Raw genomic sequence first — 57671 nt, 5'->3', positions numbered from 1 at the left:
TCGACTCGGGCCGGCTCGGCATCGCGGCCTGCGCCATAGGCGTGGCCCAGGCCGCGCTGGACGAGGCGGTCGGCTACGCCACCGAGCGCCGGCAGTTCGGCCGCCCCATCGCCGACTTCCAGGGGCTGCGCTTCATGATCGCCGACATGGCGACCCAGATCGAGGCCGGCCGCGCGCTGTACCTCGCGGCCGCCCGGCTGCGCGACGCGGGCAGGCCGTTCGCCAAGCAGGCGGCCATGGCCAAGCTGCACTGCACCGACACGGCGATGAAGGTCGCCACGGACGCCGTGCAGATACTCGGCGGCTACGGCTACACCGCCGACTTCCCGGCCGAGCGCTACATGCGCGAGGCCAAGGTCCTGCAGATCGTCGAGGGCACCAACCAGATCCAGCGGATGGTCATCGCCCGTCACGTGGCAGGGCCTGAGGGTCGCTGAACTGCCCCCTGCGGACCGTCGGTGCCGCCAGCCTGACCCACTCCGGGTCGTGGCGGCCCGGCAGGGTGCGGCCCCGGTCCTCCCAGGTGCGCATCAGGTCGCGGTAGATGGGCGGGTCCTGCGGCGCGGGCGGCGGCGGAACCGATTTTGCGGGGCGGGGCACGAAAATGCGGCGCTGACGCCCGGTCGCCCAGTACGTGGCGGTCATGCCTGGGGAACGCGGCGGACACCGGGCAGGTCACGGCCCGACGGAATCGAGCGCGAGTTCACGGACGTCCGGTTCCGGCTCTGGTCTCCTCCCGGCATCTGACGTACCGTCAGCGGACTGTCTTCCAGGGGGTGTCCGTGGCCGACGACCGTCCCGTACCGCTCGACGAGTACCCCGTCCACCAGGTGCCGCTGTCCATGAAGCACATGGCGACCGGGGACCGGAACGCCTACGACCGCTGCATCTTCCACGTCTTCGACCACACCGGCCGTGCCCTGCTCATCCTCGGCCTCGGTGTCTACCCCAACCTGGGCGTGATCGACGCCTACGCGACCCTCCGCACCGGGGACACCCTGCACGCCGTCCGCGCCTCGGACGCGCTCGGCGAGGACCGGATGCGGCTCGCCGTCGGCCCGCTGCGCATCGAGGTCCAGGAGCCGCTGAGGCGGCTGCGCCTGGTCTGCGAGGACGACCTGTCGTACGACCTCACCTGGACCGCGGCCTTCCCGGCCCTGTGGGAACCCCACCACCTGCAGCGCCGGGGCGACCGGCTCACCCTGGAGGGACGCAGGTTCGTCCAGGCGGGCACGGTGACGGGTGTGATCCGGGCGGGCGGCACGGAGTTCGAGGTCTCCTCGGAGGGCTGGACCGGCACCCGGGACCGCAGCTGGGGCGTACGGCCGGTGCCGGGGGAGGAGGGCGGCAGGCTCGCCGAGGACCACCCGACCGAGGGCTTCCACTGGATCTGGTGCCCGGTCCGCTTCGAGGACCGCTTCCTGATGGTCATCACCCAGGAGGACGCCGACGGCCACCGCTCCCTGAACGACGCCACCCTGCTCCGCCCCGGCCACCGCGACCGCCAACTGGGCTGGCCCCAGGCCGAGATCACCTACCGCTCCGGCACCCGCCACCCCGAGCGCGCGGTCGTCCACCTCGGCGACCCGCGCAAACCGCTGGAGCTGGAGGCGGAGATCCTGGCCTCATCGCCGCTCGCGGTCGGCGCGGGCTATCCGCCGGCGGACGACTGGCAGCACGGGACCTGGCAGGGCCGGGGATGGACCGACCGGCGCACCTACGACATGGCGTCGCCGCACCCCCTCGCCGCCTACGGCGTCACCGACCACTCCGCCCGCTTCCGGATGGACGGACGGACGGGCTACGGCATCTTCGAGCACGGTTCGTTCGGCCGGCACGACCCGAGCGGCTTCACCGGCTTCGGCTCGGTCGCACCCTGAGGGAGGACGAGATGGCCACGGCACCGCGTCCGCGTACCAGCACCCGAGACCCCGAGGAGCTCACCCGGCGCCTCACGGCCTGGCTCGGCACCCGGCTGCCCGGGGCCAAGGCCGTCCAAGTCACCGTCCCGGCCTCCAACGGGATGTCCAGCGAGACCCTGCTCTTCGACATCGAGCACCCCCGGCCACCCCTGCGTTCCTGCGCGTTGCGGCTCGCGGCGGACCCGGCGGCGTACACCGTCTTCCCTCAGTACGACATGGCCCGCCAGTACCGCACCCTGGAGCTCGTCGCCGACCGCACCGACGTCGCGGTGCCCCGAGTGCTCTGGCTGGAGGAGGACCCGGAGCCGCTCGGGGCGCCGTTCTTCGTCATGGAAAGGGTGGCCGGACGGGTGCCGCCGGACGTCATGCCCTACACGTACGAGGGCAGTTGGCTGCACGCGGCGAGCGACGCGGAGCGCGAGCATCTGGAGGCCGCCACCGTCGCTCTGCTCGCCCGGCTGCACGACCAGGTCCCCTTGCGCGAGGCCGGGTTCCTCGCCGTGCCGGGCGAAGGCGACGCCCTGCGCCGGCATGTGACGGGCCAACGGGCCTACTACTCCTGGGTGATCGACGGGCTCGCCCGCTCACCGCTGATCGAGGCCGCGTTCGACCGGCTGGAGCAGCTGTGGCCGTGCGAGCCCGGCACGCCGGTCCTCAACTGGGGCGACGCCCGGATCGGGAACGTCGTCTACGACGGCTTCGACCCCGTCGCCGTCCTCGACTGGGAGATGGCCGCCCTCGCCCCGCGTGAGGTGGACCTCGGCTGGACCGTCTACCTGCACCGCTTCTTCCACGACCTGACGGTCTCCTCCGGACAGCGCGGACTGCCCGACTTCCTGCGCCGCGACCGCGTCGAGGCCCGCTACACCCAACTGACCGGTCACACCCCGCGGGACATGGAGTTCTACACCCTCTACGCGGCCCTGCGGCACGCGATCGTGATGCTGCGCGTCGCCTACCGTCAGGTGTACTTCAAAGAGGTCGCCGTGCCGGCGGATCCGGACACGCTGATCCTGCACCACGGCAGTCTGCGCGCCATGGTGCAGGGCAGCTACTGGGACTGAGCCGGGCCGGTCCGCGGGGGACTCAGGCGGCCTGGCGGCGCATCTCCGGCACGCGCATCGGGCGCGAGCCCGGGCCGCCGACGTGCGAGAAGGGCTGCGTCCGCCAGTCCAGACCCTGGGGGAGCGTGAGCAGCAGGGCCATGTCCTGCTCCTGCGGCTCGAAGGACTCGTCCGCGGGGCGGGCGTCGGCCGCCGCGCGGCCCGTGCCCGCACAGACCGTGAGCCCGAACGGGTTCCACGGCGAGGCGCACAGCGCGTGCTCCGGCAGGATCTCCTCGTCCGCCAGCAGCGCGATCGGCTGTGCGCAGTCCGGGCAGATCACCCGGTACATCTCGAAGGTGTCGTAGGCGTCGAGCTCATCGGCCTCGAGGGTGTCGGGTTCGACACCCTCCGGCTCGGGCTCGACCACCGGCTGCTGCCGCTTGGACGCAGAACGACCAGGGCGCTTGAGACTCTGCATGGGTTTCTCCCCCTAAAGGTGGGCCGTGAAGGCACTGCGGCCTCGACCACACCAAGCACTTCCCGTCCGCTCTCGGCGGTAATCACGAGAACATCACGGAGCTGGTTCGAGCGCTGTGGCGTTCGTCACATGCCGCGCGCAGGTGCCCGCTGCGGTCCTTTTTGTGCCGGAGCGGGTGTGACCTGCGTTGCTGAGCTATCCGAGGAGATCAACGGCACTGTAGGTTTTGGCGCCATGGAGGAGCTGGACCGTCAGATCGTGCAGCTGCTCGTCAAGGACGGGCGGATGAGCTACACCGACCTGGGCAAGGCCACGGGCCTGTCCACGTCGGCGGTGCACCAGCGGGTGCGCCGGCTCGAACAGCGTGGTGTCATCCGCGGCTATGCCGCGGTGGTCGACCCCGAGGCCGTCGGGCTGCCCATGACGGCGTTCATCTCGGTGAAACCCTTCGACCCCAGCGCCCCCGACGACATCTCGGACCGCCTGGCCGGCGTCCCCGAGATCGAGGCCTGCCACAGCGTCGCCGGCGACGAGAACTACATCCTCAAGGTGCGCGTGGCCACCCCGCACGAACTGGAGGAGCTGCTCGCCCGGGTCCGCACCCTGGCCGGCGTCTCCACCCGCACCACCGTCGTGCTGTCCACCCCCTACGAGGCGCGTCCCCCGAAGATCTGAACCGCCCGCCCCGGTGCCCCCGGTCTCCCGCGTACGCGAGAGACTGTGGGGCATGAGTGAGCAGTCCGCCGACCCCAAGACCGTCCTCCTGCGCCGCGGAGAGGTCCACAGCCCCGCAGACCCCTTCGCCACCGCGATGGTGGTGGAGCGAGGCCAGGTCGCCTGGGTCGGCTCCGAGGGCGCCGCCGACGCCTTCGCCGACGGCGTGGACGAGGTGGTCGACCTCGACGGCGCCCTGGTCACCCCGGCGTTCACCGACGCCCATGTGCACACCACCGCCACAGGTCTCGCCCTGACCGGCCTGGACCTGTCCGACGCCCCGTCCCTGGAGGCGGCCCTCGCGCTCGTCCGCGACTTCGCCGCGGCCCGCCCCGACGACCGGGTCCTGCTCGGCCACGGCTGGGACGCCGCCCGCTGGCCCGGCGGCCGCCCGCCGACGCGCGCGGAGCTCGACACGGCCACCGGGGGCCGCCCCCTCTACCTCTCCCGCATCGACGTCCACTCGGCGGTCGTCACCTCGGCACTGCTCGACCTCGTGCCCGCTCTCGGCCGGGCCGACGGCCCGCTGACCGCCGACGACCACCACGCCGTGCGCGAGGCAGCCCTCGCCGCCATCACCCCCGCCCAGCGCGCCGAGGCCCAGCGCACCGCGCTCGCCCACGCCGCCTCCCTCGGCATCGGCTCCGTGCACGAGTGCGGCGGCCCGAAGATCTCCTCCGAGGACGACTTCACGGACCTGCTCGCGCTCGCCGCCGAGGTGCCGGGACCGCGCGTCATCGGCTACTGGGCGGAACAGGACGTCGACCGGGCCCGCGCGCTGGGCGCCCACGGCGCCGCGGGCGACCTCTTCGTGGACGGCGCCCTCGGCTCGCACACCGCCTGCGTGCACCAGCCCTACGCCGACGCGACCCACACCGGCACCGCCTACCTGGACGCCGACGCCGTCGCCGCCCATGTCGTCGCCTGCACCGAGACCGGGCTCCAGGCCGGCTTCCACGCCATCGGAGACGCCGCCGTCGACGCGGTCGTGGAGGGCGTGCGCGCAGCCGCCGAGAAGGTCGGCCTCGCCCGCGTCCGCGCCGCCCGGCACCGCGTCGAGCACGCCGAGATGCTCACCCCCGAGACCGTCGCCTCCTTCGCCGAGCTCGGTCTGATCGCCTCGGTCCAGCCCGCCTTCGACGCGCTCTGGGGCGGGGAGGACGGCATGTACGCCCACCGCCTCGGCGCCGAGCGGGCCCGCACCCTCAACCCGTTCGCCGCCCTGCTGCGCGCCGGTGTGCCGCTCGCGTTCGGCTCCGACAGCCCGGTCACCCCGCTCGACCCCTGGGGCACGGTGCGTGCCGCCGCGTTCCACCGGACCCCGGAGCACCGGGTCTCCGTACGCGCCGCGTTCACCGCGCACACGCGCGGCGGCTGGCGGGCCATCGGCCGCGACGACGCGGGCGTCCTGGTGCCCGGCGCGCCCGCCGACTACGCCGTCTGGCGGACCGACGAACTGGTCGTCCAGGCCCCCGACGACCGCGTGGCCCGCTGGTCCACCGACCCGCGCTCCGGCACCCCCGGCCTGCCCGACCTCACACCGGGCCGTGACCTGCCGGTCTGCCTGCGCACCGTCGTTGACGGACGGACGGTGTTCGTACGGCCGGGCGAGTGATCTCCCGGGGTGGCGCGGTGGTGATCGTTCCCGGTCGCGGCGTCGCCCGACCTGCGAATCCTCTGGGTTCACCGCGGTCGGGTGGGCATCGGTGCAGGTCAGACGGTTGTTGACAGTCGGCGGCCGAGGGCCGGTAGGTTCGGCCGAGTCCACCACCGGACGCCCGACCGGGGAGTGTTCGCGCACTCGTCGCAGCGCCGCTGGGTCAGGGACGGTGTGCCGCACCGGGGCACCGTCACTGGGAGCCAGGCTCAGCGCCCGCGCCGACGAGGGAACGTTCCGGCCGGTCGGCAAGGTGTGACCCGGGTGGGGCCCGGGCGCTCAGTAGACAACGGCTTTCGGTCGTCCCGCAGCCAGCGGGGCCCAGGTCGGCCCGAAGGGCGCCGGGCCCCCATCCGTCGCGGCACGCAGGTGCCGAAAAGTATGCTCTTACCCCACTCTTGTGGAATCGACACCAGCGTACGAACGAGAGGGAACGTCATCCCAGGCCGCGGCCACTATGGTGGACGCCTGCGTACGACATGAAGGGGCAGCAGTGAACGACGGCGACGGGACCCTCGCGGCCAAGGCCCAGGGGAGGCAGTTCGGTCCGCTCGGCACGGCCTTGGTGATCATTCCGACCTACAACGAGGCGGAGAACATCAAGACCATCGTCGGCCGGGTACGCAAGGCCGTCCCTGAGGCGCACGTCCTGGTGGCGGACGACAACAGCCCCGACGGCACGGGCAAGCTGGCCGACGAGCTGGCCGCCGAGGACGACCACGTCCAGGTGCTGCACCGCAAGGGCAAGGAGGGCCTGGGCGCCGCCTACCTCGCGGGCTTCCGCTGGGGCCTGGAGCACGGCTACGGCGTGCTGGTCGAGATGGACGCCGACGGCTCCCACCAGCCCGAGGAGCTGCCCCGGCTGCTCACCGCCCTCAAGGGCGCCGACCTGGTGCTCGGCTCGCGCTGGGTACCGGGTGGCCGGGTGGTGAACTGGCCCAAGTCCAGGGAGTTCCTCTCGCGCGGTGGCAGCACCTACTCGCGTCTCCTGCTCGATGTGCCGATCCGCGACGTGACCGGCGGTTACCGCGCGTTCCGCCGCGAGACCCTCGAAGGGCTCGGGCTCGACAAGGTCGCCTCGCAGGGGTACTGCTTCCAGGTCGACCTGGCCCGGCGCGCGGTCAGGGCCGGCTACCACGTCGTCGAGGTGCCCATCACGTTCGTGGAGCGGGAACTCGGCGACTCCAAGATGAGCCGGAACATCGTCGTGGAGGCGCTGTGGCGGGTCACCGCCTGGGGCGTCGGCGAGCGTGTCGGCAAGCTCACGGGCAAGGACAAGCAGGCCTAGGGCCGGTCCGCGGCTCCACCGTTGTGGCCGGTCGTCCCCTTATCCCGCACTGAGCCGCGCCCAGGCACACTGGGAGCATGACGACTGGCGTTTCCACCTCTCCGTCCACCGCCCGGCCCCGGCGTTCCCGGCTGCGCAGGTATCTGCCGCTGGGCATCGCCGTGTGGCTGGTGCTGGAGATCTGGCTGCTGACGCAGGTCGCCGGTGCGGCGGGCGGTCCCACCGTGTTCCTGCTGCTGGTGGCGGGCTTCGTCGCCGGCTCCGTGGTCATCAAGCGGGCAGGGCGGCGGGCCTTCCAGAACCTCAACGAGGCGCTGCAGCGTGGCGGGTCGCCGACGCGCGGTGGTGGCAACGGCCTGATGATGCTCGGCGGACTGCTGCTGATGATCCCTGGGCTGATCTCCGACGCGGCCGGCCTGCTCCTGCTGCTCCCGCCGGTCCAGAAGGCCGTGAGCCGCTTCGCGGAGCGTGCCCTCGACCGGAGCCTGAGCAAGGCCGCCCCGGGCACCCTGGGCGACGCCTTCCAGCAGGTCCGCATCCACCGCCCCGACGGCAAGGTGGTGCAGGGCGAGGTGATCAGGGAGGACGCCGGCCGGGAGCCGGGGGAGCAGTGGCCGCCCCTGACCCGCTGAGCCGGGCTCGGCCGAGCGGCTGAGCCGAGAGTTCGGCCGTGCGGCTGAGCCGAGAGTTCGGCCGTGCGGCGGTCTCCTTCGCCGTCCGGTGCTCTTCGGGCAGCACGAAACCGCGGGCGCCGTACGTCTTCACGTACGGCGCCCGCGGTTATTCGTGTGTCTCGCGTTACGCGCTCTTGCGGCTGTCTCGCGGGTGAACGGCGATGTTCATCGCCCCCGAACGCAGAACCGCCAGGCGCTCCTCGAGGACCTCTTCGAGCTCCTCACGGGTGCGCCGCTCCATCAACATGTCCCAATGGGTACGCGCGGGCTTGGCCTTCTTCTCCTCAGGGCCGTCGCCGTCCACCAGGAGTGCCTGGGCCCCACAGACCTTGCACTCCCACTCCGGCGGGATCTCCGCCTCGACCGAGAAGGGCATCTCGAAGCGGTGCCCCTTCTCACATGCGTACTCCACGGCCTGGCGCGGAGCCAGGTCGATACCGCGGTCCGTCTCGTAGCTGGTCACTACGAGGCGCGTACCGCGAAGAGCTCGCTCACTCATGAATCGTGCCTCCCGGGCTTGTCGCCCACAGGACAGGTGTCGCTGTCGTCGTCATCCGGTCAACGTCCGGTCGGCGGTAAAGATTCCCGTTCCGAGTCCCGTTCCGGGTCATGCGTCGCCGTCGTAGCCGCCCCTTGTTCTACCCACAGGCGCCCGGTTTGTCACATCTGCTAGCAGATGTCACCCAGCGTTTCGGCATCTTTGACGCGCAGTAACGGTACGCCTGGCAGGCCAAACGCGTACACTACCGCCCTTTCGCGTCGAGCGCTAAATCGTTCCTAGATCCTTTCCGGAACCGGGTTGCCCGCCTCGCCGATCGCACGCCGGACCGGAACCCTCGCGAGCAGGACGAAACCGATGACGAAGAAGGCCACCAGCGAGATGATCGCGGAGCGATAGCTCCCGGTCAGCTGGTAGGTCACCCCGAACAGCAGCGGCCCGAGCCAGCTCATCCCGCGGTCGCTCATCTCGTACGCGGAGAAGTACTCGGCCTCCTTGCCCGGCGGCACCAGATGCGAGAACAGCGACCGGGACAGCGCCTGGCTGCCGCCGAGGACCAGCCCGATTCCCGACGCCAGCACGAAGAACCAGACCGGCGCCCCGGCGGGCAGGAAGTAGCCGGCCCCCAGCGTGACCGTCCAGGCCACCAGCGAGCCGAGGATCGTCCGCTTCGCCCCGTAGATCCGGGCCAGCCGCCCCATCGTCAGCGCCCCCGCCACGGCCAGCACCTGCACCAGCAGCACCGCACCGATGAGCGTCGACTGCCCGAGTCCCAGCTCCTCGGAGCCGTAGACCGAGGCCTGGGAGATCACCGTCTGGATGCCGTCGTTGTAGATGAGGTACGCCAGCAGGAAGCCGAGCGTCAGCGGATGCCGGCGCATGTCCCGGACGGTCGCCGTGAGCTGCCGCAGCCCGGGGGCCGTCGCACGTTCCACGCGCGCGTGCCGGTCGCGCAGCCGGCTCAGCGGTACGAGCGTGAAGACGCCCCACCACAGTCCGGCCGAGGCCAGACAGATGCGGACCGCGGCCGTCTCGGAGAGGCCGAAGGAGTCGTGCGCCGAGTACAGGACGAGATTGGCCACGAGGACCAGGGAGCCCGCCGCGTAGCCGAAGGCCCAGCCCCGGGAGGAGATCGCGTCGCGTTCCTCGGGCGGGGCGATCTGCGGCAGGTAGGAGTTGTAGAGCATCATCCCGACGGACTGCGCCGCGTTCGCCACGATGAGGAGCACCCCGCCGAGCAGATAGCGGTCGCCGTCGAGGAAGAACATTCCCGTCGTCGCCGCCGCCCCCGTGTACGCGGCTGCCCCGAGCAGCGGCTTCTTCCGGCCGGTGCGGTCCGCCGCCGCGCCCACCAGGGGCATCAGGACGACGGCCACGATCACCGACAGGGACACCGAGTAGGCGAAGAAGGAGCCCGCCCGGACGGGTATGCCCAGCGGATGCACATAGCCGTCGGCGTCGGCCGCCTTCTCGGCCACCGCGGTGAGGTACGGGCCGAGGAAGACGGTCAGAACGGTCGTCGAATAGACCGAGCACGCCCAGTCGTAGAAGTACCAGCCGCGCTGTTCGCGCCGCAGCCCCGCGGCCTCGTCGGCCGCCTGTGTCCGCACGGTCTCGGTGCCCACCCGTGCCCTCGCTTCCCCACTGAAGTGCCGTGCGAAGGCGCGGCCCGGTCGTCCCGGGTGCTCAGACCCAGACGCCGCGGTCCTCCATGACCTTGCGCAACGTGTCGATGTGATCGGTCATGATGCCATCGACACCGAGGTCCAGGAGCCGGTGCATCCGCTCCGGTTCGTTGATCGTCCACACGTGGACCTGCAGCCCGAGCGCGTGGGCGGCGCGGACGAAGCGCTCGTCGACCACCGGGACGCCCGACTGGGCCTCCGGAACCTGTGCGGCGACCGCGGAACGGCGCACCGAGGCCGGCAGCCCCCAGGAGCGCAGCCGCAGACTGAGCACCCCGCGGGTGCCGAACGAAGTGGCCAGCCGCGGCCCGGCCAGCCGCTGCGCCCGCAGTACCCGCGCCTCGGAGAAGGAGCCCACGCAGACCCGGTCCCAGGCGTTCGTGCGCTCGATCAGCTCCAGGAAGGGGCGCAGCGCAGGCTCCGCCTTGAGGTCCACGTTCCAGCGGACCTCGGGGAAGGTCTCCAGCAGCTCCTCGAAGAGCGGCACGGGTTCCCGTCCCCCCACGCGCGCGTTGGCCACGTCCCGCCACGGCAGGTCGGCGATGCGGCCCGCGCCGTCGGTGACCCGGTCGAGCGTGCTGTCGTGGAAGGCGACGAGCTTGCCGTCCGCCGTCGTGTGGACATCGGTCTCGATGTACCGGTAGCCGAGGTCGACCGCGCGCCGGAACTGCGCCACGGTGTTCTCCAGGCCGTCGGCGGCCCCGCCGCGGTGGGCGAAGGCGATGGGGCCCGGGTGGTCGAGGTAGGGGTGGCGTATCGCGGTGGTCACGGACGCAGTATCGCCCCTTCCGGTTGCCCGGTGGCAACGACTGTGCTTCGCCCCGGTGCCGAGGGGGCGGCGAAGACGCGCAGGAAGAACTGGGCGAGCGGGCCGATGGACAGTGCGTACAGGACGGTGCCGATGCCGACGGTGCCGCCGAGGGCGAAGCCGGTCGCGACGACGGTGACCTCCACGACGGTGCGGATCAGCCGGATCGAGCGGCCGGTGCGCCGGTTCAGCCCGGTCATCAGGCCGTCGCGCGGGCCCGGTCCGAAGTCGGCGGAGATGTAGAGGCCGGTCGCCATGCCGTTGAGCACGACGCCCGCGAGGAGAAGGGGCACCCGGACCGCCAGGGAGTGCACGTCCGGGAGCGCGGCCAGGGTGGTGTCCATGGCGAAACCGATCACCAGGACGTTGGAGACGGTGCCGAGCCCGGGGCGCTGCCGCAGCGGGATCCACAGCAGCAGGACGGCCGCCCCCACGATCGTCAGGACCAGACCCATGCTGAGCCCGGTGAGTTCGGCGAGCCCCTGGTGCAGGACGTTCCAGGGCTCCAGCCCGAGACCCGCCTTCACCAGGAGCGCGGAACTCGCGCCGTACAGCGCGAGCCCCGCGTACAGCATGAACAGACGTCGGCCGGGACGACTGGATCCGGGACGGCCGAGTCCGGGACGACCGGGGTGGCCGGGGCGGCCGGGAGTGGACATGAAATACCCCCCTGGGTGGTGACAGTGGCCTGATGCATGTCACTCTGTGGCTTGGAGTGGAAACCCATCCATGGCCAATTCGGGGAAGGTGGACTGATCGTCATGGCGCAGTGGACCTCAGCGGTGGGGGCCGCGCAGCTCGCCCGGCTGCTCACCTCCCAGCAGGACCGCCCGGCAGGCCCCGGCACGCGCCGTCCGCCCGCCTACCGCGCCCTCGCCGACGGCATCCGGCTCCTCGTGCTCGAAGGCCGCGTGCCGGTGGCCGCCCGGCTCCCCGCCGAGCGCGAACTGGCCCTGTCCCTCTCCGTCAGCCGTACGACGGTCGCGGCCGCCTACGAGGCCCTGCGCGCCGAGGGTTTCCTGGAGTCCCGGCGCGGCGCCGGCAGCTGGACCGCCGTACCGGCGGGCAATCCGCTTCCCGCGCGCGGACTGGAACCGCTGCCCCCGGAGGCCCTCGGCTCGGTGATCGACCTGGGCTGCGCCTCGCTGCCGGCGCCGGAGCCGTGGCTCACCCGTGCCGTGCAGGGGGCGCTGGAGGAACTGCCACCCTACGCCCACACTCACGGCGACTACCCGGCCGGACTGCCGGCCCTGCGCGCGATGATCGCCGAGCGCTACACCGCACGCGGTATCCCCACCATGCCCGAGCAGATCATGGTGACGACCGGCGCGATGGGTGCCATCGACGCGATCTGTCATCTCTTCGCGGGCCGCGGCGAGCGCATCGCCGTCGAATCGCCGTCCTATGCCAACATCCTCCAGCTGATGCGGGAGGCGGGCGCGCGACTCGTGCCCGTCGCCATGGCCGAGGGGCTGACCGGCTGGGACGTGGACCGCTGGCGTCAGGTCCTGCGCGAGGCGGCGCCCCGGCTCGCCTACGTCGTCGCCGACTTCCACAACCCGACGGGCGCGCTCGCCGACGAGGACCAGCGGCGTCGGCTGGTGGACGCGGCCCGCTCGGCCGGGACCGTGCTCGTGGCCGACGAGACGATGACCGAGCTGTGGCTCGACGAGTCGTTCGGCGAGGGTGCGATGCCGCGCCCGGTCTGCAGCTTCGACCCGGCGGGCTCGACCGTCGTCACGGTCGGCTCGGCCAGCAAGGCGTTCTGGGCCGGCATGCGGATCGGCTGGGTGCGTGCCGCCCCGGACGTGATCCGCAGCCTGGTCGCGGCGCGTGCGTATGCCGACCTCGGCACGCCCGTGCTGGAGCAGCTGGCCGTGAACTGGCTGTTCAGCACAGGTGGCTGGGAACAGGCCGTCGCTCTGCGGCGCAGCCAGGCGCGCGAGAACCGGGACTCCCTGGTGGCCGCGGTGCGCCGCGAACTGCCCGACTGGGAGTTCGAGATCCCCCAGGGCGGCCTGACCCTGTGGGTCCGCGCCGGCGGCCTCTCGGGCTCGCGGCTCGCCGAAGCGGGGGAGCGGGTCGGCGTCCGGGTCCCCTCCGGCCCCCGCTTCGGTGTCGACGGCGCCTTCGAGGGCTACCTCCGCCTCCCGTTCACGGTCGGCGGAGCGGTGGCGGAGGAGGCGGCTGCGCGCCTTGCGGCGGCGGCACGGCTGGTGGAGGCCGGGGCGACCGGTGGCGCCGAGGCGCCGCGCACGTTCGTGGCGTAGGCGAGCCGGCCGCTCCTGGTCCGGCTGCGGGTGTGCGGTGACTGGCCGTGCAGTTCCCCGCGGCCCTGGCGAGTTGCGGCACTGCCGGCCGCACAGGCGCCGCCACCGGCTGCGCGCGGTCGTGCCGGTGGGGCGCCGGGGACCGGTGCGGCGGCGCCCGGACGGCGCCCGGCCGCAGCCGACGGTCGCCTACGAACTCTCGGCAGCCACTGCCTCCGCAGCCAGCGGTTCCGTCTCGGGTACGGCCTCGACAGGAGTCGTCCGCGGCGGCAGCAGATCCAGCACCGCCTGCCGGTCGGCATCGGTGGTCGCGTCGTCGTAGGGATCGGGAGTCGACGGCACCTGGAGCCGATGCACCGGCCCCGACCCCAGCCGCGCATACCCCCGCCCGGGCGGCACCTGCGCCGGCGTCGTGGTGCGCGCCCGCATCCCCAGCACCGCCTCCACCTGCTCGGGCGCCGCGGGTCCCAGCACGACACGCGCGCGTGTGTGCTGGCGCACTCCCTCGCTCAACGCGTCCGCGCTGTCGAACTGTTCGGCCACGACCACGGTCACGTTCGCCGCGCGGCCGTGCCGCAGCGGCATCTGGAGGAGGGCCTGCGGATCCCTGCGGCCGTCCGCGGCCATGAGATGGGTGAAGACGCTCGGCCGGTCCAGCAGGATCCACAGCGGGCGCCGGGTGTCCTCGGGCGGGGCGTCGCCCGCCTGCCGGGCCCGGTTGACGGCGATGAGCCGCCGCTCGGTCTCCTGCGCGGCCCACTCCAGGCTGGCCAGCGCCCCGGCCGGCGCGCATTCCACGGCCAGCACCCCGTCCCGTCCGATCAGACAGGCGTACTCGCCGGTGCCGCCGCCGTCGACGATCAGTACGTCGCCGTGCCGGAGCGCCTGCAGGGCGATCGAGCGCAGCAGGGTCGAGGTGCCGCTGCCGGGGTGGCCCATGGCCAGCAGGTGCGGCTCGGTCGAGCGGATGCCGGTGCGCCAGACGACCGGCGGGACGTCGTGCTGTTCCTCTTCGTAGGAGAGGGGGAGCGTCCGCTGGACCTCGCTCGGATCGGTGAACCCGAGCACGGTCTCGCCCGGCGCGGTGACGAAGCGCTGGGCGGCGATGCCGGTGGGGAGCGGAGCGAGGACGGCCACCGTCAGCCGGTTGCCCTCCTCGTCCCACTCGAAGTGGTACTCACGGCCCCGCCCGGCCTTCGCGGTGAGCAGTTGCTCGATCCGCGCGCGGGCCGCGGCTTCGCCGTCCGGGAAGTACGCGGGGTAGCGGATCACGAGATGACCGAAGCGCCCGCCGTCGTCGAACTCGTGTGTGTCGAAGGCCTTTTCCCACTCCCCGCCGTGTGCGTACAGCGGAGTCGGGTCCTCGGCGGTGGAGAAGTACGGCACGAGCGCCTCGTACAGGGACTGGAGCCGCTCGGTCTGGGACTCGTCCGGCCCTTCGGGGGCCGCCGGGGTGCGGTCGCGGCCCTGCCAGGCCGCCGCCGCCATCAGGGTGATGGCGGCGAGCAGCGGTCCGTACGGAACCATCGCCACGAACAGGACCATCGAGGCCGCCAGGAACAGCAGCGGGCCACGCTTGTCCTTGGGCGTCTCGGCCCACCTGCGCCGCCCGGCCGAGGCCAGCCGGCGCAGCCCGCGCGAGACGGTGATCAGCGGGTGGAGGACATCGGTGGCACTGTCGGCCGCCGTCCGGGCCAGCTCCCGGCTCCGGGCGATCTGCGTCCGGGCGATCTGTGCGCTGTCTTTGCTCAGAATGCGGGGGAGAGGGCGCCGGGCCACTGCTGTCTCCTGTTGGTGCGTACGGGCGGGAGGTGGGGCGTCAGAACTTGATGCCGCCGAGGAGGCTCGCCAGGCTCTCGCCGCCGGCCTTGATGCTGGGGGCGATGGCCGTGCTCGACAGGTAGAAGCCGAACAGGGCCGAGACGGCGGCGTGCGAACCCTTGAGCCCGTCCTTCCTGAAGAAGAGGAAGACGATGATGCCGAGCAGGAGCACGCCTGACAGGGAGAGGATCATTTGAGGTCTCCTGGTGTCGAGAGGGGACAGTCACCATGAGTACTTCCAGGATCACAGGATGTATCTATACGATAAAAGGTGCAACCGGGTGAAATTCGGTTGATTTCCCCCGGTCGGCGGAGCCGTCATGGGCCGGTTGAGCAGGGCGCTTGCGTCCGGCGGGGTCTGCAGTGATCTTTACCTCGGGCACTTCGGGTCATGTGAGGCGCGAGCCAGTACCCTTGCGATTCACCTGAACGGTTGTAAGAGAGGCGGTCCGGCCGATGAGTGAAGCCCCCGACCCCGAGGTCGTGGAGCTGGCGACCAAGATCTTCGATCTGGCCCGGCAGGGGCAGGCCGAGGAGCTGGTGGCGTACGTCGACAAGGGTGTTCCGGCCAACCTCACCAACGACCGCGGCGACTCCCTCGTGATGCTCGCCGCCTATCACGGTCACGCCGGCGCGGTGCGCGCCCTGCTCGCCCGGGGCGCGGACGTGAACCGGATCAACGACCGAGGCCAGACCCCGCTCGCGGGGGCCGTCTTCAAGGGTGAGACGGAAGTGATCAAGGCCCTCCTGGAGGGTGGCGCCGATCCCGCCGCGGGTACTCCCTCGGCCGTGGAAACGGCACGCATGTTCGGTAAGGCGGAACTCCTGGAACTGTTCGGCGCACACTGATGCGGATGTCCTGACCAGGTACGACACACAAAACGGGGGAGGCGGTACGGGGCCGCCGGAAATACGGTCGCGGCAGCACACACCGCGGGTCATCATGACGACGTGATTCACGGACGCGATGGCTGGGCAGGTGTTGCCGCACCGCGCGGGCCGTGATGCGGTCCGCATGGGCCACCTACGAGAGGCAGAGAGAAATGGTCTACAGCAAGCAAGAGACGGCGGGCGCTCCGACGTTGTGTCACGCGGCCAGGTAGTGCGTGTTTCCCGGTTGCGTCGACGCTTGATGTGAGGCTGTTTCCCATGTTCGATCCGGTCATAGCGCCCAGCGGTACGCTGCTCGGCCTGCTCCAGCGCGGCCGTGGCGACGGCACGCTGCACGCGCTCACCGCCCCGCGAGCCGAGGCGCTCGCGGCCCTGAACCACTGTGTGCTGCGAGACCCCCGCCACGACTGGCAGGTGGAGAACCGCTCGCTCTACTACGCCCGGCTCTACCTCGACCTGAACGGCGAGCTGGACGCCATCGAGGCGCACCTCTTCGACCCCGAGGACGTCCTGGACACCGACGAGTCCCGCACCGGCCTGGCCCTGGCGGTCCTCGGGCACCTCGCCTCCTACGGCAGGCGGGACGCGCTCGAACTGCTGCGCAGGTACGCCGCCCACGGGTCCAGCTGGGCCTGGGCCCTGGACGAGCTGGCCCTCAGGGACGACGACGCGGGCCTGCGCGCCCTCGCCGCCCCGGTGCTGGCCCGTTTCCCCACCGACTCCGAGGGTGAGGCCGAGCTGGCCGCCGCCGTGCGCGACGCCTTCGAGCCGAGGCCCTGGCGGCTGTGGGCCGAGGATCCGCGCGAATCGATCGCCACGCGCGTGCGTGCCGCCCAGGAGACCGGCTGCTTCGACCGCTGGCAGCGCCAGATGCGGCCCACCGGGCCACGCCCCGGGTGGAGCGTGCGAGCCGTCTTCGAGTGGGCCCAGCAGGGCATCGAGCGCGGCGCCGCACTGCATGTCCCGGCCGCCCGCTGCCTGGTCGCCGTGGCCGGCCCCGAGGACCGGCCGGAGATCCTCCAGGCCGCGAGGAACGGCATCGACGGCGCCCGCTGCACGGCGCTGCGCTACCTGGCCGACAGCAACGACCCCGACGCCCTCGACCTGATCGAGGCCGCCGTCGTCGACGGGACGACGGTCGTCGTGGAGGCCGCCGTCGACGCCTTCGAACGGATGCGCAGCATCGCCGCCGTGGACCGTGCGCGCCGCTGGGCCCAGCGCCCCGACGTCCTCGGCGCCGCCGCCGGACGCATGCTCGCCTGCCGCGGCGGAGCCCAGGACAGCGACCTCGTCCTCGGCGCCCTGCGCGAGGCCGTACGGGGCGAAGGCCCCGACGCGCCCACCCTGTGGACCCTGGTGGACGGTGCCGGACGCCTCGGCATCGCCTGCGCGGCCCCCGTCCTGCGCCATGTCTACCGCGAGACGGCCTCCTCCCATCTCCGCGGCCGCGCCGCCCGTGCCCTGGCCGCCACCGATCCCTCCTTCGCCACCGGATTCGCCGTCGAGTGCCTGTGGGACTGCGAGGAGACCACGCGGGAGATCGCCGCCCGGCACGCCGAGACCGGCGACGCCCGGGTCGTCGAACGACTCCGCCGCCTCGCCGCCGACCCGGCCGAGGAGGACGAGGTACAGACAGCGGTCCGCAGCCGCTTCGGACCGGACGCAACGGCCATGTGACCTCGCCGGGCACCGTCACACGCATATGGGACGGGCGGGAGACCGCCCGTCGGGTGAACACCGGGTGACCCGCGGGTCAGGCGGACATGGCGGCCGGCTGACCCGCTCGGGTGTGCAGTCCAACGCTCATGGGACGTTCCCCGTCCGGAAAGATCGACGTTGACGCCGCCACGTCCGGCGCGGCGACAACACCCGTATGCGTGTCGTCATAGTGACCGAATCCTTTCCCCCCGATGTGAACGGCGTCGCCCACTGCGCGCTCCAGACAGCTCGGCACCTCGTGGATCGCGGCCACCACCCGCTCGTCGTCGCGCCGGCCACCGCACCTGGCACCAAGGCCGACGCCCTCGAGGCTCCGTGCCCCGTCGTCCGTGTCCCCTCCCTCCCTCTTCCCGGCTACCCCCAGGTCCGCGTCGCCCTCCCCAGCCGGCGCCTCGCCGCGGCGTTCACCGAGCACCGCCCCGATGTGGTCCACCTGGCCAGTCCCTTCGTCCTCGGCGTCCGTGGCATGGCCGCCGCCGCCCGCTTCGGCATCCCCGCCGTGGCCGTCTACCAGACCGACCTGGCCGGATACGCCCGCACCTACATGGGCGCGGGCGAGGCGGCCGCCTGGCGCCGGATCCGCTCCGTGCACTCCGCCGCCGACCGCACCCTCGCCCCGTCCAGCGCAGCCCTGCACGACCTGGAGACACACGGCGTACCGCGGGTACGGCTGTGGCCGCGCGGTGTCGACACCGTCCGTTTCCGGCCAGAGCACCGCGACGAGGCACTGCGCCGCGAACTGGCCCCGAACGGCGAGCTGATCATCGGCTACGTCGGCCGGCTCGCCCCCGAGAAGCAGGTCGAACTCCTGGCCGGTGTCTGCGGCCTCGAGGGCGTCCGGGTCGTGATCGTCGGCGACGGCCCCAGCCGGGCCCACCTGGACGAGGCCCTGCCCGGCGCGGTCTTCCTGGGCCGCCGCACCGGCGACGAACTCGCCCGGATCTTCGCCTCGCTGGACCTGTTCGTGCACACCGGCCCCTTCGAGACCTTCTGCCAGACCGTCCAGGAGGCCATGGCCAGCGGCGTTCCGGTGGTCGCACCCGCCGCGGGCGGCCCGCTGGACCTGGTCGCCCACGGCCGCACCGGACTGCTCGTCCCGCCGCGCGACGCGAACGCCGTCACGGAGGCCGTACGCACCCTGACCGGGGAGCCGAACCTGCTGGCCTCGTACGGCGCCGCCGGGCGGGCCATGGTCGAGGGCCGCACCTGGGCCGCCGTCGGCGACCGCCTGATCGCGCACTACGAGGACGTGCTCGCCGCGCGCCAGAAGACGGTGGTGACGGTATGACCGGCTCACCCCTGCGCATCGTCCGGCTGGCCAACTTCGTCACCCCGGCCTCCGGCGGCCTGCGCACGGCCCTGCACGAACTGGGCAAGGGCTTCCGGGCCGCGGGCCACGAGCCGGTGCTCATCGTGCCGGGCGAGCGGCACACCGACCGCGAAACGGAGCAGGGCCGGGTCATCACCCTGCCCGGACCGGTGCTGCCCGGCACCGGCGGTTACCGCGTCCTGACCGACAAGCGGCGCGTGGCCGGCCTCCTGGAGGACCTGGCCCCGGACCGTCTGGAGGTCTCCGACCGCACCACCCTGCGGTGGACCGGCCGCTGGGCGCGCCGCGCGCGCGTGCCCGCCGTGATGGTCTCCCACGAGACCGCCGACGGCGTGCTGCGCACCTGGGGCCTGTCCGAGAAGCTCGCCGCGCGGACGGCGGACTCCCTCAACACCCGCACCGCGCACGTCTACTCACGGATCGTGTGCACCACGGAGTTCGCCGAGCGCGAGTTCGTACGGATCGGCGCGCGCAACGTGGTACGCGCCCCCCTCGGCGTCGACCTGATGGAACGCCACCCCGCGCTGCGTGACCCGGCCCTGCGCGCGCTGCACGCGCGCGGGAACGAGGCGCTGCTCGTGATGTGCTCCCGGCTGTCCGTGGAGAAGCGGCCCGGCACCGCCCTGGACGCCCTGGAGGCACTGCTGCGCCGCGGCAGGCGGGCGGTGCTCGTGGTGGCCGGGGACGGCCCGCTGCGGGCCCGGCTGGAGCAGCGTGCGCGGGAGCGCGGGCTGCCGGTGAAGTTCCTGGGGTACGTCGCCGACCGGGCCGCGCTCGGCGCGCTCCAGGCGTCCGCCGACGTGTGCCTGGCACCCGGACCCGCCGAGACCTTCGGGCTGGCCGCCCTGGAGGCGCTGGCGTGCGGGACACCCGTGGTCGCCAGCGCCTCGTCGGCGCTGCCCGAGGTGATCGGGGCCGCGGGGGCCGCTGCCGCCGACCGCGCGGACGCGTTCGCGGACGCCGTGGAACTGCTCCTGTCGCGCACCGAGCCCGAGCGGCGGGAGGCGGCACGCGCGCGTGCGGAGTGCTTCGGCTGGGGAACGGCGGTGGAGGCGTTCCTCGCGGCGCACGACGCGGAGGTGCTGAAGCGCGCCGACGCCCCGGCCCGGCCCGGTGCCCGGGAGGGCGTGGCATGAGATCCGTCCGCTTCGTGGCCCTCGGGGACTCGCTCACCGAGGGCGTCGGCGACCCGGCCGGGGACGGCTGGCGGGGCTGGGCGGCGCTGCTGGCCGGCGGTCTCGCCGAGGACGCCGGACAGGTGGAGTTCACGAACCTCGCCGTCAGCGGGGCGCAGACACGGGACGTGCTCGAACGGCAGACCCCGGCCGGTCTCGAACTGCGTCCCGACGTGGTGTCCGTGGTCATCGGCGTCAACGACACGCTGCGCCACACCTTCGACATCCACGCCGTGGCCGACCGGCTCGACCGGGTGTACGCGGCCTTCACCGCCCAGGGCGCCACGCTCCTCACCGCCTGTCTGCCCGACCCCGGCGCGATGCTCGGCCTCCCGGGCGCCCTCGCCCGCCCGCTGGCCCGCCGGCAGCGGGCGGTCAACGCGGTCGTCCACGAGCTGTCCGACCGGTACGGGGCCGTCCACCTGCACGCCGCGGAGGGCACCTGGCTCACCGACCGCGCCCTGTGGAGCGCGGACCGGCTGCACCCGGGCGAGCGCGGGCACCGGCAGCTCGCCGTGCACTTCCACCGCCTGCTCACCGTGGCGGGCCGGGCCGGCGGCACGCCGCCGTCGCCCGAACCGGAGTTCGCCGCCCCGACCCGCTCGGCGAGCCTGCTGTGGCTCGCCACCGCCGGCACCGCCTGGGTGATCCGGCGCTGCAACGATCTGCTGCCGCAGCTGCTGCGGCTGGCCGCCGACGAAGTGCGCCACCGCGCGCGGGGCACCAGCGCCCGCCTGGACCTGCACGCCTCCGCCGCCGTGTCCGAGGCGCTGGCTGCGCTGACGAGGACGGAGCAGCCGGACACCGGCGGTGCCGACGCCGAGGCTCAGCGGCGCCGCACCGCCACGAACCGCACCGTGGTGCCCGGGACCGCCTGCGCGGCCGCCGGGAGATCGGCGCCGCGGACCACCGCGATCACCGGATAGCCCCCGGTGGTCGGATGGTCGGCCAGGAACACCACCGGACGGCCGTCCGGTGGTACCTGAACCGCGCCGAGCACCATCCCCTCGCTGGGGAGTTCGCCGGTCCGGGCCCGCTCCAGGGCGGGCCCCTCGGTACGCAGACCGATCCGGTTGCTCGCCGAGGAAACCCGGTACGCGCGCGTGGTCAGATCCCGGACCGCGCGCGCGGTGAACCAGTCGTCGCGCGGGCCCGGAGTCACCCGGAGCACGAGTTCGGCCGGCGGACGCGGCTGCGGGACGGCGTCCACGCGCGGGGGAGGGCCGGCCGGGGTGCCCAGCGGCAGCACCCTGCCGTCCGTGAGCGGTGCGGGGCCGAGGCCGGACAGCAGGTCGGTGGCACGGCTGCCGAGGACCGGCTCCACCGCGATGCCGCCGGACACGGCCACATAGGCGCGGACACCGGCCACCGCCGCCCCCACCTCCAGCAGCGCACCGGCGGGCACGGTGACCGGGGCGCCCCAGGCCGCCGGACGGCCGCCCACGGCGACCGGGCAGGGCGCGCCGCCGACCGCCACGGTCACCGTCGAACGGGGGCGCAGGGCACAGCCGTCGAGGGTGGTCTCCAGGACGGCCGCGTCCGGCGGATTGCCGGCCAGCCGGTTGACGAGGGCCGCCGCCTGCGGGTCGAGCGCTCCGGAGCGGGGCACGCCGAGGTGCGCGTACCCCGGCCGCCCGCGGTCCTGCACGGTGGTGAGCGCCCCGGCCCGCACGACGACGAGAGCACGGTCGGTCATACGGCCCCCATGGGCGCGAGGCTGTCGCGGGGATGGCCGGTCATGCCTCACCCACCGGCACGAAGCGCACGCGCGCGCCCGGTGAGAGCAGCGCGGCCGGTACGCGCGTGTGGTCCCACAGCACCGCCTCCGCCGTGCCGATCAGCTGCCAGCCGCCCGGCGAGGAACGCGGGTACACACCCGTGTACGGCCCCGCAAGCGCCACGGCACCGGCCGGTACCGCCGTGCGCGGGGTGGCCCGGCGTGGGACGTCGTAGCGGGCGGGCAGCCCGGTGAGGTAGCCGAAGCCGGGTGCGAACCCGCAGAAGGCCACGGTGAACTCGGTGCCGGCGTGGATCCGGGCCACCTCGGGCTCGGACACCTTCCAGTGCGCGGCGACCTCGGCGAGGTCCGGGCCGTCGTACCGCACGGGCAGCTCGATCAGCTCCCGTACGCGCGGGGGAGCGGGAGGTATCTCGGAGGAGGTCAGTTCGGATGCCCAACGGACCGGGTCGGCCAGGCCGTCGAGCAGGACCGTACGGGCCGCCGGGACGATCTCCCGGACGGCCAGCGAGCCCTCCGCGCGCCGCCGCAGCAGCTCCGCGTGCAGGGCCTGTGCCTGCTCGCCCGAGTCGACCTCCACCAGCAGGGCGTCGTCACCGACGGGAAAGGCCCTCATGCGAAGGCCTCCACCCGCACGCCTGCCGCCCCCAGCCGCTCGCGCACCCGGCGGGCCAGCTCGACCGCGCCGGGCGTATCGCCGTGCAGGCACAGTGAGCGGGCGCGTACCCGGATGCGCGCGCCGGAGTGCGCCGCCACCGTGCCTGAGCGCGCGAGGCTCACCGAGCGCTCCACCACGGCGTCCGGATCGGTCACCACGGCGCCGTCCCGGTCGCGCGGCACCAGCGTGCCCTCGTCGGTGTAGGCGCGGTCGGCGAACGCCTCCGTGACGGCCGGCAGGCCCGCCTCGGCGGCCAGCTCCAGGACCCGCGAGCCGGGCAGCCCGAGCACCGGCAGCGAACCGTCGGCCAGGAGGACGCCGTCGACCACGGCCGCGGCCTGCTCCGCGTCGTGCACGACCCGGTTGTAGAGCGCGCCGTGCGGCTTGACGTACGCCACGCGCGCGCCCGCGGCCCGCGCGAACACCTCCAGGGCACCGATCTGGTAGGCCACTTCGGCCGCCAGCTCGGCGGGCGGCACGTCCATCGCGCGCCGCCCGAACCCGGCGAGGTCCCGGTAGGAGACCTGCGCGCCGATCGTCACCCCGCGCTCGGCGGCCAGCTCGCACACCCGGCGCATGGTGGCCGCGTCCCCGGCGTGGAACCCGCAGGCCACGTTGGCGCTGGTGACGACGGACAGCAGCTGTTCGTCGTCGGTCAGCCGCCAGCGGCCGAAGCCCTCGCCGAGGTCGGCGTTCAGATCGATCGCGGTCATGGTCTTCCGAGTCTCCGGTTCTCGTGTCGGGTACTGCTCGCCGGCGTCGGCCGACGTGCCGGTGTCAGTCGACGCCCACCACGCGGTACTGCTCGTCGCGGGCGTCGGTCAGGAACATCCGGCCCGGTGCGTGGGTGATGGCGAACGGCGGTCGCGAGGCCATCACGGCCGCCTGCGGGGTCACGCCGCAGGCCCAGAACACCGGGATGTCGTCGGGAGCGGCGTCCACCGGGTCGCCGAAGTCGGGCCGGCCGAGGTCCGTGATGCCGAGCGCCGCGGGATCGCCGCAGTGCACGGGGCCGCCGTGCACGGCCGGCAGCAGGCCGCTCTCCCGGATCGCGGTGCGCAGGTGCTCGGGCGGCACCGGGCGCATGGACACCACCATCGGGCCGCGCAGCCGGCCCGCCGGGCGGCATTGCCTGCCGGTCACGTACATCGGCACGTTGCGGCCCTGCTCGACGTGCCGGATCGGGACACCCGCACCGGCCAGCGCCCACTCGAAGGTGAAGCTGCAGCCGAGCAGGAACGACACCAGGTCGTCCCGCCAGTGCGCGCGCACGTCCGTCGGCTCCTCGACCAGCTCGCCGTCCTGCCACACCCGGTAGCGCGGCAGGTCGGTGCGCAGGTCCGCGCCCTCCGCGAGGACGGTGGTGGTGGCGCCCGCGTCCGTGACGTCCAGCACCGGACACGGCTTCGGGTTGCGCTGGCAGAACAGCAGCATGTCGTAGGCCCAGTCGGCCGGCACCGAGATCAGGTTCGCCTGTGTGCTGCCTGCCGCGACACCGGCCGTGGGGCCCGCCAGGCCCTCCCGGAAGCGGGCCCGCGCCGTTTTCGCGCTCCACGCGTGCGCGTGCTCGTCGACGAGGGTCACGGGCCGGTCCTCGGTACGGTTCACCCGCGTCACGCCAGCTCCTTCCCGCGCGTCTCCGGCAGCCCGAGCAGCGCAACCGCCGCGAGGCCGTAGCCGATCGCGCCGAAGACCAGCGCACCGCCCACGCCCCAGCTGTCGGCCAGGAAGCCCACCAGGGTCGGGAACACCGCGCCCACCGCGCGGCCCGTGTTGTACGTGAAGCCCTGCCCGGTGCCGCGCACCGCCGTCGGGTACAGCTCGCTCAGGTAGGAGCCGAAGCCGCTGAAGATCGCCGACATGCAGAAGCCGAGCGGGAAACCGAGCACCAGCAGCAGGGTGTCGGCGCCGTGCGGGATGTTCGCGTACGCGAGGATGCACACGGCCGAGAGCAGGGCGAACAGCCAGATGTTGCGGCGCCGGCCGAGCCGGTCGGTGAGGTGGCCGCCGGTCAGGTAGCCGAGAAAGGCGCCCGAGATCAGGAAGGTCAGATAGCCGCCGGTACCGACGACGGACAGGCCGCGTTCGGTCTTCAGGTACGTCGGCACCCAGGTCGCCAGCGTGTAGTAGCCACCCTGCACGCCGGTGGACAGCAGCCCGGCGAAGACCGTGGTGCGCAGCAGACCGGGCTCGCCGTCCCTGCCGGGCCGGAAGATCGCCGCGAACGAACCGCTCCGGGGGTTCTGTTCACGGGCCGCCGTCGCCTCGGGCGCGTCGTGCACCCGCCGGCGCAGCCACACCACGAGCAGCGCGGGCAGCGCCCCGGTCCAGAACATGACGCGCCAGGCGAGATCGTCGCCGGCGAAGGAGAACACCAGCGTGTAGACGATCGCGGCCAGCGCCCAGCCGACCGCCCAGGAACTCTGGACCGCGCCGAGCGTACGGCCCCGGTGCTTCGCGCTCGCGTACTCGGCCACCAGGATCGCCCCGACCGCCCACTCGCCCCCGAAGCCGAGCCCCTGCAGGGCCCGGAAGACGAGCAGCGTTTCGTAGTCGGGCGCGAAGCCACAGGCCACCGTGAAGACCGCGTACGTGATCACGGTGATCATCAGGGCCCGGACGCGGCCCACGCGGTCCGCGATCACGCCCGCAACGGCACCGCCGATCGCGGAGACCACCAGCGTGACGGTGGTGAACAGGGCGGTCTGGCCGCTGTCCAGGCCGAAGTACGCGGCGAGCGCCACCATGCTCAGCGGCAGTGTGAAGTAGTCGTATGAATCCAGGGCATATCCGCCGAAAGCTCCGGCGAAGGCGCGCCGGCCGTTCGGGCCGAGGGCGTGCAGCCAGCCGAACGCGCCGTCCTCGGCGGCGCGTTCACCCTGTTCCGGTCGTGCGCCCGCGGTCACCGGCCGGGGCGGAGGGGTCGTGCTCATGGGCACCTCGCAGAGAGGGACGGAGGGTGCGGGAACTGAGCAGTGCCGTGCGGAAGCTGTGCCGTGCTGAAGCTGTTGCGTGCGGAGCACCGTAGAGGATCGTTCAACGATCCTTCAATACCCACGTTGTCTCGTTCCGGGGTCTGCGATTGAATTCCGGGCATGGCAGAGCAGCTGACGGGACTGGCCGACGACCGTGCCCTCCTGGGGCGCACCAGCACCGCCGAACGGGTCTCCGACATCCTCCGGAGCCGGATCGCCGAGGGCTATTTCCCGCCGGGCACCCGCCTGTCCGAGGACGCCATCGGCGGCGCGCTCGGGGTCTCCCGCAACACCCTGCGCGAGGCGTTCCGGCTGCTCACCCACGAGCGTCTGCTCGTCCACGAACTCAACCGCGGGGTCTTCGTCCGGGTCCTGACCGTGGAGGACGTCGAGGACATCTACCGCACCCGGGCCCTGGTCGAGTGCGCGGTCGTCCGGGGCCTCGGCGAGCCGCCGTACCCGCTCGACGGCCTGGCCGCCGCCGTCACCGAGGGGCAGCTGGCGACCCACGAGAATGACTGGAAAGCACTGGGTACGGCCAACATCCACTTCCACCGGGAACTGGTCGCCCTCGCCGGCAGCGAACGCACCGACGAGCTGATGCGCAGCGTCTTCGCCGAGCTGCGGCTCGCCTTCCACGTCGTGGACGACCCGCGCCGGCTGCACGAGCCCTACCTCGCCCGCAACCGGCAGATCCTGCAGGCGCTGCAGGACGGTGACCGGCGCGGCGCGGAACGGCTGCTGGAGACCTACCTCACGGACTCGCTGGAGCGGGTCGTCGAGGTGTACCTGCGACGGGTCGGCGAGGACGGCACCGGCGCCTCCTGAGCGGTGAACCGCACCGGCGCCTCCTCAGCGTCTGTGACGGCCGTCGTTTCTGCGCCGTTTTAGTCGTTGTCAGACCGAGGACCTAGTCTGTGCACCGTGACTTCGCCTGCATCGACGGACCGCGTTCCGGCCCAGCTCAGCGCGGGACCGCGCCCGGCACCGGGCCCGGCCGCCGACGAGGGGCTGGCCCGTCGGCTGCGCGCGCTCGCCTGCACCGCGCCGCTGCACGACCTCGACGTACGCAAGGCCAATCTGGCCGGCGAGTACTCGGTGTACGGCATGGCCGAGGTGGCCCTGTCCGCCATCGACCTGGTCACGCTGAACATGGACTTCGACACGGGCGCCGACCACGAGCAGATCGTCGCCCGGCTCGTCCCGCGCATCGCAGCCCAGGCCCCGGACCGCCCCGTGGCCGAGCACGAGCGCGTGGCCCGCTGGGTCCTGGAGAACCTGATCAACGTCGGCAGCGTGGACCGCGGCTTCCGCGCGGTGTACGGCACCTTCGCGCCGGACGGCACCTACGTCCGCCGTGACTACGACTTCAAGCTGATCGAGGAGGTCCCCGGCCCCGGCGGCACGGTCTACCTCCGTACGACGGACGAGGCGGTCAACGTCCTGGTCGGCGCCCTGGACACCGATGTCACCAGCGCGCAGATCGCCGCCGAGGTCAAGCTGGAGGTGCTGATCAACCGCGGCCGCCTCGCCGACGCCCAGCTCGCCGCCGAGCAGGCCCGCTACCGCACCGTGCAGTACTCGGAGACCCTGCGCCGCGCCCTGGAGGCCACCCGGCGCAACGTCCGCGCGGTCGACTGGCTGGGTGCCGTGCCCGACATGATCGCCGAGGCCCTGGACCACGTGGCCGATCGGTACCGCCACGAGAACGCGATCCTCACCAACATCCGCAAGGCCCGCGACGAGACCGAGGAGTCCGAGCACAAGCGGCGCGCCGCCGAGCTGGTGGACATCGTCAAGGACTGCATCCGGCGGCACACCCAGCTCCAGTCGCGCCTGCTGGAGGCCGGCCCCCTGTTCCGTGCCGAACAGGACCGCCAGGCCTTCGCCACACCCGCGGCGACCTCCGGGACGGACCTGTACGGCCACGTGGTCGCACCCGTGCTGCCGCTGCCCCTGGAGCAGGCGATCCGGGTCACGGACGCGTTCTTCGCCAACGGCACGGGGTTGCGTACGCCGGTGTCGGTGCGGGTCACCGACCTCGTGGACATACTGCTGACGCCACCGGTGGAGCGGGAGCACCTGGGCGCGGAGATGCCGGAGCCCGACCTGATCGCGACGCCGGACGACAGCCGGTTCAGCGACGAACAGCTGGCCGCGGCGACGGAGTTGCTGGACCTGCCCGCCGATGCGCCGCGGAGGCTGTCCGGGCTGCTGGCGGAGGCCAGGGACTCCGGGGGGTTCGATCTGGCGTACCTGGTCGCCCTGCTGGCCGTCCACGCGGCCAGTCCCGCCGTGGGTACGGCGTATCGCCAGGGCGAGGAGAAGCTGTTGTTCGCCGTGGACGACGGGACCGAGCTGGACGATCCGGACTTCGGCGGAGCCGATCTGATCGTCGGGACCGCCCTGCTCGACGCGGCCGGGATGGCGGCGGATCGGACGGAAGCGGCGTGATGGCCCTGCCGGTGGGCGAGCTCGGGTCCGTCGTCGCTGGTCGCGCTCCGCGGCGGCGCCGCACGCAGCCCCGTACCCCTTGGGGGGTCGCACCCTCCCCCAGTTCCAAGAGCAAGGAGTTGTGTCCGTGAGCGAGCACGTCGAGTGGAGTGAGGCGGAGAGCCCCGCCGCGCCGGCGACCACCGCCGTCACCCCCGCCGACGCCGCCGACGCGGCGCGGCTCGTCGCCTTCGGGCTGCAGCCCAAGCTGCAGCCGGCGCGTGACCAGGAGTACACGGAGCTGCTGCGCCGCTACCGTGACGACCCGGCGTTCGCGCGGCTCGCGGACGCCGTCGCCGCCGGTCTCGGGCTCGTCGTGCTGGAGGTGTCCCCGCGCGCGGGGATGGCCGTGACGGCCGCCGAGGACTCGGTGTTCGCGGTCCGCATGGGCGACTACGCGCGTCGCACCGCCGCCGACTCGGGGGACCGGTTCCTGCACGGACTGGCCCATCTCGCCGTGGCCGCGCTCGCGTTCCCGCGCCCGGAGGACCTCGCCGACGACTCCTACATCGGCCGGGTCACCGTCAACGGTGTCGACGCCTTCGTACGGCAGGCGTGCCGCCGGCTCGAGGAGCGTGCCGAGGAGCAGGGCGACAACACCGACCCGGCGACCGACGCGCCCGGGCTGGAGGCCGCCTGGCGGATCTGGGCCAGACGCAGCGCGACCGGCGCCACCAAGGACGCCCGCAGGCTCGCCGGTTCCACCACGGGCATCGTCGGCAAGGCGGCCGCCTTCCTCACCGACTCGGGCTTCCTGCAGCGCACCGGTGACGACCACGGCGGCACCTACCGCACCACGGCCCGCTACCAGCTCCAGGTGCGCGACATGGCCGGCACCGCCGCGATGGCCGAACTGCTGGAGCTGGGCGTCGTCCCGGTCACCGACGGCACGGCCACCCTGCTGCCCGCCGACGACACCGACGAGCTGGACCTGGTGGCCGACGCCGGTCTGCCGTTCCACGCGCCTTCGCACCGCTGACAAACCTCCCCGATCTGCCAGAAGACTGACGAGAGTCCGCCATGTACGAGCTGTCCCGGGTCCGCCTCTACTCCATCGGGCCGGCCGGTGCGCGCTACGCCGACACCGTGCTCGACCTGCGGGGCGTCGGCGAGCCCGTGCCCGACCCCGCGCCCATGCAGGCGGAGTTCTTCGAGGAGGAGCCGGCCGGACCGCCGCGCCGCCCCGCACCCGCGGGCGTGCTGTTCCTGGAGAACGGCGGCGGCAAGTCCGTGCTGCTCAAGCTGATCTTCTCGGTGATGCTGCCCGGACACCGCAACACCCTCGGCGGCGCCAGCTCCGGCGTGCTGCGCAAGTTCCTGCTCGCCGACGACTGCGGGCACGTGGCGCTGGAGTGGCAGCACGTGCTGACCGGCGAGTGCGTGGTCGTCGGCAAGGTCAGCGAGTGGCGCGGACGCCAGGTCTCCAACGATCCGCGGAAGTTCGCCGAGGCCTGGTACTCCTTCCGGCCCGGCCCCGGCCTGAGCCTGGACAACCTGCCCGTCGCCGAGTCCACCGCCGTACGGCCGCCCGTCGAGGGCGCCTCGGGCGCCCAGGGCCGTCGCCGCACCATGAAGGGCTTCCGCGACGCCCTCACCGAGGCCGGCAAGGCCTACCCGCATCTGGAGGTGCACTGGGAGGAGATCCACGACCGCTGGATCGAGCACCTCGGCGACCTCGGCCTCGACCCCGAACTCTTCCGCTACCAGCGGGAGATGAACGCCGACGAGGGCGAGGCGGCCGGACTCTTCGCGGTGAAGAAGGACTCCGACTTCACCGACCTGCTGCTGCGCGCGGTCACCGACACCCGCGACACCGACGGCCTCGCCGACCTGGTCAGCGGCTTCGGCAACAAGCTCGGCCGGCGCGCCGAGCTGATCGCCGAACGGGACTTCACGGCCGGTTCCGTGGACCTGCTCGGGCGGATCGTCGAGGCCGCCGAGGCACGCGCGCGTGCGCGTGACATCCACGCCGGCGCCGAGCGCCGCACCCGCACACTGGCCCGGCGCCTTTCCGCGCGGGCCCTGCAGGAACGGGTGCGGGCCGCCGACCTCGCGCAGCGCGTCACGGCCGCCGCCTACGCCGTCACGCACTCCGAGGGCGGCCGGGAGCGCAGCGCGCTGGTCGCCGCCGAACTCGCCTTCCGGCACGCCTCCCTGGCGCTCGCCGCCGCAGAGAAGTCCGCCGCCGCGCAGAAGCGCGAGCTGGCCGACGCGCGCACGCTGCACTCCGCCTGGCAGGCCGCCGAGGCCGTGCTGCGGCACCGCGCCGCCGCCGACCGCGTCGCGCGCGTGTCCGCCGCGATCCAGGAGGCCGAGCGGGACGCGGCGCCCGCGCTCGCCGCCCGGGCCAAGGCCGCCGTGGACCTCGTACGGGCCCTGCACACGGCCGCCGAGAGCGCCGAGGCCCTCGCCAACGAGGAGGAGGAGCGCTCCGCCGCGCTCCAGGAGGTGAGCGACTCCGCCTACCGGGACTCCACCTCCGCCGCCACCGAGGCGCAGCGCGCCCGCAGTGAGGCCGGGCACCTGCGCCAGCGTCTCGCCGAGGTCGAGCAGGAGACGGCCGAGGCGGTCCGCGCGGGCTGGCTCGACGACAGCGCACCGGACGCCGACCCGGCCCGTGCCGCCCTCGCCGCAAGCGACGCCGAGAAGACCGCCGTGGCCGCCTGGGACACGGCCCGGGAGGCCGCCCGCAAGGCGACCGAGCATGCGCGCGAGGCGGCCACCGCCGAGTCCCGCGCGGAGCTGACCGCGGCCCGCGCGGCGGACGCGGCGACGGCGGCCGAGCGGAGCCACGAGGCTGAGCGGTGCCTTGCCGAGGCGCTCGCAGCCGAGGAACGGCTCGCGGAGCTGCTGAGCCTGCCGGGCGCAGCCGGCACTGCGCGGGCCGCAGTGCCCGGCCCCAGGTCGGGAGCGGCCGACGGCTCGACCGCGCGCGCGGGCGACGCGTCCGAGGACTCACCCTCCCTCGCCGAGAGCCCGCTCAGCCCCGAGGAACTCGACCGCTTCGCCGACGAGTTGCGCGGGCTTCTCGACGACGCCGTGACGACCGCCGAACGGCACCTCTTCGAACTGCGTACCGCCGCGGCCGACGACGCCCGCATCCTCGGGGCCCTCGGCGACGGCGGACTGCTGCCGCCCGGCCCGGACGTGCTGGCCACCGTGGAGTTCCTCGGCGAGCACGGCATCCCCGCGCTGCCCGGTTGGCGCTACCTCGCGCAGGCTGTCGACCCCGCCGACCACGCGCGCGTGCTCGCCGCCCGCCCCGAACTGGTCGACGGCGTCATCATCACCGACCCGGACACGCACGCGCGTGCCCGTGAGGCGCTCAGCGACGCCGCCCTGCTGCCGCGCTCCGCCGTGGCCGTCGGCACGGCCGCCGCCCTGCTCGCCCCGACCCCTGCGCCCGACGCCACCCCGGGTGACGTCTTCCTGGTGCCGCCGAACCCGGCCATGCACGACGAGCACGCGGCCGACGAGGAACGGCAGGCGCTGCGCGCGCGGGCCACCGAGCGCGACGAGGAGATCCGCTCCCTCGCCGCCCGCCTCGGCAAGGACCGCGAACTGGCCGCGCGGCTCGCGTCCTGGCGCACCGGCTGCCCGGCCGGACGCCTCACCGAACTCGCCGAGGCCGCCGGGGAGGCGCGCGCGTTCGCGGAGGAGGCCGAGGCCGAGCTGGCCGAGGCGCGCACCGCACGCGCGGAGACCGACGAGGCCGCCGCCGAGGCCACGCAGGTCCGTGACGAGCGGCAGGAGGCCGCACAGAAGGCCCGCCGTGCCGCCGACGCCCTCGCCGGACTCGCCTACCGGCTGCGCGAGCGCGCCGGCTGGCAGGTCAAGCTCCGTGAACTCGCAGACGAGGCCGCCGAGTCGGAGGCCCGCGCCCAGACCTGCCTGGAGCGCGCCCGCGCCGCCGACGAGGACCGCCGCGCCGCCCAGCGCGCAGCCGACGACACCCGCCGCACCGCGCGTGCCCTGCGCGCCGAGCGCTCCGAGATCGCCGGCGCCCCCGACGACGTACCGGCGGCGGACGAGGGCGCCCCGCAGACGTCCCTGCCCGCCCTGCGCGAGGCCTACCGGGCCGCCTCCCAGGTCTATGAGAAGGTCGGCGTCGGCGCCGACCTGCGCGCCGAGCAGGCTCGCGCGGAGAGCGACGAGAGCGCCTCCCTCGCCGAACTGGACCGGCTCAGCAACAAGGTCCGCACCCGCGCCGAACAGCTGCTCCAGTCACCCGACGGCTCCGACGGTCCCTCCCGGCAGGCCGCCGTCGCACGTGCCGAGGAGCTGGTGCAGCTCCTGGAGACCCGGATGTCGACCGCGAGCGAACAGCTCGGCCGGCTGCGCGGCGAGGCGGAGCGGCACGCCCCCGAGGACGGCGAGGTGCACACCGACCTGGCCGCGGAACTCGTCCCGCGCGACGCCGAGCACGCCCAGGCCCTCCTGCGCACCGCCACGGCCGAACTCGCCACCCGCACCGAGGCACTGGCCGAGGCCCGGGAGGCCCACGCCGAGCTGCTCGACACCCACCGGGCCGCCGAGGACGCGGCCGGCGGCTTCGACGAGATCGCCGCGATGCTCCGCGATCTGCTGCGCGAGCACACCCCCGAGGAGGACCAGGAGGAGCCGGAGCCGTACCCCGGCGGCCTGGAGGAGGCCCGGCACTCGGCCGCCGAGGCCCGCCGCTCGCTGCGCGGCTGCTCCGCCGACCTGTCCGCCGCCGAGTCGGCCGTGCGCGAGGCGAGCGACGTGCTCGTCCGGCACGCCAACTCCACGCGCTACGAACAGGTCCGGACCCCGGCACGGCAGCAGATCCGTGAGCTGCCCGCCTCCGCGCTGCCCGAGCACGCTCAGCGGTGGGCGGAGGCGTTCGCGCCTCGACTTCGTGTCCTCACCGACGAGCTGGCGCAGCTGGAGCGCAACCGGGACTCGATCGTGGACCGGCTGAGGGGCCTGGTCGAGTCGGCGCTGGCCACCCTGCGCTCCGCCCAGCGGCTCTCCCGTCTCCCGGAGGGGCTCGGCGAGTGGTCCGGGCAGGAGTTCCTGCGCATCCGCTTCGAGGAGCCCGACCAGGCCACGCTCACCGAGCGGCTCGGCGAGGTCATCGACGAGGCCACGCGCGCGGCCGTCAAGAAGAACTCCGACCTGCGCCGGGACGGCATGTCCCTGCTGCTGCGCGGAGTCGCTGCGGCGCTGCAGCCGAAGGGCGTGGCCGTCGAGATCCTCAAGCCCGACGCCGTACTGCGTGCCGAGCGCGTGCCCGTCGGGCAGATGGGCGACGTGTTCTCGGGTGGTCAGCTGCTGACCGCCGCCATCGCCCTGTACTGCACGATGGCGGCCCTGCGGTCGAACGACCGGGGCCGTGACAAGCAGCGGCACGCCGGCACGCTGTTCCTGGACAACCCCATCGGCCGCGCCAACGCGACGTACCTGCTGGAGCTGCAGCGGGCCGTCTCGGACGCGCTGGGCGTCCAACTGCTGTACACCACCGGCCTGTTCGACACGACCGCGCTCGCCGAGTTCCCGCTGGTCATCCGGCTGCGCAACGACGCCGACTTGAGGGCGGGCCTGAAGTACATCAGCGTGGAGGAACACCTCCGGCCCGGACTGCCGCAGCAGCCCCAGGCCGGCGAGGCGGTGCACAGCGAGATCACGGCGACGCGGATGTTCAAGAAGCCGGCAGCCGCAACGCCCTGAGGGGCGCGGGGGCGGGTGCCGGCCGCCCGCAGGTCAGGAGTGCGACAGCTGCCCGGATCCGCCCTGCCGGCGTATCCGCTCCTGCTCCCGCACGGCGGCCCGCTCCTGACGCCGGCGGGCCCGGCGCTCGCGGCGCAGCGTCCGGGCCGTACTGCTCGGCTCGGAGACCACTCCGTTGCGCTGGTTCCACACCTGGCGGGTCACCCACACGTCGACCACGGCCCACGTGGCCACCACCGTGCCGGCCACGCTGCTGATGACCATCGGGAACGCCAGCCAGGACCCGGCCAGCGTGCACAGGAACGCCACCATGGCCTGGATCAGCGTCACCGCGATGATCAGCACCGCCCGCACCGCCGCCGTACGCACCGGGTCGGGCATCCGGCGCCGGCGGGCCGGCTCCTCGATCCACAGCAGCCGCTGATACGGCTGCTCCTCCCCGTCGGTGGACTCTCCGTCGCCCCCGAGCGCCGGAATGTCGCGATCCGGCGCCTCGTTCCCCCGCCGCGTCGCCGAGCGCACCGCCACGCTCTCCTCGGACGCCCCGCGCCGCTCCGCCGTGCCCATCACCGTGTCACTCCCCACCGCCGGCAGACCGCTCACCCGATGTCCGTGGACACCGACTCCCCAGTGGCTGCCCGGCTTGCGCTGTTTTACGCCGCCGGGGTGCGGGATGCGGCTCCTGTGGCCGATTCCGCCCCCATTTCCCGTAGAGAAAGACGAACAACCACCCTCGAAGATTCCCTACTTGCGAAAAATTCCAGCCAACTGACTGTCCGTGCAGCTTCGGCCCGTCCCGTCGCGGGCACCCACATCCCGGGTGCAATCTCCCGCAATGCCCGGACAACTCGCCATGTCTCGCCGCCGGTGCGGAAGTTCACCCTCCGGACATGTCTTCGAGTTACCTGTGGGGCGGTAGTAGGCTCGCGCACGTTTGCTGACGGACATGTACCCCCGACCGGCGGGGGTCGAGCTGGGGGAGGCCATGCGCTTTCGCGGGAAGTCGATCCGCCGGAAGATCGTGGCGCTGCTTCTCGTGCCGCTGGTGTCCCTGACTGCCGTCTGGGGCTTCGCCACGGTGCTCACGGGGCGTGAGGTCACCCGGCTCTTCCATGTGTCCGACATCGTCCAGAAGGTCGCCTATCCCACCGAGGACACCGTCCGCGGCCTGCAGCAGGAACGTCGTCAGACCCTCGTCTACCTCGCCGACCCGCGCGCGGCCGACGCCCTCACGGCGCTGCACCGCACCCGCACCGCCACCGACCGGGCCGTCGCCGACATCCGCAGGAACGCCGAGGACCGCAACGTCCGCGACGCCATGGACGCGGCCGACGACGAGCGCCTCACCACCGTCCTGGACGCCTTCGACAGCCTCGACTCCCTGCGCCGCAGCGTGGAGCAGCGCACGGTCGACCGCGCCCAGGCGCTCGACCGCTACAACCGGCTCGTCGACCCCTGCTACACCCTGCTGGACGCCCTCGACGGCATCGACGACGTCGACATGGACAAGCAGGCCCGGGCCCTCGTCAACGTGAACCGCGCCCGCGAACTGCTCTCCCGCGAGGACGCCCTGCTCGGCTCGGCGCTCGTCGTCGGCACGCTCTCCCACGACGAGACCCGCGACATCTCCGACCTCGTCGCCCAGCGCACCCTCCTGTACGACATCAGCCTGCCGCTGCTGCCCGCCTCGGAGCGCGAACGGTACGAACGCTTCTGGAAGAACGCCACCACCGCCCCGCTGCGTGTGGCCGAACGGACCGCCATCGGCACCGATTCCGGAGCCCCGCGCGGTGTCACGGCCCAGAGCTGGGACTCGACCGCGGCGAGCGTGCTCGACGAACTCGGCACCCTGGACGACCAGGTCGGCGACCGCTTCCAGGACCGCACGGAGCCCGTGGCCATGGGCGTGATCGTGCAGGCCGCCGTCGCCGGTGTCCTCGGCCTCCTCGCCGTCCTGGTCTCCGTCGTCCTGTCCGTGCGCATCGGCCGCAGTCTCATCCGTGACCTGCGGCAGCTGCGCCTGGAGGCGCACGAGGCGTCCGGTGTGCGGCTGCCCAGCGTGATGCGCAGACTCTCCGTCGGGGAACAGATCGACGTCGAGACCGAGGTGCCCAGGCTGGAGTACGACAAGAACGAGATCGGCGAGGTCGGCCAGGCCCTCAACACCCTCCAGCGCGCAGCCGTCGAGGCCGCCGTCAAGCAGGCCGAACTGCGAGCCGGCGTCTCCGAGGTCTTCGTCAACCTCGCCCGCCGCAGCCAGGTCCTCCTGCACAAGCAACTCACCCTGCTCGACACCATGGAGCGCAGGACCGAGGACACCGACGAACTCGCCGACCTGTTCCGACTGGACCACCTCACCACCCGTATGCGCCGCCACGCCGAGGGACTGGTGATCCTCTCCGGCGCCGCGCCGTCGCGGCAGTGGCGCCGCCCGGTGCAGCTGATGGACATCGTCCGGGCAGCCGTCGCCGAGGTCGAGGACTACGAGCGCATCGAGGTACGGCGCCTGGCACGGGTCGCGGTCACCGGTCCGGCCGTCGCCGACGTCACCCACCTCGTGGCCGAACTCCTGGAGAACGCCACGGTCTTCTCGCCGCCGCACACGGCCGTCCAGGTCCTCGGCGAGCGGGTCGCCAACGGCTTCACCCTGGAGATCCACGACCGCGGACTCGGCATGACGGCCGAGGCGCTGCTCGACGCCAACCTCCGGCTCGCCGAGACCCCCGAGTTCGAACTCTCGGACACGGACCGGCTCGGCCTGTTCGTGGTCAGCCGTCTCGCCCAGCGCCAGAACGTCCGCGTCTCCCTGCAGCCGTCGCCCTACGGCGGCACCACCGCCGTCGTGTTCGTCCCCGATGCGCTGCTGACCGACGACGTCCCGGACACCAACGGCATCGGTTTCCGCCTCGACCGCCCCTCGAAGGAGGCCGAGCCGGCGGCGAGCCTCACCCCCGCCCGGTCGCAGGCCCCGGTGCAGCTGCCCGGCCTGCCGACCTCCCTGCTCGACGGTCCGGTCGAGCTGGAGGCTCCCGTGGACCTGGACGCCATCGACGACTTCCCGGGTGCCCTGACCGACGAGGAGAGCGAGCGCGGCGGCCTGTTCCGACCCCGCCGCTCCCGCGGCCGCGCCGAGGACGAGCCGGCCTCCCGGCTGATCGAGCCCCATCAGCCCGCCTCCCCGCGCGTCGACGACACCCCGGCCGGCGACCGCTCCGGCGGACCCGTGCCGCTGCCCCGGCGCCAGACGCCGAAGCTGGTCAGCTCGCACGGCAGGCCCGTGACCGAGCAGCGGTCCCGCCGCGGCGAACCGGACGAGCAGCCGGCCGCCGGGCCGCGCCGCCCCGACACCGGGGGACTGGCTCCCCTGCCCGCCCGCCGCCGCGGCGAGGCGGCCCGGCGCACCGGACTCGCCGACCGCGTCGACGAGCGCACGGCCACCGCGTCCGGCGGCGGGAACCAGACCTCCGAAGCACCGGCGCTGCCCAGACGGCCCCGGCCCGCGGCGGCCGCTTCCGGCGGCGGCCAGGACGACGGCGTCCCGCCCGCCGGCGGCGCGGCCTCCGGGCCGCTGCCCCGGCGGGTACGACAGGCCAACCTGGCCCCGCAGCTGAAGAAGGAGGCCGAACGGCTCCCGGAACGCGCGGCGCAGCCCGCCGACCGCGACGCCGACGAGGTCCGCAGCCGGATGGCCTCGCTCCAGCGGGGCTGGCAGCGTGGCCGTGAGGAGAACGCCGCGGGCGACGCCCGGAACGGCACAGCACCAGGAACGACTAAGGGGGACGGTCGATGACCGCACCGAAGGCCACCGGCCACACGGAGACCAACAAGGGCGAGCTGAACTGGCTCCTGGACGAGCTCGTCGACCGGGTCGCCAGCATCCGCAAGGCCGTCGTGCTCTCCGGCGACGGTCTGCCCACGGGCGTGTCCAAGGACCTGACCAGGGAGGACAGCGAGCACCTGGCCGCGGTCGCGTCCGGCTTCCACAGCCTCGCCAAGGGCGTGGGCCGGCACTTCGAGGCGGGCAGCGTGCGGCAGACCGTGGTCGAGCTCGACGACGCGTTCCTGTTCGTCACCGCCGCCGGGGACGGCAGCTGCCTCGCGGTCCTCTCGGACGCCGACTCCGACGTCGGGCAGGTCGCCTACGAGATGACGCTGCTGGTCAAGCGGGTCGGTGTGCATCTGGGCGCCGCTCCGCGCACCGATCTGCCCGCAGGCGGGTAGTGGGATGACATGAGCGTAGACGGTCAGGGTAGAAGCCACTGGTTCGACGACGAGGCCGGACCGGTCGTCCGTCCGTACGCCATGACGCGCGGCCGCACCACCAGTGCGGCCCAGCACCGCCTCGATCTGATCGCGGTGGTCGTCACCGAAACCGACGCCGGGGACCCGGAGACGGACCCGACGCTCTCCCCGGAACACGTGGAGATCGTCGGGCTCTGCCGTACGGCACCGCAGTCGCTCGCGGAACTCGCCGCGGAGCTCGACCTTCCCATCGGGGTGGTGCGCGTCCTCATCGGGGACCTCGTGCACGCGGAATTCGTCCATGTGACGCGGCCGGTGCCCCCGGCGGAGCTGCCGGACGAGAGTATTCTGCGCGACGTGATCAACGGCCTCCGGGCGCTGTGACCGGCGCGGAAGCGGAGTAGTGACGTGACTGGCTGGCAGTTCTGGGTCGACCGAGGCGGCACCTTCACCGACATCGTCGCGCGTCGCCCGGACGGCCGCCTGCTCACGCACAAACTGCTCTCCGACAACCCCGCCCGGTACGCGGACGCGGCTGTCGCCGGCGTACGGGAACTGCTCGACGGTGCCCCGCAGCCCATCGACGCCGTCCGCATGGGCACCACGGTCGCCACCAACGCCCTGCTGGAACGCAAGGGCGAGCGCACCCTCCTGGTGATCACCCGCGGCTTCCGCGACGCCCTGCGCATCGCCTACCAGAACCGCCCGAGCATCTTCGCCCGCCGCATCGAACTGCCCGAGCTGCTCTACGAACGCGTGATCGAGGCCGACGAGCGCATCGCCGCCGACGGCACCGTCCTGCGAGCCCCCGACCTCGACGCCCTCGCGGGCCCTCTCCGGCAGGCGTACGACGACGGGATCCGCGCGGTCGCCGTCGTCTGCCTCCACAGCCACCTCCACCCCGCCCACGAACACGCCATCGGCGACCTCGCAGCCCGCACCGGCTTCCCGCAGATCTCGCTGTCCAGCGAGACCAGCCCCCTCATGAAGCTCGTCCCGCGCGGGGACACCGCCGTCGTCGACGCCTACCTTTCGCCCGTGCTGCACCGCTACGTCCGGCACGTCGCCGACGAACTCCGCGGTGTGCGGCTGATGTTCATGCAGTCCAACGGCGGGCTCACCGAGGCGGGACAGTTCCGGGGCAAGGACGCCATCCTCTCCGGCCCGGCCGGCGGCATCGTCGGCATGGCCCGCATGTCGCAGCGCGCCGGATTCGACCGCGTCATCGGCTTCGACATGGGCGGCACCTCCACCGACGTCTCGCACTTCGCCGGCGAGTACGAGCGCGTCTTCACCACCCAGATCGCGGGCGTCCGGCTGCGCGCCCCCATGCTGGACATCCACACCGTCGCCGCGGGCGGCGGTTCCGTGCTCCACTTCGACGGCTCCCGCTACCGCGTCGGCCCCGACTCGGCGGGCGCCGACCCCGGCCCCGCCTGCTACCGTGCCGGCGGCCCTCTCACCGTCACCGACGCCAACCTGGTGCTCGGCCGCATCCAACCCGCCCACTTCCCCACAGTGTTCGGCCCGGACGGCGACCAGCCGCTGGACGCGGCCCTGGTCCGCGAACGCTTCACCGCCCTCGCACGCGAGATCCGCGAGCGGACCGGCGACGACCGCACCCCCGAACAGGTGGCCGAGGGCTACCTGCAGATCGCCGTCTCCAACATCGCCAACGCCGTGAAGCGGATCTCCGTCCAGAAGGGCCATGACGTCACCCGCTACGCCCTCACCACCTTCGGTGGCGCGGGTGGCCAGCACGCGTGCAGCGTCGCGGACTCGCTCGGCATCGGCACCGTCCTGGTGCCGCCCATGGCCGGTCTCCTCTCCGCCCTCGGTATCGGCCTCGCCGACACCACGGCCATGCGAGAACAGTCCGTCGAGGCACCCCTGGAGTCCGCATCGATGCCCGGCATCCGCAAGACGGCCGACGACCTGGAGGCCGCCGCGCGCGCCGAACTCCTCGCCGAAGACGTCCCGGAGGACCGCGTCGAGATCACCCGCCGCGCCCAGCTGCGCTACGACGGCACGGACACCACCCTCACCGTCGAGCTCACTGAGCCCGACACCATGCGGCACGCCTTCGAAGAACGTCATCGCGCCACGTACTCCTTCACGCTCGACCGCCCGATCGTCGTCGAAGCCCTCTCCGTCGAAGCCACCGGCATCACCGCACCCCCCGATCTCTCCGCCCTCGCCCCGTACGAAGGCCACCCCGCCGCCCCCGAGACCGCCCGCCTCCACACCGGCGGCATCTGGCGCGACGTACCCCTCCACCGCCGGGAGGCCCTTCCGCCCGGCGAGACCGTCACCGGACCCGCGGTCATCACCGAGGCCGGCGCCACGACCGTCGTCGACGACGGCTGGCAGGCCGCTGCGACCGACGACGGGCATCTGCTCATGGAACGCGCGACGATTACGCAGAGTTCCGACCTCGACACAAAAGCCGACCCGGTTCTGCTTGAGGTCTTCAACAACCTCTTCATGTCGATCGCCGAGCAGATGGGCGCCCGGCTGGAGTCCACGGCCCAGTCCGTCAACATCAAGGAGCGTCTGGACTTCTCCTGCGCCCTGTTCGACCCGGACGGAAACCTGGTGGCCAACGCGCCCCACATCCCCGTCCACCTGGGCTCCATGGGCACCAGCGTCAAAGAGGTCATCCGGCGCCGCGGCACGTCGATGCGCCCCGGCGACACCTACGCCGTCAACGACCCGTACCACGGCGGCACCCACCTGCCCGACGTCACCGTGATCACCCCGGTCTTCGAGACCGACTCCGCGACGGACACGGAGAGTGAGCCCAAGATCCTCTTCCACGTCGCCTCCCGTGGCCACCACGCCGAGATCGGCGGCATCGCCCCCGGCTCCATGCCCGCCCACAGCAGGACCATCGAGGAGGAGGGCGTCCTCTTCGACGACTGGCTGCTCGCCGAGAGCGGCCGCTTCCGCGAGGAGGAGACCCTCCGCCTGCTCACCGAGGCGCCCCACCCTTCCCGCAACGTCCGCACCAACCTCGCCGACCTGCGCGCCCAGATCGCCGCCAACCGCAAGGGCGTCGACGAAGTCCGCCGCATGATCGAGGAGTTCGGCCTCGACGTCGTGCAGGCCTACATGCGGCACGTCCAGGACAACGCGGAGGAAGCGGTCCGCCGGGTCATCGACGCCCTGGCCGACGGGGAGTACGCCTACGAGACGGACTCCGGCGCCGTCATCCGCGTCAGCGTGCGCGTCGACCGTGCGCAGCGCCGCGCCACCATCGACTTCACCGGCACCTCCGCACAGCTCGACACCAACTTCAACGCCCCCTTCTCGGTGGTCAACGCGGCCGTCCTGTACGTCTTCCGCACGCTGGTCGCCGACGACATCCCGCTCAACGACGGCTGTCTGCGTCCCCTGGACATCGTCGTACCGCCCGGCTCGATGCTCGCTCCCGAGCCGCCCGCCGCCGTCGTCGCGGGCAACGTCGAGACCTCCCAGGCCATCACCGGCGCCCTGTACGCCGCGCTGGGTGTCCAGGCCGAGGGCTCCGGGACCATGAACAACGTGACCTTCGGCAACGACCGCCACCAGTACTACGAGACGGTCGCCTCCGGATCCGGCGCCGGCGAAGGCTTCCCCGGCGCCGACGTCGTGCAGACGCACATGACCAACTCGCGGCTCACCGACCCCGAAGTGCTGGAGTGGCGGCTGCCCGTCAGGCTCGAGGAGTTCGCCGTCCGGCGGGGGAGCGGCGGCGCCGGACGCCGGCGCGGCGGGGACGGTGCCGTGCGCCGCATCCGCTTCCTCGAACCCATGACCGTCTCCACGCTCTCCCAGCACCGCCGCGTGCCGCCGTACGGCATGGCCGGCGGCGAGCCCGGCGCGCTCGGCGCCAACCGGGTGGAGCGGGCCGACGGCACGGTCACCGAACTCGGCGGAAGCGGATCGGCCGACGTCGGTCCCGGCGACGTACTCGTCATCGAAACCCCCGGTGGCGGCGGCTACGGCCGACCGTCGCCCGACCACCATCAAGCAGGAGAAGAGATCGATGATCCTCGGGCGTACTGAACGCGGCATGCCCCCGGTCGAGCCCGTCACGCTCAAGATCCTGGTGGCCGGCGGCTTCGGCGTGGGCAAGACGACCCTCGTCGGCGCGGTCAGCGAGATCAGGCCGCTGCGCACCGAGGAGTCGCTGACCGAGGCAGGGCGCCCGGTCGACGACACCAGCGGTGTGGAGGGCAAGCACACCACCACCGTGGCCATGGACTTCGGCCGTATCACCCTGCGCGAGGACCTCGTGCTGTACCTGTTCGGAACGCCCGGGCAGGAACGGTTCTGGTTCATGTGGGACGAGTTGTCCGAGGGCTCGCTCGGCGCCGTGGTTCTCGCCGACACGCGCCGCCTGGAAGACTGCTTCGCCGCCGTCGACTACTTCGAGCGGCGCGGCATACCCTTCGTCGTCGGCGTCAACTGCTTCGAGGGGGCGGCCCGTTACCCCGCCGACGCCGTCCGCCAGGCCCTCGACCTGGACGGCGGCGTGCCGGTCCTGCTGACCGACGCCCGCGACCGGGAGTCGGTCAAGGAGGTCCTCATCGGTGTCGTCCAGCATGCGATGGAGTACGCGGCCGAACGCCGCCAGGCCCTCACCACCTGAGCCACGGCACGGCCCGTACCCCCGCCGACAGGGGTACGGGCCGTGGTCCATGGGCGGGGGCCGCACGCGCGTGTGGCGCGCGCGACTCCTAGGCTTCGTCGTCCGCCAGCCAGCCGAGGCTCTTCTCCACGGCCTTGCGCCAGTTGCGGTACTCGCGGTCACGCGCCGACGCCTCCATCGCCGGCGTCCACTCCGCGTCCTTCTGCCAGTGCGACTTCAGCTCGTCCAGGTCGTTCCAGACGCCCGTCGCCAGGCCGGCCGCGTAGGCGGCGCCCAGGCAGGTGGTCTCGGAGACCCGGGGCCGGATCACCGGCACGCCGAGCACGTCCGCCTGGTGCTGCATGAGCAGGTTGTTCTTCGTCATGCCGCCGTCGACCTTCAGGGTCGTGATCCGCACCCCGGAGTCCTGGTACATGGCGTCCACGACCTCCCTCGTCTGCCAGCTCGTCGCCTCCAGCACCGCGCGCGCCAGGTGGGCCTTGGTGACGTACCGGGTCAGTCCGGTGACGACCCCGCGCGCGTCGGAGCGCCAGTAGGGAGCGAACAGCCCCGAGAAGGCGGGCACGATGTAGGCGCCGCCGTTGTCCTCGACGCTCGCCGCCAGGGTCTCGATCTCGTCGGCGCTCCGGATGATGCCGAGCTGGTCGCGGAACCACTGGACCAGCGCACCCGTTATCGCTATGGACCCCTCAAGGCAGTACACCGGCGCCTCACCGCCGATCTTGTAGCCCATCGTCGTCAGCAGTCCGCTCTTGGACGGCACCGGCCGGTCACCGGTGTTGAGCAGCAGGAAGCTGCCGGTGCCGTACGTGTTCTTCGCGGTGCCGACGTCGTAGCAGGCCTGCCCGAACACGGCGGCCTGCTGGTCGCCCAGCGCCGAGGCCACGGGTACACCGGCCAGCTGACCGACGGCGGTGCCGTACACCTCGGCGGACGACCTGATCTCGGGCAGGACCGCCTCGGGCACGTTCATCGCGGAGAGGATGGCGGGATCCCACTGGAGAGTCTCCAGGTTCATCAGCATGGTGCGGCCGGCGTTCGTGACGTCGGTGACGTGCCGGCCGCCTTCCGTGCCGCCGGTGAGGTTCCAGATCAGCCAGGAGTCGATGGTGCCGAAGGCGATCTCGCCGCGCTCGGCGCGGTCCCTGAGGCCCGGCACGTTGTCCAGCAGCCAGGCCGCCTTGGGCCCGGAGAAGTAGCTGGCCAGCGGCAGTCCGGTCTGCTCGCGGAAGCGGTCCTGGCCGTCGGCGCCGCCCAGTTCGTTGCACAACGCCGCGGTACGGGTGTCCTGCCAGACGATCGCGTTGTGCACGGGCTTGCCCGTGGCGCGGTCCCACAGGACCGTGGTCTCCCGCTGGTTCGTGATGCCGAGGGCGCTCAACTGGTCGGCGCGCAGCCCGGCCTTGGCGAGCGCTCCCGCCACCACGGCCTGCACCTTGGACCAGATCTCGGTGGCGTCGTGCTCCACCCAGCCCGGCTTGGGGAAGATCTGGCGGTGCTCGCGCTGGTCCACTGCGACGATCGCACCGCCGTGGTCGAAGATGATGCAGCGGCTGGACGTGGTGCCCTGGTCGATGGCGGCGACGTACTTCTCGGCGGAATCCGTCATGGCTGTCCCTGGGTCGCTGGGTCGGGTCGCTGGGTCAGAAGGCCACGTTGTAGACGAGGCCTGCGAGTGCCCCGCCGATCAGCGGGCCGACGACCGGGATCCAGGCGTAACCCCAGTCGGACGTGCCCTTGTTCGGGATCGGCAGGAAGGTGTGCATGATGCGCGGGCCCAGGTCACGTGCCGGGTTGATGGCGTATCCGGTGGGCCCGCCGAGGGAGAGTCCGATACCCACGACGAGCAGCGAGACGATCAGGACCGTGACGCCGGACTCGCCGAGCCCCTTCGTCAGCCCGAAGGCGAGGATCGGCAGCACGAGGGCCATTGTCGCGATGATCTCGGTGATGAGGTTGGCGACCGGGTTCCGGATCTCCGGGATGGTCGAGAAGATGCCGAGAGTCGCCACCGGCTCGTCGGCGCTGCCCTCGGCCGTGCCCTCCCGGTGGACGTTGGCCTGGAACTGCGCGAGATACACCAGGTAGGCGAGGACGGCGCCCAGCATCGCGCCGACGATCTGGCCGAGCAGATAGATCCAGACCTTGTCCCACTTGCCCGTGTCCACGGCGATGCCGATGGTGACCGCGGGATTGAGCTGGCCGCCGGAGAGGGGAGCGGCGGTGTACGCGCCCGCGAGCACGCCGAATCCCCAGCCGAACGCGATGACGACCCAGCCGGACGCGCGGGCCTTGGAGTGTCTGAGAGTGACGGCGGCACAGACACCGGCACCGAACAGGATCAGGATCGCGGTGCCGATGACTTCGCCGATGAAAATGTCTCCGTTGCTCATGGCGGCTCCCTAGGCGCCGGTCCGGGGCGAGCACCCCGGCCCTCCGTGCAGGAACGGTTCCTTTGGCGACTTCAGCCGAAGGCAGGAAGGGCCCCGTGCCCCGCCCGGCGTCCGTGACGAGCGTGCTTTCGCAGCCGGATCGCCTCTGGGGACGGGCCGCAGAGCAGCACAAGGCCCGTGGCGCAGTGCCTGATTACGCGGAGAATGTACGGCGGTGTCGGCTGACACCCGGAAGTGTTCACCGGCACCACGGGACCGTCAAGGTTGCTGACGGCAACGGTGACAGCGGTTGCCCGGGAACGGCGGCCGACCGCTTCCTTCCCGCAGGCGGACACCCAATGGCCTTATACAGCCGGTCCGTTCATCCAAGAGGCTCGACCGCCGCGTACCCCGCCTGGGCCGGGGTCGCCCCCGTGCCGCGCCGGATCTCGTGTCCGGGCAGCCCCGCGCGCGCGAGCACCCAGCTGGTGCCGCGCAGCGCCTTCGCCGCCTTCTTCAGCGGAGCGAGATGCGCGGCGGCCTGCCGGTGGTCGGACACGCTGCCGGGCAGGCACACGACGGTCGCGAGTGACAGCGTGACGGGACGCCCGCCCGCCGACCAGGGGGCGTCGAGTACCCCGGCGATCAGCGGCTCGAGCACCTCCTCCTCGGCCAGCAGCAGGAAGTCGTCGCCGCCGATGTGACCCACGCGCGCGTGCCGTGCCGCCGCCTGCTCCAGCGCCCGGCCCACCGAGCGGATCAGCTCGTCGCCCGCCGCGAATCCGGCACCGTCGTTGACCTGTTTGAAGTGGTCGATGTCCAGCCAGCTGAGCGCGAACGCACGCCCGTCGCCGATCCGCCGGTCCACCTCACTCGTGATCGCGTCCGAACCGGGCAGCCGGGTCAGCGGATTGAGCCCCGCCGCCTCCTCCACCCGGGTCTCGGCCAGTGCCCGTACGAGGTCCGCCAGCCGTACGACGCCCACGCACCGGCCGTGGTGGTCGACGACCGCCACGTCGTCCGAGGTGCGGTCGCGGCCGCCGATCGCCACCACGTCCAGCACCTCCCAGGCCGTGGCGTCGACACCCACCGTGCGCGGCGCGTCGCTCAGCTTGAAGGCGGGCCGGTCCGCGTACAGGGCGTGCCCGTACCGGCCGGACATCGACAGCAGGAAGCGGGACCGGTGCACCGACCGGACCGGCGCCCCGGCCTGGTCCACGAGCAGCACCCCGGAGACCTCCGGTGAGCCGGTCAGCAGCGCCCGTACCTGCCCGGCCGAGGCGGTGACCGGCAGCACGGCGGCGGGCCGCACGAACTCCCGTACCGACGGCCCGGGCCGGGGCATGGCCAGGACGCCGGGGGAGCGGGGCGGAACGTATACGTCCGCCGCAGGGATCCGGGCCGGCGGCGCGAACAGCTCGCCCTGGGCGAGCTGGGCACCGGCCGCCCGCGCGGCCGCGCACTGCAGCTCGGTCTCCACGCCCTCCACCGCCACCAGCGCGCCCAGCTGCTCGCACAGTGTCCGCATCGCCCGCACCATGGCCGGCCGGGACAGCAGAGAGCCGTCGAGCTTGATCAGGTCGGGGGAGAGGTCGGTGAGCAGCCGCAACGGCACGTCCCCGTCCCCGATGCCGTCCGCGCTGATCCGGAACCCCTGCTCGCGCAGCGAGGCCACCGCCTCCAGCAGTGCCCGCTGCGGCACGTGCGTGTAGGGCGGCACGATGTCGAGGGTCACCTCCCAGGGCATCCGCCCCACCGCGCGAACGGCGTCGTGCAGCGGGGTGAGGCCGCCGAGGTCGGCGAGCGTGGCCGCGAACACGTTGACGTGCAGCGGCAGCAGCGTCTCCTTGCGTGTTGCCGCCCGAAGCGCCAAGGCGGCCAGCCTGGCGTCGAGTTCGGGGTCACGACGAGCCTCGGCCAGGATGTCGCCGGTCTCCGGGCGTGCGAGTATCTCCAGTGCGGCGACCGCGCCCGTCCTCAGGTTGACCACTGGCTGGAAGGCGAAGCGGAGAGTATCCGTCCAGGAGTGCACGGGAGCATGATTGCGCTGCCCGCTTACGCCCAGGGGCAGTTCATGAGACGTTCACGCAGGATTCCGGGGTGATCACACAGCGTGGACAGCCTCATGCGTCTCTCCCGTTGCACGGTGCCCGGGCGGGGCACCGCTCACCGCACCACGACCACCGACGACCCGTGCCCGAACAGGCCCTGGTTCGCCGTGATCCCGACGCGCGCCCCGGCGATCTGCCGGTCGCCTGCCGCCTCCCTCAACTGCCACGTCACCTCGCAGACCTGGGCGATGGCCTGGGCCGGTACCGCTTCGCCGAAGGAGGCCAGCCCGCCACTGGTGTTGACGGGTATCCGGCCGCCCGGGGCCGTCGCGCCCTCCCGCAGGAGTTTCGCGCCCTCGCCCTCGCCGCACAGTCCCAGATCCTCGTACCACTGAAGTTCCAGCGCGGTCGACAGGTCGTACACCTCCGCCAGGGACAGGTCCTCGGGGCCGATGCCCGCCTCCTCGTAGGCGGTTCGGGCGATGGACGCCCGGAAGGTCTGGTCCGGTGCCGGCACCGCGACGGCGGAGTCCGTGGCGATGTCCGGCAGGTCCAGCACCGTGTTCGGGAACCGTGGGGTCACCGTCGACACGGCCCGGATCCGCACCGGCCGCGCCGCACCGTGCCGGCGCGCGAAGTCCAGGCTGGACAGCACCAGCGCGGCGCCGCCGTCGGAGGTCGCGCAGATGTCGAGAAGCCGCAGCGGATCGGCCACCACGGCGGAGGCGGCCACCTCCTCGGCGGTGACCCGCTTGCGGTAGCGCGCGTACGGGTTGAGCGCGCCCAGGGTCGCGTTCTTCACCTTGACCAGCGCGAAGTCCTCCGGGGTGTCCCCGTGCACGGCCATCCGCCGGCGCGCGTACAACCCGAAGTACGTCGGGTTGGTCGCGCCCAGCAGGCGGAAGCGCAGCCAGTCCGGATCGTCGGGACGGTCCCCGCCCGTCGGCCGGAAGAACCCCTTGGGCGCGGCGTCCGCCCCCACCACGAGCACGACGTCCGCGAGCCCGGCGAGGATCTGCGCCCGCGCGGTCGCGATCGCCTGCGCGCCGGAGGCACACGCCGCGTACACACTGGCGACCCGGGCTCCCTGCCAGCCCAGGGCCTTGGCGAACGTCGCCCCCGCCACATAGCCCGGATATCCGCCACGCACCGTGTCCGCGCCCACGACCGAGCCGACATCCGGCCAGTCGACACCGGCGTCGGCGAGGGCCGCCCGGGCCGCCGCCGTGCCGTACTCGACGAAGCTGCGCCCCCACTTGCCCCAGGGGTGCATGCCCACTCCGAGCACCGCCACGTCCGCCGTCATGCCGTCACCCCCGTCGGCCGCCACTGCCAGATCGTCCAGGTCGTCTCCGTGTCCTCGTCGAGCACCCCGGGCACGACCTCCACCTCCATGCCCACCGTCAGATCGGCGACGGTGACCCCGGGAACCGCCTGTCCCAGCACCACGATCCGCTCGGATTCCAGCTCCACCGCGATCAACGCGTACGGCTCCCATGGAAGTTCCGGATTGCTCACATAGGGTGACGGAGGGCGGTAGCGGCTGTCCGTGTAGGACCAGATACGACCCGTTCGTGACAGGGGGACCTCCTCGAGGGCGGCGCCGCCCGCGCAGTGCGGATTGCGGCAGTGGACGTCCTCGCGTGGAAAGAAGACCGAGGCACACGACGTGCAACGGGTGCCCAGCAGCCGGAATTCGTCCCCCTCGCCGGTGAACCAGTCGGAGACCGCGGGTGTGCGTGTGCGCGTCAATGTTCCTCCCGGCAGAGTTATCTGACGATCCGTCAGGAGTCTGCCACGGGCATCCGGAAATGGGCAGGCGTCCCGGCGAACCGGGCGGCCCCTTCCGGCGTCGTGGTATCTGGAGGGGCGGCCGGGGCCGACGGGGGTGGTTCCGGACGCCCCTCCGGAACCAGTCGCGGTAACTGGTCGCCGTTGGCGGAACACGTCCTTCCTCTGATCGGATACAGTCCGCGCGTGTCCGAAATTCAGCACTCGACTGCCAACTCCGCGCCGGATTCACACTGTTCGAGCTGCGGAGCGCCCTACGGAGAGGGCGTCTCCGGTTGGCCGCGCGCCTGTCCGTCCTGCGGGACCGTCGCCTATCGCAACCCCCTGCCGGTCGCGATCGCGCTCCAGCCCGTGTACGACACCAAGGGCACCGCCCTGGTCGTCATCACCCGCACCATCGCCCCCGCGCGCGGAGGCACGGCACTGCCCGGCGGCTACATCGACGACCGGGAGGACTGGAGGCACGCCGTCGTCCGCGAGCTCAAGGAGGAGACGGGCATCGACGCGGCCGTCCGCGAGGTGCGCCTCGTGGACGCCATGAGCTCGCCCGACGGGCATCTGCTGCTGTTCGGACTCCTCCCGGAACGCCCGGCCGAAGGACTGCCGCCCTCCGGCGCCACGGACGAGACCGAGGGCTGGCACCTGCTGCGCAGGCCCGAGGAACTCGCCTTCCCGCTGCACACCGTGGCCGCGCGAGCATGGTTCGAGGGCCGCTACAGCTGAGCGGACCGCTCAGCCGAGCCCCCGAATGCGCACCGGGCGGGACGGCTCACCGGCTCCGTTCTCCCGCTCCCGGGTGACGACCACCCGCCGGCCCTGCCAGCGGGCGGAGTACCGCTCCATCTCCGGCTCGTCCCACCCGTCGCCCGGGTCCGGTACGACCAGCCCGCCCCCGGTGCGTCCCCGGGCGGGCGCCCAGACCTCCAGTTCGAGCCCGCCGTCCTCGCCGCGCACAGGAACGACCGCACCCGCGCGCGCGAGCACCGGAATCCGTGACATCGGCGCGTCGACCAGAACCTGTGCCGGCCCCTCGTACGCCTCCTCCGTCACCGTGTCGTACCAGCGGCCCCGCGGCAGCTGCACCGCACGCCGGTCCGCCCCCGGGTCCAGCACGGGCGCCACCAGAAGGCCGTCGCCCAGCAGGAACGCGTCCTCGCAGTCGCGCAGCGTGCGGTCCTCCGGCGCCCCCCACCACAGCGGCCGCACATAGGGCGCGCCGGTGCGCCGGGCCAGGTGGGCCAGCGTCATGAAGTACGGCAGCAGACGCCGGCGTTCGAGCAGCGCCGCACGCGTGTGCTCCAGCACCTCGGGGCCGAACTCCCAGGGCTCCCTGCGCCCCGCCCGCAGACTCGCGTGCGTGCGGAACAGCGGCAGGTACGCGCCGAGCTGGAACCACCGCAGATACAGCTCGGGCGACGGAGACCCGTCGAAGCCGCCGATGTCCGGCCCCGAGTAAGGCACGCCGCACAGGCCGAGTCCCAGCACCAGCGACAGGGACGCCCGCAGCCCCGGCCAGCCCGTCGCCACGTCTCCCGACCACGTCCCCCCGTAGCGGTGCATACCCGCCCAGCCGGACCGTGAGAACAGGAACGGCCGCTGCCGGGGCGACAGTTCGCGCAGTGCCTCGTAGCCCGCTCTGGCCATGCACAGCGCGTACACGTTGTGGGCCTCGCGATGGTCGCCGCCGCGCCCCTCCAGGGCGTGCCGGGCCGAACGGGGCAGCGTCGGCTCACCGAAGGCGTTGAACGACGTCGGCTCGTTCATGTCGTGCCAGAACCCCGCGAAGCCCTGTCCCAGCCGCTCCTCGTAGAGCCCGCCCCACCACTTGCGCACGCGCGCGTGTGTGAAGTCCGGGAAGACCGACTCGCCGGCCCACATCTCGCCCCGCACCGTCCGCCCCGCGGCGTCCCGCACGAACGCGTCCATCGCCGTCCCACTGTCGTAGACGGCGTTGCCCGGTGCGGCCTTCACCGCCGGGTCGACGATCGACACCACCCGGATCCCGTCCCGGCGCAGCTCCTCGGCGAGCCCCGGAAGCTTCGGGAAACGCTCCTGGTCCACGGTGAACACCTGGTGATCCGCGTAATGGTCGATGTCCAGGTGCACGGCGTCCAGCGGCAGACCGCGCTCCTGGTAGCCCGCGACGATCCGGCGCACCTCCTGCTCGCTGCCGAACCCCCAGCGCGCGTGGTGATGGCCGAGCGCCCACGCGGGCGGCAGCGCCGGCGCCCCGGTCAGCGAGGCCCAGGTGTGCAGCACTCGCGCGGGGGTGCCCACCATCACCCAGCCACGCAGCGGACCGCCGTCCATCCGCAGCTCACAGCGGCCCGCGCGGTCGTGTCCGGACCCCGCCCCCTCCTCGCCCTCCCGCAAGGTCACCGTGCCGTCCCACGATGTGTCGTGGAAGACCAGATGGGCCGCGGCGTCGGCCACCACGAGCTGCACCGGCATGGTCAGATACAGCGGATCGTCCCCGGGACCGAACGCCCGCCCCGGGTCGGTGTTCCACAACCGGTACGTGCCGTCCCGCAGCCGCGGACCCGCGGCGCGACCGCCCAGACCGAAGAAGCGGGCGTCCGCGGCCACCTCGGACCGCTGCATCCACCGAGCCGCACCCCCGCCGACCGGCTCCCACCAGCGCGGCGGCATGTCCCGCCGCAGCACCACGCCCCCGGGCGTGCACACCTCCAGCGCGCCGTGCCGGGAGACGACGACCGTCACCCGCTCGGCCACCACCCGCCAGCCGCCGTCCTTGTCCGGTTCCAGCACCACCCGCGGATCCGGCTCCGGACAGGACCCGGCGAGCGCGTACGACGGCTCCGGCTCCGCCCCGTCCCAGCCCCAGAAGACGGCCCCGTTCACCGCGACGGTGATCCGCAGCTCGGACCGGCCGAACCGGATCAGACCGCCCCCGGGCCCCGGCTCCACGCCCTGCACCTGCCCCGGCACCCGCGCGCGCTCGGCACCGCGCGGCGGCAGCCCCGCGGCGTCGATACGCCTCCTGCGCCACGCGGCGCGCACGGTACGCAACCCCTGAGCCGCCCTCCCCGAACCGACCACACTTATCGAACGCACCAGGTCACGACCGTCCATGCTGCTCACCCTGCCACTGACCGCCCCACGCGCGCGTGTCGTTCAACTGCCGTTCACCCGTGCCGGGACCACATCTTCACGACACGGACTATGTGGGGCGCACCCTGGTGTAGAAGTCGATCACATGGCATCGTCCCTGTCAGCCGCGTCACGCGCACACCCCAGCTCGTGCGCGGACCGACGCACACGACGCGCACAGCCCGGGAGCAGCCCCATGTCGACAGCGAACCCCCAGCCGCTCTGGCAGCCCGATCCCGAGCGGATCGCCCAGGCACGCATCACCGAGTTCCAGGCATGGGCCGCCGAGCACCACGGTGCCCCGGCCGAGGGGGGCTACCCGGCACTGCACCGGTGGTCCGTCGAAGAGCTGGACACCTTCTGGAAAGCCGTGACGCAGTGGTTCGACGTCCGGTTCGCGACCCCCTACGCGCGCGTGCTCGGCGACCGCTCGATGCCGGGCGCCGAGTGGTTCCCCGGAGCCACCCTCAACTACGCCGAGCACGCCCTGCGCGCGGCCGCCGACCGACCGGACGAGCCCGCCCTCCTGTACGTCGACGAGACCCATGAACCGCTCCCGGTGACCTGGTCCGAGCTGCGCCGCCAGGTGGCCTCCCTCGCCGCCGAACTCCGCGACCTCGGCGTCCGCCCCGGCGACCGCGTCAGCGGCTACCTCCCGAACATCCCCCAGGCCGTCGTCGCGCTCCTCGCCACGGCTGCCGTGGGCGGCGTATGGACCTCCTGCGCCCCCGACTTCGGCGCCCGCAGCGTCCTCGACCGCTTCCAGCAGGTCGAACCCGTCGTACTGTTCACCGTCGACGGCTACCGCTACGGCGGCAAGGAGCACGACCGCCGCGAGATCGTCGCCGAACTGCGCCGCGAGCTGCCCACGCTGCGCGCCGTCGTCCACATCCCGCTCCTCGGCACCGAGGCACCCGAGGGCGCCCTGGAATGGTCGGCGCTGACGGCCGCCGACACCGAACCCGTCTTCGAACAAGTCCCGTTCGACCACCCGCTGTGGGTCCTGTACTCCTCCGGTACGACCGGCCTGCCCAAGGCCATCGTCCAGTCCCAGGGCGGCATCCTCGTCGAGCACCTCAAGCAGCTCGGCCTGCACTGCGACCTCGGCCCCGAGGATCGTTTCTTCTGGTACACGTCGACCGGCTGGATGATGTGGAACTTCCTCGTCTCCGGCCTGCTCACCGGCACGACGATCGTCCTGTACGACGGCAGCCCCGGCTACCCGGACACGGGCGCCCAGTGGCGCATCGCCGAACGCACCGGAGCCACCCTCTACGGCACCTCGGCCGCCTACGTCATGGCCTGCCGCAAGGCGGACGTACACCCCTCCCGCGACTTCGACCTCTCCCGGGTGAAGTGCGTCGCCACCACCGGCTCCCCGCTGCCGCCGGACGGATTCCGCTGGCTGCACGACGAGGTCCGCGAGGACCTGTGGATCGCCTCCGTCAGCGGCGGCACTGACGTCTGCTCCTGCTTCGCCGGAGCCGTACCGACCCTGCCGGTGTACATCGGCGAACTCCAGGCGCCCGGCCTCGGCACGGATCTGCAGTCCTGGGACCCGAGCGGCAAGCCCCTTGTCGACGAGGTGGGCGAGCTGGTCGTCACCAACCCCATGCCCTCGATGCCCATCCACTTCTGGAACGACCCCGACGGCAGCCGCTACCACGACAGCTACTTCGACACCTACCCGGGCGTCTGGCGCCACGGCGACTGGATCACCCTGACCTCACGCGGCTCAGTGATCATCCACGGCCGCTCCGACTCCACCCTCAACCGGCAGGGCGTCCGCATGGGCTCGGCCGACATCTACGAAGTGGTCGAGCGCCTCCCCGAGATCAAGGAGTCCCTCGTCATCGGCATCGAGCAGCCCGACGGGGGCTACTGGATGCCCCTGTTCGTGCACCTGGTGCCCGGCGCCGTCCTGGACGAGGCACTCCTGAACCGCGTCAAGCAGGCCATCCGCGAACAGCTCTCACCACGCCACGTGCCCGACGAGATCATCGAGGTCCCGGGCGTCCCGCACACCCTCACCGGCAAGCGCATCGAGGTCCCGGTCAAGCGCCTCCTCCAGGGCACACCCCTGGAGAAGGCCGTCAACCCCGGCTCCATCGACAACCTCGGCCTGCTGGGCTTCTACGAGGAGCTGGCCCGCAAGCGCGCCTGACCCGCAGGCACCCCGCCGTCCCCCACCGGCCTCGGACTCGCCGAACACGGCAACGAAGTCCGAGGCCGGCCACGCGCCATCGCCCTGACCTGCGCAATCCAGTGCCGCCCGGTCCACGACCGCCTCCGGCCCAACCCGTTGTCAGTGCCGCCGGTTACTGTGAGTGAGCATTGATCGACTGCGCATTGGGGGAAACATGGCGCACACCGACCACCGGACCATGCGACGCGTCCTGCGCCGCGAAATCGCCGGCACCATCGGCCTGCTCACCGACGACCACGACTTCCGGGCCATGCGGCGCTACCGCAGCTTCGCCTTCGACGACCACACCATCTACCTCCAGCAGGTGGAAGCGCTCCTCAAGAGCCGCGCGGCACAGGGCAGCCACACCACACTGGCCCTCTTCGACCCCGAGGAGTACGCCGAATTCTGCGCCGGCACCGGCCTCGACGCGGAAGCCCCGGCCAGCCGCACCCGCTTCACCGCCGAACTCGCGGCCACCGGCCCGACCGTCCCCTACGACGGCAGCCCCCTCGCCACCCTCCTGCCCGCCCTCGTCGACGAGGCCGTACGGCAGGCCACCTGGGAGTACGCCACCACCCTCCTGACCCGCCTCGGCCCCTGCCGCACCTGCGGCGAGGACATCGGCCGCGCCGCCTTCACCCGCGCCTCCGACCTCCTCGCCCGCATCCTCGACACCGCCCCGCCCGGCGACCGGCACCTCGTCTGCAGCGTCTCCGGACCACCGGAAACACTCGTCTCCGTCCTTCACGTCGACGAGACCACCGACGGCACCACCGAACTCGACGAGGCCGAAGCCCTCGAATTCACCAGCGTCCTCGCCCTGGGCCTCGCCACCAGCAGCCCCGGTGGGCTCGTCATGCGCATCACCGCCGCCGGCTCCGCCGACCGTGTCTACGGCTGGCGAATCCGCGGTGCCGGACTCGAACCCCTCACCGCGTCCGAGGTCTTCGACGCCTACTGCACCGATGCCGAATCCGGTGACCTCATCTCCCCCGAGCCAGGCGTCGACTACTGCACACCGCCTCACCTCGGAGGGGAGAGCACGGCGCAGGGACACCGCCACTGAACGCGCCAGGGGCGTCCCACCCGAAGGCGGGACGCCCCTGAACCCGGCACAGGACGAGCGGCCGGCCGGACCGGCCGGACTACTCGCCGGACAGCACCGCCTGAGCCGCGCTGCGCGCCTCGTCGGCGCTGTCCGACGCACGGGCCGCCGCGGCGGCCCGCTCGCACTGGGCCAGCGTGTACTTCGCCAGCGTCGCCCGGACATAAGGAATCGACGCCGCACCCATGGACAGAGAGGTGACACCCAGACCCGTCAGCACACAGGCCAGCAGCGGATCGGACGCGGCCTCACCGCACACACCACAGCTCTTGCCCTCGGCCTTGGCCGCCTCGGCGGACAGCGCGACCAGGTCGAGCAGCGCGGGCTGCCACGGGTCCTGGAGCCGCGACACCGCACCCACCTGCCGGTCCGCCGCGAAGGTGTACTGAGCGAGGTCATTGGTCCCCAGCGACAGGAACTCGACCTCCTGCAGGATCGAACGCGCCCGCAGCGCGGCCGACGGGATCTCCACCATCGCGCCGAACTTGGCCCGCAGCCCCGCCTCACGACAGGCGTCCGCGAACGCCTTGGCGTCCGCACGGTCCGCCACCATGGGCGCCATGACCTCGAGGTAGACGGGCAGCCCCTCCGCGGCCTTCGCCAGCGCGGTCAGCTGCGTACGCAGGATCTCGGGGTGGTCCAGCAGCGTCCGCAGACCCCGCACACCCAGCGCCGGGTTCGGCTCGTCGGCGGGCGTAAGGAAGTCCAGCGGCTTGTCGGCGCCCGCGTCCAGCACGCGCACGACCACACGGCCCTCGGGGAACGCCTCCAGCACCTGCCGGTAGGCCTCCACCTGCTTCTGCTCGGACGGTGCGTTCTTGCTGTCGTCCAGGAACAGGAACTCGGTACGGAACAGACCGACACCCTCGGCCCCGGCCTCCACGGCCGCCGGCACGTCCGCCGGTCCGCCCACGTTGGCCAGCAGCGGCATCTTGTGCCCGTCGGCCGTGGCACCCGGGCCGGTCGAAGCGGCCAGCGCGGCCTTGCGCTCGGCAGCCGCGGCCTCCAGCTGCGCCTTCTTCTCCTCGCTCGGGTTCACAAAGATGTCGCCGGTGCTGCCGTCGACCGCGATCACCGTGCCCTCGGCCAGCTCACCGGCACCGGGCAGGGCCACGACGGCCGGCACCCCCAGCGCCCGCGCCAGGATCGCACTGTGACTGGTCGGGCCGCCCTCCTCGGTCACGAAACCGAGCACCAGAGTCGGGTCCAGCAGCGCGGTGTCGGCCGGAGCCAGATCGCGCGCCACCAGTACATAGGGCTCGTCACTGTCCGGGACACCCGGCATGGGAACGCCCAGCAGTCGCGCGACGATACGATTCCGCACGTCGTCGAGGTCGGCCACGCGCCCGGCGAGGTACTCCCCGGCACCGGCCAGCAGCTCGCGGTACGCCGCGAAAGCGTCGTACACCGCACGCTCCGCCGTGCTGCCGACGGCGATCCGCCGGTCCACGTCCGCCATCAGCTCGGGGTCCTGCGCCATCATGGCCTGCGCCTCGAGCACGGCCTGGGCCTCGCCCCCCGCCAGATTGCCGCGCGCCATCAGATCTGCCGCCACGGCGTCCACGGCCTGGCGCGCCCGCCCCTGTTCGCGCTCCGCCTCCTCCGCCGGGATCTGCTTGGCAGGCGGCTCGAGCACCGCCGTTCCCATGTGCCGAACCTCGCCGATCGCCACACCGTGGCTCACGCCGACGCCTCGCAGCGTTGTCTCCATCTCACCCGTCTCCGATAGTGCGGCGGGTCCCGCCGCCGCGGTGGTTGTCAGGTACGCCGTCCTGCGACGGCACTGTGGTCAGTTCCAGGAGAAGAGGCTGTCGCCGGCCTTTACGTCGCCGCTGTCACGGAGGTCGCCGAGGGACTCGGCGCTGGCCTCCAGCGCCACGACGGGGCATACCGGCGACTTGCCGGCGGCCTCGACCGCTGCCGGGTTCCAGCGGACGATGCTCTGACCACGCGTCACGGTGTCGCCCTTGTTGACGAGCACCTCGAAGCCCTCGCCGTTGAGCTGGACGGTGTCGATACCGAGGTGGGTGAGCACACCGTGCCCGTTTGCGTCGACCACCACGAAGGCGTGCGGGTGAAGGGAGACGATGACCCCGTCCACCGGCGCCACGGCCTCGGAGGGCTCACGCACGGGGTCGATCGCAGTGCCCGGGCCGACCATGGCCCCGGAGAAGACCGGATCCGGCACGGCGGCCAGTCCGATGGCGAGTCCAGCAAGAGGGGACGTCACGGTGGTCATGGGAAGCCTCCCAGGAGTGGAGCTGCGTGCGGGCCGTCACTGGCTGTCCCGGACGGCACTGAGCAGCAGCGTATGTCAGATGAAGTGGCGGTTCCGTATGGAAGCTACCAGGTAGTGGTCTAGACCACCAACCCCGTCGATTTGCACGTGGTTCCGGCGCCCGTGTACAGTCGTACTCCTGCTTGAGGGAGAGCGACGCGAAAGCGACTCTGTTAAGCAGCACCCAAACTCGTCAGATCCCCTCTCGGGATCACCTTCTGCATGTCTGCAGGACGGTGGTCAGGGAGGCGGAAAAACCCTGATAGAGTTTGGAACACCGAAGGGAAGCCCGGAGGAAAGCCCGAGAGGGTGAGTACAAAGGAAGCGACCGTTCCTTGAGAACTCAACAGCGTGCCAAAAATCAACGC

Annotated in this window: 47 protein-coding genes (1 of these 47 running past the window's edge); 25 read left to right on the top strand and 22 right to left on the bottom strand. The window is 72.6% G+C overall.

Annotated features, from left to right (window positions below; genetic code table 11):
• From AC07DS_RS35750 to AC07DS_RS35740, 3 genes are all read left to right on the top strand, one after another.
• On the top strand, positions 1-437 hold the end of the coding sequence (locus AC07DS_RS35750; RefSeq protein WP_479152195.1) for an acyl-CoA dehydrogenase family protein. Its footprint begins 736 nt before the window's first position; only the last 437 of its 1173 coding nucleotides appear in the window; its start codon lies off the left edge, out of view; the stop codon is at positions 435-437.
• A 345-nt stretch (positions 438-782) separates the two neighbouring features.
• Complete coding sequence (locus AC07DS_RS35745; RefSeq protein WP_479152194.1) at positions 783-1880, top strand: Rv3169 family protein; 1098 nt, start codon at positions 783-785, stop codon at positions 1878-1880.
• A gap of 11 nt (positions 1881-1891) precedes the next feature.
• Positions 1892-2986, top strand: a complete 1095-nt coding sequence (locus tag AC07DS_RS35740) for a phosphotransferase family protein (RefSeq protein ID WP_479152193.1) — start codon at positions 1892-1894, stop codon at positions 2984-2986.
• 22 nt (positions 2987-3008) lie between these two features.
• Here the strand turns inward: AC07DS_RS35740 and AC07DS_RS35735 are convergent, their stop codons facing one another.
• Entirely contained in the window at positions 3009-3446 is a 438-nt protein-coding gene (locus AC07DS_RS35735) for a hypothetical protein (protein WP_479152191.1), read from the bottom strand.
• Positions 3447-3680: 234 nt separating this feature from the next.
• Between AC07DS_RS35735 and AC07DS_RS35730 the strand changes: the two genes are divergently transcribed.
• The 4 genes from AC07DS_RS35730 (at position 3681) to fxsA (ending at position 7737) form a co-directional block, all read left to right on the top strand.
• The gene (locus AC07DS_RS35730; protein ID WP_094220813.1) at positions 3681-4121 is read left to right on the top strand and encodes an Lrp/AsnC family transcriptional regulator; all 441 of its coding nucleotides are present in this window, start codon (positions 3681-3683) and stop codon (positions 4119-4121) included.
• A 52-nt stretch (positions 4122-4173) separates the two neighbouring features.
• Entirely contained in the window at positions 4174-5775 is a 1602-nt protein-coding gene (locus AC07DS_RS35725) for an amidohydrolase (protein ID WP_479152189.1), read from the top strand.
• Positions 5776-6310: 535 nt separating this feature from the next.
• On the top strand, positions 6311-7105 hold the full coding sequence (locus tag AC07DS_RS35720; RefSeq protein ID WP_479152187.1) for a polyprenol monophosphomannose synthase: 795 nt from the start codon (positions 6311-6313) through the stop codon (positions 7103-7105).
• Positions 7106-7182: 77 nt separating this feature from the next.
• The gene (gene fxsA / locus AC07DS_RS35715) at positions 7183-7737 is read left to right on the top strand and encodes an FxsA family membrane protein (RefSeq protein ID WP_479152186.1); all 555 of its coding nucleotides are present in this window, start codon (positions 7183-7185) and stop codon (positions 7735-7737) included.
• Between the two features lie 166 nt (positions 7738-7903).
• Here fxsA and AC07DS_RS35710 read toward each other — a convergent pair whose 3' ends face one another.
• The 4 genes from AC07DS_RS35710 to yczE form a co-directional block, all read right to left on the bottom strand.
• On the bottom strand, positions 7904-8278 hold the full coding sequence (locus tag AC07DS_RS35710) for an RNA polymerase-binding protein RbpA (RefSeq protein WP_003977404.1): 375 nt from the start codon (positions 8276-8278) through the stop codon (positions 7904-7906).
• A gap of 278 nt (positions 8279-8556) precedes the next feature.
• Complete coding sequence (locus AC07DS_RS35705) at positions 8557-9903, bottom strand: MFS transporter (RefSeq protein WP_145880982.1); 1347 nt, start codon at positions 9901-9903, stop codon at positions 8557-8559.
• A 61-nt stretch (positions 9904-9964) separates the two neighbouring features.
• Positions 9965-10732 carry a glycerophosphodiester phosphodiesterase family protein gene (locus AC07DS_RS35700; RefSeq protein WP_479152184.1) on the bottom strand — a complete coding sequence of 256 codons (768 nt, stop codon included), beginning with the start codon at positions 10730-10732 and terminating at the stop codon, positions 9965-9967.
• On the bottom strand, positions 10729-11430 hold the full coding sequence (gene yczE / locus AC07DS_RS35695) for a membrane protein YczE (protein ID WP_479152182.1): 702 nt from the start codon (positions 11428-11430) through the stop codon (positions 10729-10731). The genes AC07DS_RS35700 and yczE overlap by 4 nt, the downstream gene beginning before the upstream one ends.
• 102 nt (positions 11431-11532) lie before the next feature.
• Here yczE and AC07DS_RS35690 point away from each other — a divergent pair, with 102 nt between their 5' ends.
• Positions 11533-13041, top strand: a complete 1509-nt coding sequence (locus AC07DS_RS35690) for an SCO1417 family PLP biosynthesis transcription factor (RefSeq protein WP_479152181.1) — start codon at positions 11533-11535, stop codon at positions 13039-13041.
• Between the two features lie 189 nt (positions 13042-13230).
• Here AC07DS_RS35690 and AC07DS_RS35685 read toward each other — a convergent pair whose 3' ends face one another.
• Together AC07DS_RS35685 and AC07DS_RS35680 are read right to left on the bottom strand one after the other, a co-directional pair.
• Entirely contained in the window at positions 13231-14820 is a 1590-nt protein-coding gene (locus AC07DS_RS35685) for a hypothetical protein (RefSeq protein WP_479152180.1), read from the bottom strand.
• A 40-nt stretch (positions 14821-14860) separates the two neighbouring features.
• Complete coding sequence (locus AC07DS_RS35680) at positions 14861-15055, bottom strand: hypothetical protein (protein ID WP_094220804.1); 195 nt, start codon at positions 15053-15055, stop codon at positions 14861-14863.
• Positions 15056-15318: 263 nt separating this feature from the next.
• On the opposite strand from AC07DS_RS35680, the gene AC07DS_RS35675 reads away from it, so the two are divergent.
• The 5 genes from AC07DS_RS35675 to AC07DS_RS35655 all read left to right on the top strand — a co-directional run bounded on the left by AC07DS_RS35675 (position 15319) and on the right by AC07DS_RS35655 (position 20903).
• The gene (locus tag AC07DS_RS35675; RefSeq protein ID WP_479152178.1) at positions 15319-15711 is read left to right on the top strand and encodes an ankyrin repeat domain-containing protein; all 393 of its coding nucleotides are present in this window, start codon (positions 15319-15321) and stop codon (positions 15709-15711) included.
• A gap of 300 nt (positions 15712-16011) precedes the next feature.
• Positions 16012-17430, top strand: coding sequence for a HEAT repeat domain-containing protein (locus AC07DS_RS35670; protein WP_479152176.1), 1419 nt, complete (start codon positions 16012-16014; stop codon positions 17428-17430).
• 196 nt (positions 17431-17626) lie between these two features.
• Positions 17627-18760 (top strand): glycosyltransferase family 4 protein, encoded by a 1134-nt coding sequence (locus AC07DS_RS35665; RefSeq protein ID WP_479152174.1) that lies wholly within the window; start codon positions 17627-17629, stop codon positions 18758-18760.
• Positions 18757-19938 (top strand): glycosyltransferase, encoded by a 1182-nt coding sequence (locus AC07DS_RS35660; protein WP_479152172.1) that lies wholly within the window; start codon positions 18757-18759, stop codon positions 19936-19938. Before AC07DS_RS35665 ends, AC07DS_RS35660 begins: the two co-directional genes overlap by 4 nt.
• On the top strand, positions 19935-20903 hold the full coding sequence (locus tag AC07DS_RS35655; RefSeq protein WP_479152171.1) for an SGNH/GDSL hydrolase family protein: 969 nt from the start codon (positions 19935-19937) through the stop codon (positions 20901-20903). Before AC07DS_RS35660 ends, AC07DS_RS35655 begins: the two co-directional genes overlap by 4 nt.
• Here the strand turns inward: AC07DS_RS35655 and AC07DS_RS35650 are convergent.
• The 5 genes from AC07DS_RS35650 to AC07DS_RS35630 all read right to left on the bottom strand — a co-directional run bounded on the left by AC07DS_RS35650 (position 20804) and on the right by AC07DS_RS35630 (position 25306).
• Positions 20804-21673 carry a 5-oxoprolinase subunit C family protein gene (locus tag AC07DS_RS35650; RefSeq protein ID WP_479152169.1) on the bottom strand — a complete coding sequence of 290 codons (870 nt, stop codon included), beginning with the start codon at positions 21671-21673 and terminating at the stop codon, positions 20804-20806. The genes AC07DS_RS35655 and AC07DS_RS35650 overlap by 100 nt on opposite strands.
• A 40-nt stretch (positions 21674-21713) precedes the next feature.
• Positions 21714-22331 (bottom strand): 5-oxoprolinase subunit B family protein, encoded by a 618-nt coding sequence (locus tag AC07DS_RS35645; protein ID WP_479152167.1) that lies wholly within the window; start codon positions 22329-22331, stop codon positions 21714-21716.
• Positions 22328-23086, bottom strand: a complete 759-nt coding sequence (locus AC07DS_RS35640) for a LamB/YcsF family protein (protein WP_479152165.1) — start codon at positions 23084-23086, stop codon at positions 22328-22330. Before AC07DS_RS35640 ends, AC07DS_RS35645 begins: the two co-directional genes overlap by 4 nt.
• Positions 23087-23150: 64 nt before the next feature.
• Positions 23151-23981: a putative hydro-lyase gene (locus tag AC07DS_RS35635; RefSeq protein ID WP_479152306.1), complete on the bottom strand. Its 831-nt coding sequence runs from the start codon at positions 23979-23981 to the stop codon at positions 23151-23153.
• A 5-nt stretch (positions 23982-23986) separates the two neighbouring features.
• Positions 23987-25306, bottom strand: coding sequence for an MFS transporter (locus AC07DS_RS35630; RefSeq protein ID WP_468813649.1), 1320 nt, complete (start codon positions 25304-25306; stop codon positions 23987-23989).
• 162 nt (positions 25307-25468) lie between these two features.
• Here AC07DS_RS35630 and AC07DS_RS35625 point away from each other — a divergent pair, with 162 nt between their 5' ends.
• The 4 genes from AC07DS_RS35625 to AC07DS_RS35610 all read left to right on the top strand — a co-directional run bounded on the left by AC07DS_RS35625 (position 25469) and on the right by AC07DS_RS35610 (position 33532).
• On the top strand, positions 25469-26176 hold the full coding sequence (locus tag AC07DS_RS35625) for a GntR family transcriptional regulator (RefSeq protein WP_145880955.1): 708 nt from the start codon (positions 25469-25471) through the stop codon (positions 26174-26176).
• Positions 26177-26272: 96 nt separating this feature from the next.
• The gene (locus AC07DS_RS35620) at positions 26273-27802 is read left to right on the top strand and encodes a hypothetical protein (protein ID WP_479152164.1); all 1530 of its coding nucleotides are present in this window, start codon (positions 26273-26275) and stop codon (positions 27800-27802) included.
• 127 nt (positions 27803-27929) lie between these two features.
• Complete coding sequence (locus tag AC07DS_RS35615) at positions 27930-28820, top strand: hypothetical protein (RefSeq protein ID WP_479152162.1); 891 nt, start codon at positions 27930-27932, stop codon at positions 28818-28820.
• A gap of 41 nt (positions 28821-28861) precedes the next feature.
• The gene (locus tag AC07DS_RS35610; RefSeq protein WP_479152161.1) at positions 28862-33532 is read left to right on the top strand and encodes a hypothetical protein; all 4671 of its coding nucleotides are present in this window, start codon (positions 28862-28864) and stop codon (positions 33530-33532) included.
• Positions 33533-33565: 33 nt separating this feature from the next.
• On the opposite strand, the gene AC07DS_RS35605 is transcribed toward AC07DS_RS35610, so the two are convergent.
• Positions 33566-34099 (bottom strand): hypothetical protein, encoded by a 534-nt coding sequence (locus AC07DS_RS35605; protein WP_479152304.1) that lies wholly within the window; start codon positions 34097-34099, stop codon positions 33566-33568.
• A 418-nt stretch (positions 34100-34517) separates the two neighbouring features.
• Here AC07DS_RS35605 and AC07DS_RS35600 point away from each other — a divergent pair, with 418 nt between their 5' ends.
• The 5 genes from AC07DS_RS35600 to AC07DS_RS35580 are packed head-to-tail and all read left to right on the top strand — an operon-like array spanning position 34518 to position 42407.
• Entirely contained in the window at positions 34518-37322 is a 2805-nt protein-coding gene (locus AC07DS_RS35600; protein ID WP_479152300.1) for a nitrate- and nitrite sensing domain-containing protein, read from the top strand.
• The gene (locus AC07DS_RS35595; protein WP_094220789.1) at positions 37319-37753 is read left to right on the top strand and encodes a roadblock/LC7 domain-containing protein; all 435 of its coding nucleotides are present in this window, start codon (positions 37319-37321) and stop codon (positions 37751-37753) included. The genes AC07DS_RS35600 and AC07DS_RS35595 overlap by 4 nt, the downstream gene beginning before the upstream one ends.
• 9 nt (positions 37754-37762) lie before the next feature.
• Positions 37763-38158 (top strand): DUF742 domain-containing protein, encoded by a 396-nt coding sequence (locus AC07DS_RS35590; RefSeq protein WP_479152159.1) that lies wholly within the window; start codon positions 37763-37765, stop codon positions 38156-38158.
• Between the two features lie 24 nt (positions 38159-38182).
• Positions 38183-41821, top strand: a complete 3639-nt coding sequence (locus AC07DS_RS35585) for a hydantoinase B/oxoprolinase family protein (protein WP_479152158.1) — start codon at positions 38183-38185, stop codon at positions 41819-41821.
• On the top strand, positions 41802-42407 hold the full coding sequence (locus tag AC07DS_RS35580) for a GTP-binding protein (protein WP_479152156.1): 606 nt from the start codon (positions 41802-41804) through the stop codon (positions 42405-42407). Before AC07DS_RS35585 ends, AC07DS_RS35580 begins: the two co-directional genes overlap by 20 nt.
• Positions 42408-42495: 88 nt before the next feature.
• Here AC07DS_RS35580 and glpK read toward each other — a convergent pair whose 3' ends face one another.
• The 5 genes from glpK to AC07DS_RS35555 form a co-directional block, all read right to left on the bottom strand.
• Positions 42496-44016, bottom strand: coding sequence for a glycerol kinase GlpK (gene glpK, locus AC07DS_RS35575; RefSeq protein WP_479152154.1), 1521 nt, complete (start codon positions 44014-44016; stop codon positions 42496-42498).
• Between the two features lie 34 nt (positions 44017-44050).
• Positions 44051-44800 carry an MIP/aquaporin family protein gene (locus AC07DS_RS35570; protein ID WP_479152152.1) on the bottom strand — a complete coding sequence of 250 codons (750 nt, stop codon included), beginning with the start codon at positions 44798-44800 and terminating at the stop codon, positions 44051-44053.
• A gap of 361 nt (positions 44801-45161) precedes the next feature.
• Positions 45162-46811, bottom strand: a complete 1650-nt coding sequence (locus AC07DS_RS35565) for an EAL domain-containing protein (RefSeq protein ID WP_479152151.1) — start codon at positions 46809-46811, stop codon at positions 45162-45164.
• 134 nt (positions 46812-46945) lie between these two features.
• On the bottom strand, positions 46946-48136 hold the full coding sequence (locus AC07DS_RS35560; protein WP_479152149.1) for a lipid-transfer protein: 1191 nt from the start codon (positions 48134-48136) through the stop codon (positions 46946-46948).
• Positions 48133-48582 carry a Zn-ribbon domain-containing OB-fold protein gene (locus tag AC07DS_RS35555; RefSeq protein WP_479152147.1) on the bottom strand — a complete coding sequence of 150 codons (450 nt, stop codon included), beginning with the start codon at positions 48580-48582 and terminating at the stop codon, positions 48133-48135. The genes AC07DS_RS35560 and AC07DS_RS35555 overlap by 4 nt, the downstream gene beginning before the upstream one ends.
• A gap of 225 nt (positions 48583-48807) precedes the next feature.
• On the opposite strand from AC07DS_RS35555, the gene AC07DS_RS35550 reads away from it, so the two are divergent.
• Positions 48808-49344 carry an NUDIX domain-containing protein gene (locus AC07DS_RS35550; RefSeq protein ID WP_479152146.1) on the top strand — a complete coding sequence of 179 codons (537 nt, stop codon included), beginning with the start codon at positions 48808-48810 and terminating at the stop codon, positions 49342-49344.
• A 9-nt stretch (positions 49345-49353) separates the two neighbouring features.
• On the opposite strand, the gene AC07DS_RS35545 is transcribed toward AC07DS_RS35550, so the two are convergent.
• Entirely contained in the window at positions 49354-51714 is a 2361-nt protein-coding gene (locus AC07DS_RS35545; protein WP_479152145.1) for a glycoside hydrolase family 31 protein, read from the bottom strand.
• 214 nt (positions 51715-51928) lie between these two features.
• On the opposite strand from AC07DS_RS35545, the gene AC07DS_RS35540 reads away from it, so the two are divergent.
• Positions 51929-53896, top strand: a complete 1968-nt coding sequence (locus AC07DS_RS35540) for an acetoacetate--CoA ligase (RefSeq protein ID WP_479152144.1) — start codon at positions 51929-51931, stop codon at positions 53894-53896.
• Positions 53897-54092: 196 nt separating this feature from the next.
• On the top strand, positions 54093-54986 hold the full coding sequence (locus AC07DS_RS35535; protein WP_479152143.1) for a hypothetical protein: 894 nt from the start codon (positions 54093-54095) through the stop codon (positions 54984-54986).
• A 79-nt stretch (positions 54987-55065) separates the two neighbouring features.
• On the opposite strand, the gene ptsP is transcribed toward AC07DS_RS35535, so the two are convergent.
• The 3 genes from ptsP to AC07DS_RS35520 form a co-directional block, all read right to left on the bottom strand.
• Positions 55066-56736: a phosphoenolpyruvate--protein phosphotransferase gene (gene ptsP / locus AC07DS_RS35530; RefSeq protein WP_479152141.1), complete on the bottom strand. Its 1671-nt coding sequence runs from the start codon at positions 56734-56736 to the stop codon at positions 55066-55068.
• A gap of 78 nt (positions 56737-56814) precedes the next feature.
• On the bottom strand, positions 56815-57264 hold the full coding sequence (locus AC07DS_RS35525; RefSeq protein ID WP_479152139.1) for a PTS sugar transporter subunit IIA: 450 nt from the start codon (positions 57262-57264) through the stop codon (positions 56815-56817).
• Positions 57265-57476: 212 nt separating this feature from the next.
• Positions 57477-57671: hypothetical protein (locus AC07DS_RS35520; protein ID WP_479152137.1), on the bottom strand; the 195-nt coding region annotated here is incomplete at its 5' end.

The organism is Streptomyces sp. NPDC044064, assembly GCF_056434245.1.
Note: the sequence above shows the minus strand (reverse complement) of the source record. Positions and strands in the feature narration are given on the sequence as shown.

What these genes read in the sequence shown, in the direction of transcription:
- AC07DS_RS35740 (WP_479152193.1), top strand. Translation starts at nt 1,892, where the DNA reads ATGGCCACGGCACCGCGTCCGCGTACCAGCACCCGAGACCCCGAGGAG.
- AC07DS_RS35735 (WP_479152191.1), bottom strand. Translation starts at nt 3,446, where the DNA reads ATGCAGAGTCTCAAGCGCCCTGGTCGTTCTGCGTCCAAGCGGCAGCAG.
- AC07DS_RS35730 (WP_094220813.1), top strand. Translation starts at nt 3,681, where the DNA reads ATGGAGGAGCTGGACCGTCAGATCGTGCAGCTGCTCGTCAAGGACGGG.
- AC07DS_RS35725 (WP_479152189.1), top strand. Translation starts at nt 4,174, where the DNA reads ATGAGTGAGCAGTCCGCCGACCCCAAGACCGTCCTCCTGCGCCGCGGA.
- fxsA (WP_479152186.1), top strand. Translation starts at nt 7,183, where the DNA reads ATGACGACTGGCGTTTCCACCTCTCCGTCCACCGCCCGGCCCCGGCGT.
- AC07DS_RS35710 (WP_003977404.1), bottom strand. Translation starts at nt 8,278, where the DNA reads ATGAGTGAGCGAGCTCTTCGCGGTACGCGCCTCGTAGTGACCAGCTAC.
- yczE (WP_479152182.1), bottom strand. Translation starts at nt 11,430, where the DNA reads ATGTCCACTCCCGGCCGCCCCGGCCACCCCGGTCGTCCCGGACTCGGC.
- AC07DS_RS35690 (WP_479152181.1), top strand. Translation starts at nt 11,533, where the DNA reads ATGGCGCAGTGGACCTCAGCGGTGGGGGCCGCGCAGCTCGCCCGGCTG.
- AC07DS_RS35680 (WP_094220804.1), bottom strand. Translation starts at nt 15,055, where the DNA reads ATGATCCTCTCCCTGTCAGGCGTGCTCCTGCTCGGCATCATCGTCTTC.
- AC07DS_RS35675 (WP_479152178.1), top strand. Translation starts at nt 15,319, where the DNA reads ATGAGTGAAGCCCCCGACCCCGAGGTCGTGGAGCTGGCGACCAAGATC.
- AC07DS_RS35670 (WP_479152176.1), top strand. Translation starts at nt 16,012, where the DNA reads ATGTTCGATCCGGTCATAGCGCCCAGCGGTACGCTGCTCGGCCTGCTC.
- AC07DS_RS35665 (WP_479152174.1), top strand. Translation starts at nt 17,627, where the DNA reads ATGCGTGTCGTCATAGTGACCGAATCCTTTCCCCCCGATGTGAACGGC.
- AC07DS_RS35660 (WP_479152172.1), top strand. Translation starts at nt 18,757, where the DNA reads ATGACCGGCTCACCCCTGCGCATCGTCCGGCTGGCCAACTTCGTCACC.
- AC07DS_RS35655 (WP_479152171.1), top strand. Translation starts at nt 19,935, where the DNA reads ATGAGATCCGTCCGCTTCGTGGCCCTCGGGGACTCGCTCACCGAGGGC.
- AC07DS_RS35650 (WP_479152169.1), bottom strand. Translation starts at nt 21,673, where the DNA reads ATGACCGACCGTGCTCTCGTCGTCGTGCGGGCCGGGGCGCTCACCACC.
- AC07DS_RS35645 (WP_479152167.1), bottom strand. Translation starts at nt 22,331, where the DNA reads ATGAGGGCCTTTCCCGTCGGTGACGACGCCCTGCTGGTGGAGGTCGAC.
- AC07DS_RS35640 (WP_479152165.1), bottom strand. Translation starts at nt 23,086, where the DNA reads ATGACCGCGATCGATCTGAACGCCGACCTCGGCGAGGGCTTCGGCCGC.
- AC07DS_RS35630 (WP_468813649.1), bottom strand. Translation starts at nt 25,306, where the DNA reads ATGAGCACGACCCCTCCGCCCCGGCCGGTGACCGCGGGCGCACGACCG.
- AC07DS_RS35625 (WP_145880955.1), top strand. Translation starts at nt 25,469, where the DNA reads ATGGCAGAGCAGCTGACGGGACTGGCCGACGACCGTGCCCTCCTGGGG.
- AC07DS_RS35610 (WP_479152161.1), top strand. Translation starts at nt 28,862, where the DNA reads ATGTACGAGCTGTCCCGGGTCCGCCTCTACTCCATCGGGCCGGCCGGT.
- AC07DS_RS35605 (WP_479152304.1), bottom strand. Translation starts at nt 34,099, where the DNA reads ATGGGCACGGCGGAGCGGCGCGGGGCGTCCGAGGAGAGCGTGGCGGTG.
- AC07DS_RS35600 (WP_479152300.1), top strand. Translation starts at nt 34,518, where the DNA reads ATGCGCTTTCGCGGGAAGTCGATCCGCCGGAAGATCGTGGCGCTGCTT.
- AC07DS_RS35595 (WP_094220789.1), top strand. Translation starts at nt 37,319, where the DNA reads ATGACCGCACCGAAGGCCACCGGCCACACGGAGACCAACAAGGGCGAG.
- AC07DS_RS35590 (WP_479152159.1), top strand. Translation starts at nt 37,763, where the DNA reads ATGAGCGTAGACGGTCAGGGTAGAAGCCACTGGTTCGACGACGAGGCC.
- AC07DS_RS35580 (WP_479152156.1), top strand. Translation starts at nt 41,802, where the DNA reads ATGATCCTCGGGCGTACTGAACGCGGCATGCCCCCGGTCGAGCCCGTC.
- glpK (WP_479152154.1), bottom strand. Translation starts at nt 44,016, where the DNA reads ATGACGGATTCCGCCGAGAAGTACGTCGCCGCCATCGACCAGGGCACC.
- AC07DS_RS35570 (WP_479152152.1), bottom strand. Translation starts at nt 44,800, where the DNA reads ATGAGCAACGGAGACATTTTCATCGGCGAAGTCATCGGCACCGCGATC.
- AC07DS_RS35560 (WP_479152149.1), bottom strand. Translation starts at nt 48,136, where the DNA reads ATGACGGCGGACGTGGCGGTGCTCGGAGTGGGCATGCACCCCTGGGGC.
- AC07DS_RS35545 (WP_479152145.1), bottom strand. Translation starts at nt 51,714, where the DNA reads ATGGACGGTCGTGACCTGGTGCGTTCGATAAGTGTGGTCGGTTCGGGG.
- AC07DS_RS35540 (WP_479152144.1), top strand. Translation starts at nt 51,929, where the DNA reads ATGTCGACAGCGAACCCCCAGCCGCTCTGGCAGCCCGATCCCGAGCGG.
- AC07DS_RS35535 (WP_479152143.1), top strand. Translation starts at nt 54,093, where the DNA reads ATGGCGCACACCGACCACCGGACCATGCGACGCGTCCTGCGCCGCGAA.
- ptsP (WP_479152141.1), bottom strand. Translation starts at nt 56,736, where the DNA reads ATGGAGACAACGCTGCGAGGCGTCGGCGTGAGCCACGGTGTGGCGATC.
- AC07DS_RS35525 (WP_479152139.1), bottom strand. Translation starts at nt 57,264, where the DNA reads ATGACCACCGTGACGTCCCCTCTTGCTGGACTCGCCATCGGACTGGCC.